General features: G+C 70.5%; 52 protein-coding genes and 1 pseudogene (2 of these 53 running past the window's edge). 32 read left to right on the top strand and 21 right to left on the bottom strand.

Features of this window, described 5'->3' with window-relative positions:
• The 3 genes from OG622_RS10950 to OG622_RS10940 form a co-directional block, all read right to left on the bottom strand.
• Nucleotides 1-771 carry the beginning of a PQQ-binding-like beta-propeller repeat protein gene (locus OG622_RS10950; protein ID WP_371575272.1) on the bottom strand. The gene continues 1,746 nt to the left of window position 1, outside the view, so 771 of the gene's 2,517 nt are visible here — the first part of the coding sequence; it begins with the start codon at nt 769-771; the stop codon falls past the left edge of the window.
• 414 nt (nt 772-1,185) lie between these two features.
• On the bottom strand, nt 1,186-1,674 hold the full coding sequence (locus OG622_RS10945; RefSeq protein WP_371575270.1) for an NUDIX domain-containing protein: 489 nt from the start codon (nt 1,672-1,674) through the stop codon (nt 1,186-1,188).
• Between the two features lie 64 nt (nt 1,675-1,738).
• Nucleotides 1,739-2,836, bottom strand: a complete 1,098-nt coding sequence (locus OG622_RS10940) for an ADP-ribosylglycohydrolase family protein (RefSeq protein WP_371575268.1) — start codon at nt 2,834-2,836, stop codon at nt 1,739-1,741.
• A 347-nt stretch (nt 2,837-3,183) separates the two neighbouring features.
• Between OG622_RS10940 and OG622_RS10935 the strand changes: the two genes are divergently transcribed.
• Nucleotides 3,184-4,353 (top strand): glycerate kinase, encoded by a 1,170-nt coding sequence (locus OG622_RS10935; protein ID WP_371575266.1) that lies wholly within the window; start codon nt 3,184-3,186, stop codon nt 4,351-4,353.
• A 3-nt stretch (nt 4,354-4,356) separates the two neighbouring features.
• Here OG622_RS10935 and OG622_RS10930 read toward each other — a convergent pair whose 3' ends face one another.
• From OG622_RS10930 to OG622_RS10885, 10 genes are all read right to left on the bottom strand, one after another.
• Nucleotides 4,357-5,580, bottom strand: coding sequence for an alpha/beta fold hydrolase (locus tag OG622_RS10930; RefSeq protein WP_371575265.1), 1,224 nt, complete (start codon nt 5,578-5,580; stop codon nt 4,357-4,359).
• Between the two features lie 203 nt (nt 5,581-5,783).
• On the bottom strand, nt 5,784-6,605 hold the full coding sequence (pssA, locus tag OG622_RS10925; RefSeq protein WP_371584061.1) for a CDP-diacylglycerol--serine O-phosphatidyltransferase: 822 nt from the start codon (nt 6,603-6,605) through the stop codon (nt 5,784-5,786).
• 37 nt (nt 6,606-6,642) lie between these two features.
• Nucleotides 6,643-7,290, bottom strand: coding sequence for a phosphatidylserine decarboxylase (locus tag OG622_RS10920; RefSeq protein WP_078935522.1), 648 nt, complete (start codon nt 7,288-7,290; stop codon nt 6,643-6,645).
• A gap of 191 nt (nt 7,291-7,481) precedes the next feature.
• Nucleotides 7,482-8,687, bottom strand: coding sequence for an acyl-CoA dehydrogenase family protein (locus tag OG622_RS10915; RefSeq protein WP_371575264.1), 1,206 nt, complete (start codon nt 8,685-8,687; stop codon nt 7,482-7,484).
• A 2-nt stretch (nt 8,688-8,689) separates the two neighbouring features.
• Entirely contained in the window at nt 8,690-9,259 is a 570-nt protein-coding gene (locus tag OG622_RS10910) for a MaoC family dehydratase (protein ID WP_371575261.1), read from the bottom strand.
• 5 nt (nt 9,260-9,264) lie between these two features.
• On the bottom strand, nt 9,265-10,224 hold the full coding sequence (locus tag OG622_RS10905) for a CoA ester lyase (protein ID WP_371575259.1): 960 nt from the start codon (nt 10,222-10,224) through the stop codon (nt 9,265-9,267).
• Nucleotides 10,221-12,332, bottom strand: coding sequence for a protein meaA (locus OG622_RS10900; protein WP_371575257.1), 2,112 nt, complete (start codon nt 12,330-12,332; stop codon nt 10,221-10,223). The genes OG622_RS10905 and OG622_RS10900 overlap by 4 nt, the downstream gene beginning before the upstream one ends.
• Nucleotides 12,333-12,403: 71 nt before the next feature.
• Nucleotides 12,404-13,741 carry a crotonyl-CoA carboxylase/reductase gene (gene ccrA, locus OG622_RS10895; protein ID WP_371575255.1) on the bottom strand — a complete coding sequence of 446 codons (1,338 nt, stop codon included), beginning with the start codon at nt 13,739-13,741 and terminating at the stop codon, nt 12,404-12,406.
• Nucleotides 13,742-14,161: 420 nt separating this feature from the next.
• The gene (locus OG622_RS10890; RefSeq protein WP_371575253.1) at nt 14,162-14,971 is read right to left on the bottom strand and encodes a TetR family transcriptional regulator; all 810 of its coding nucleotides are present in this window, start codon (nt 14,969-14,971) and stop codon (nt 14,162-14,164) included.
• 214 nt (nt 14,972-15,185) lie between these two features.
• Nucleotides 15,186-17,009 (bottom strand): 3-hydroxyacyl-CoA dehydrogenase family protein, encoded by a 1,824-nt coding sequence (locus OG622_RS10885; RefSeq protein ID WP_371575251.1) that lies wholly within the window; start codon nt 17,007-17,009, stop codon nt 15,186-15,188.
• 372 nt (nt 17,010-17,381) lie between these two features.
• On the opposite strand from OG622_RS10885, the gene OG622_RS10880 reads away from it, so the two are divergent.
• Nucleotides 17,382-17,957 carry an adenylosuccinate lyase gene (locus OG622_RS10880; protein ID WP_371575249.1) on the top strand — a complete coding sequence of 192 codons (576 nt, stop codon included), beginning with the start codon at nt 17,382-17,384 and terminating at the stop codon, nt 17,955-17,957.
• Nucleotides 17,958-18,048: 91 nt separating this feature from the next.
• Here OG622_RS10880 and OG622_RS10875 read toward each other — a convergent pair whose 3' ends face one another.
• From OG622_RS10875 to OG622_RS10865, 3 genes are all read right to left on the bottom strand, one after another.
• Nucleotides 18,049-18,579, bottom strand: coding sequence for an N-acetyltransferase family protein (locus OG622_RS10875; protein WP_371575247.1), 531 nt, complete (start codon nt 18,577-18,579; stop codon nt 18,049-18,051).
• Between the two features lie 92 nt (nt 18,580-18,671).
• Complete coding sequence (locus OG622_RS10870; RefSeq protein WP_371575245.1) at nt 18,672-20,243, bottom strand: alpha/beta hydrolase; 1,572 nt, start codon at nt 20,241-20,243, stop codon at nt 18,672-18,674.
• A gap of 146 nt (nt 20,244-20,389) precedes the next feature.
• Nucleotides 20,390-21,385: a radical SAM protein gene (locus OG622_RS10865; protein ID WP_371575243.1), complete on the bottom strand. Its 996-nt coding sequence runs from the start codon at nt 21,383-21,385 to the stop codon at nt 20,390-20,392.
• Between OG622_RS10865 and OG622_RS10860 the strand changes: the two genes are divergently transcribed.
• From OG622_RS10860 to OG622_RS10835, 6 genes are all read left to right on the top strand, one after another.
• Nucleotides 21,290-22,987 carry a recombinase family protein gene (locus OG622_RS10860; RefSeq protein WP_371575241.1) on the top strand — a complete coding sequence of 566 codons (1,698 nt, stop codon included), beginning with the start codon at nt 21,290-21,292 and terminating at the stop codon, nt 22,985-22,987. The genes OG622_RS10865 and OG622_RS10860 overlap by 96 nt on opposite strands.
• 647 nt (nt 22,988-23,634) lie before the next feature.
• Complete coding sequence (locus OG622_RS10855) at nt 23,635-23,841, top strand: helix-turn-helix domain-containing protein (protein WP_371575239.1); 207 nt, start codon at nt 23,635-23,637, stop codon at nt 23,839-23,841.
• A gap of 170 nt (nt 23,842-24,011) precedes the next feature.
• Nucleotides 24,012-26,402 carry a phage/plasmid primase, P4 family gene (locus OG622_RS10850; RefSeq protein ID WP_371575237.1) on the top strand — a complete coding sequence of 797 codons (2,391 nt, stop codon included), beginning with the start codon at nt 24,012-24,014 and terminating at the stop codon, nt 26,400-26,402.
• A 64-nt stretch (nt 26,403-26,466) separates the two neighbouring features.
• Nucleotides 26,467-26,868: a hypothetical protein gene (locus tag OG622_RS10845; RefSeq protein ID WP_371575235.1), complete on the top strand. Its 402-nt coding sequence runs from the start codon at nt 26,467-26,469 to the stop codon at nt 26,866-26,868.
• 53 nt (nt 26,869-26,921) lie between these two features.
• A complete protein-coding gene (locus OG622_RS10840) occupies nt 26,922-27,074 on the top strand; it encodes a hypothetical protein (protein ID WP_371575234.1) in 153 nt (50 codons plus the stop codon).
• A gap of 279 nt (nt 27,075-27,353) precedes the next feature.
• Nucleotides 27,354-28,553: a hypothetical protein gene (locus OG622_RS10835; RefSeq protein WP_371575233.1), complete on the top strand. Its 1,200-nt coding sequence runs from the start codon at nt 27,354-27,356 to the stop codon at nt 28,551-28,553.
• A gap of 130 nt (nt 28,554-28,683) precedes the next feature.
• Here OG622_RS10835 and OG622_RS10830 read toward each other — a convergent pair whose 3' ends face one another.
• Complete coding sequence (locus tag OG622_RS10830; protein ID WP_371575231.1) at nt 28,684-29,052, bottom strand: type II toxin-antitoxin system Phd/YefM family antitoxin; 369 nt, start codon at nt 29,050-29,052, stop codon at nt 28,684-28,686.
• A 460-nt stretch (nt 29,053-29,512) separates the two neighbouring features.
• On the opposite strand from OG622_RS10830, the gene OG622_RS10825 reads away from it, so the two are divergent.
• From OG622_RS10825 to OG622_RS10810, 4 genes are read left to right on the top strand one after another with little or no spacing between them, the layout of a single operon-like run.
• Entirely contained in the window at nt 29,513-29,749 is a 237-nt protein-coding gene (locus OG622_RS10825) for a hypothetical protein (protein WP_371575230.1), read from the top strand.
• Complete coding sequence (locus OG622_RS10820) at nt 29,742-30,308, top strand: hypothetical protein (RefSeq protein WP_371575228.1); 567 nt, start codon at nt 29,742-29,744, stop codon at nt 30,306-30,308. Before OG622_RS10825 ends, OG622_RS10820 begins: the two co-directional genes overlap by 8 nt.
• The gene (locus OG622_RS10815) at nt 30,302-30,718 is read left to right on the top strand and encodes a hypothetical protein (RefSeq protein ID WP_371575226.1); all 417 of its coding nucleotides are present in this window, start codon (nt 30,302-30,304) and stop codon (nt 30,716-30,718) included. Before OG622_RS10820 ends, OG622_RS10815 begins: the two co-directional genes overlap by 7 nt.
• Nucleotides 30,719-30,744: 26 nt before the next feature.
• Nucleotides 30,745-31,164, top strand: a complete 420-nt coding sequence (locus OG622_RS10810) for a hypothetical protein (protein WP_371575224.1) — start codon at nt 30,745-30,747, stop codon at nt 31,162-31,164.
• A 259-nt stretch (nt 31,165-31,423) separates the two neighbouring features.
• Here the strand turns inward: OG622_RS10810 and OG622_RS10805 are convergent, their stop codons facing one another.
• A complete protein-coding gene (locus tag OG622_RS10805; RefSeq protein WP_371575222.1) occupies nt 31,424-31,651 on the bottom strand; it encodes a MarR family transcriptional regulator in 228 nt (75 codons plus the stop codon).
• Between the two features lie 97 nt (nt 31,652-31,748).
• On the opposite strand from OG622_RS10805, the gene OG622_RS10800 reads away from it, so the two are divergent.
• Entirely contained in the window at nt 31,749-32,852 is a 1,104-nt protein-coding gene (locus OG622_RS10800; RefSeq protein ID WP_371575220.1) for a hypothetical protein, read from the top strand.
• A 345-nt stretch (nt 32,853-33,197) separates the two neighbouring features.
• Nucleotides 33,198-34,169, top strand: a complete 972-nt coding sequence (locus OG622_RS10795; RefSeq protein WP_371575219.1) for a helix-turn-helix domain-containing protein — start codon at nt 33,198-33,200, stop codon at nt 34,167-34,169.
• 58 nt (nt 34,170-34,227) lie between these two features.
• On the opposite strand, the pseudogene OG622_RS10790 reads toward OG622_RS10795, so the two are convergent.
• A pseudogene (locus tag OG622_RS10790) lies at nt 34,228-34,446 on the bottom strand (radical SAM protein); the annotation flags it as partial.
• 209 nt (nt 34,447-34,655) lie between these two features.
• On the opposite strand from OG622_RS10790, the gene OG622_RS10785 reads away from it, so the two are divergent.
• The 11 genes from OG622_RS10785 (at nt 34,656) to OG622_RS10735 (ending at nt 48,697) form a co-directional block, all read left to right on the top strand.
• Entirely contained in the window at nt 34,656-35,099 is a 444-nt protein-coding gene (locus OG622_RS10785; protein WP_371575218.1) for an SRPBCC family protein, read from the top strand.
• A gap of 192 nt (nt 35,100-35,291) precedes the next feature.
• Nucleotides 35,292-37,736: an MFS transporter gene (locus OG622_RS10780; RefSeq protein ID WP_371575215.1), complete on the top strand. Its 2,445-nt coding sequence runs from the start codon at nt 35,292-35,294 to the stop codon at nt 37,734-37,736.
• A 252-nt stretch (nt 37,737-37,988) separates the two neighbouring features.
• A complete protein-coding gene (locus OG622_RS10775) occupies nt 37,989-40,451 on the top strand; it encodes a SpoIIE family protein phosphatase (RefSeq protein WP_371584060.1) in 2,463 nt (820 codons plus the stop codon).
• Nucleotides 40,452-40,688: 237 nt separating this feature from the next.
• Nucleotides 40,689-41,414: a class I SAM-dependent methyltransferase gene (locus OG622_RS10770; RefSeq protein WP_371575213.1), complete on the top strand. Its 726-nt coding sequence runs from the start codon at nt 40,689-40,691 to the stop codon at nt 41,412-41,414.
• A 112-nt stretch (nt 41,415-41,526) separates the two neighbouring features.
• Nucleotides 41,527-42,360 carry a M55 family metallopeptidase gene (locus tag OG622_RS10765; protein WP_371575211.1) on the top strand — a complete coding sequence of 278 codons (834 nt, stop codon included), beginning with the start codon at nt 41,527-41,529 and terminating at the stop codon, nt 42,358-42,360.
• Between the two features lie 94 nt (nt 42,361-42,454).
• Entirely contained in the window at nt 42,455-43,765 is a 1,311-nt protein-coding gene (locus OG622_RS10760; RefSeq protein WP_371584059.1) for a M20/M25/M40 family metallo-hydrolase, read from the top strand.
• A 27-nt stretch (nt 43,766-43,792) separates the two neighbouring features.
• On the top strand, nt 43,793-45,775 hold the full coding sequence (locus OG622_RS10755; RefSeq protein ID WP_371575210.1) for a prolyl oligopeptidase family serine peptidase: 1,983 nt from the start codon (nt 43,793-43,795) through the stop codon (nt 45,773-45,775).
• Nucleotides 45,772-46,701, top strand: a complete 930-nt coding sequence (locus tag OG622_RS10750) for an LD-carboxypeptidase (RefSeq protein WP_371575208.1) — start codon at nt 45,772-45,774, stop codon at nt 46,699-46,701. The genes OG622_RS10755 and OG622_RS10750 overlap by 4 nt, the downstream gene beginning before the upstream one ends.
• 69 nt (nt 46,702-46,770) lie before the next feature.
• Nucleotides 46,771-47,019, top strand: a complete 249-nt coding sequence (locus OG622_RS10745) for a hypothetical protein (RefSeq protein WP_371575206.1) — start codon at nt 46,771-46,773, stop codon at nt 47,017-47,019.
• Nucleotides 47,020-47,086: 67 nt separating this feature from the next.
• Entirely contained in the window at nt 47,087-47,695 is a 609-nt protein-coding gene (locus OG622_RS10740) for a GNAT family N-acetyltransferase (RefSeq protein ID WP_371575204.1), read from the top strand.
• Between the two features lie 90 nt (nt 47,696-47,785).
• Nucleotides 47,786-48,697 (top strand): arginase family protein, encoded by a 912-nt coding sequence (locus OG622_RS10735; protein ID WP_371575202.1) that lies wholly within the window; start codon nt 47,786-47,788, stop codon nt 48,695-48,697.
• Nucleotides 48,698-48,740: 43 nt separating this feature from the next.
• Here the strand turns inward: OG622_RS10735 and OG622_RS10730 are convergent, their stop codons facing one another.
• Entirely contained in the window at nt 48,741-49,094 is a 354-nt protein-coding gene (locus OG622_RS10730) for a VOC family protein (protein ID WP_371575200.1), read from the bottom strand.
• A 114-nt stretch (nt 49,095-49,208) separates the two neighbouring features.
• Between OG622_RS10730 and OG622_RS10725 the strand changes: the two genes are divergently transcribed.
• Nucleotides 49,209-49,697: a phage holin family protein gene (locus OG622_RS10725; protein WP_371575198.1), complete on the top strand. Its 489-nt coding sequence runs from the start codon at nt 49,209-49,211 to the stop codon at nt 49,695-49,697.
• A 176-nt stretch (nt 49,698-49,873) separates the two neighbouring features.
• On the opposite strand, the gene OG622_RS10720 is transcribed toward OG622_RS10725, so the two are convergent.
• Nucleotides 49,874-50,839: an LLM class F420-dependent oxidoreductase gene (locus tag OG622_RS10720; RefSeq protein WP_371575196.1), complete on the bottom strand. Its 966-nt coding sequence runs from the start codon at nt 50,837-50,839 to the stop codon at nt 49,874-49,876.
• 264 nt (nt 50,840-51,103) lie between these two features.
• Between OG622_RS10720 and OG622_RS10715 the strand changes: the two genes are divergently transcribed.
• The 6 genes from OG622_RS10715 to OG622_RS10690 form a co-directional block, all read left to right on the top strand.
• On the top strand, nt 51,104-52,822 hold the full coding sequence (locus OG622_RS10715) for an FAD-dependent oxidoreductase (RefSeq protein WP_371575194.1): 1,719 nt from the start codon (nt 51,104-51,106) through the stop codon (nt 52,820-52,822).
• Nucleotides 52,819-54,666, top strand: coding sequence for a transketolase (locus OG622_RS10710; RefSeq protein ID WP_371575192.1), 1,848 nt, complete (start codon nt 52,819-52,821; stop codon nt 54,664-54,666). Before OG622_RS10715 ends, OG622_RS10710 begins: the two co-directional genes overlap by 4 nt.
• A 56-nt stretch (nt 54,667-54,722) precedes the next feature.
• Nucleotides 54,723-55,676, top strand: a complete 954-nt coding sequence (ligD, locus tag OG622_RS10705) for a non-homologous end-joining DNA ligase (protein WP_371575190.1) — start codon at nt 54,723-54,725, stop codon at nt 55,674-55,676.
• An 82-nt stretch (nt 55,677-55,758) separates the two neighbouring features.
• The gene (locus OG622_RS10700; RefSeq protein ID WP_371575188.1) at nt 55,759-56,115 is read left to right on the top strand and encodes a gas vesicle protein; all 357 of its coding nucleotides are present in this window, start codon (nt 55,759-55,761) and stop codon (nt 56,113-56,115) included.
• Between the two features lie 104 nt (nt 56,116-56,219).
• A complete protein-coding gene (locus OG622_RS10695) occupies nt 56,220-56,645 on the top strand; it encodes a gas vesicle structural protein GvpA (RefSeq protein ID WP_371575186.1) in 426 nt (141 codons plus the stop codon).
• Nucleotides 56,642-57,091, top strand: the 5' portion of a protein-coding gene (locus OG622_RS10690; protein WP_371575184.1) for a GvpL/GvpF family gas vesicle protein. Its footprint extends 300 nt past the window's final position; the window shows 450 of its 750 coding nt (coding positions 1-450); its start codon is at nt 56,642-56,644; its stop codon lies beyond the right edge, outside the window. Before OG622_RS10695 ends, OG622_RS10690 begins: the two co-directional genes overlap by 4 nt.

Genomic DNA, 57,091 nt, shown 5'->3' with positions numbered 1-57,091 from the left:
GTCCGGGGTGATCCGCAGCCGGGGGTCCTTGGTGAGACAGAGGCTGATGATCTTGTCCAGGGGCTCGGGCACGCCCGACAGGTCGGGTGCGCTGTGCACGACCTGGTAGAGCAGCGTGGCCGCGGCGGTGCCGCTGAACGGCGCGTGTCCGGCCGCGGCGAACGTGAGCACCGAGCCCACCGAGAAGATGTCCCCCTCGGGGCCCAGCGGCTCGCCCGTGGCCTGCTCGGGGCACATGTACTCGAAGGAGCCGAAGACGGCGCCGGAGCGGGTGAGGTCGTACCCGTCGCTCGCCCGGACGATGCCGAAGTCGATGACGCGCGGGCCGTCGGCGGCGAGCAGCACGTTGGACGGCTTGAGGTCGCGGTGCACCAGCCCGGCGGCCAGCACCGAGATCAGCGCCTCGGCGATGCCGGCGCCCAGGACGAGCACCGACTCCACCGGGAGCGGGCCGTGCATGGCGACCGCCTCGGCCAGGGTCGGCCCGGCGATGTAGTCCGTGGCCAGCCACGGGATGGGGCCCTCCGGGTCGGCGTCCACCACGGGCGCGGTGTATCGGCCGCTGACCGCTCCGGCGGCCTCCACCTCCCGGCGGAAGCGGATGCGGAAGTTCTTGTCCCCCAACAGCTCGGGACGGATGGCCTTGACCGCGACGATCCGCCCTTGCGGGGAGCGCGCCAGATAGACCCGTCCCATCCCTCCTGCGCCGAGCCGTGCCACGAGACGGTAGGGACCTAGTTCCTCGGGATCGTCTGAGCCCAGTGGTTCCATGACCTCAGCTGCCTGTTCGGTGAGGACGGGCGAGGATCGGCCCGCAGGTGGGGGGAGACCGACTGCTCCGGGCGGCTCCCGGTGACCGCTCCCCCAGGTGCTCCGGATCTACCGGAGCCACGGCCCGCGCTCGGGCCGCCGGTCACGGGTGTCCCGAGTACTGCCCCGGTTCCCGAGTGAGGCCACGGGGCGCGATCACTCGGACGGGGTTGACGTCAGCCTAGGGGCTGGAGTGACAAACGGGCAGCGTTTTCGGCCAGCGCTTTAGACTTCTATTAAGTGGAGGGTTCACGCTTCTCACGTTCTGTACAGGGCAGTTGACCTGAAGTCAGGTGACTCCTGTCAACAGGGGCGGCAGTCGAGCAACACCGCCGTGGCCGATCTTCGCCGGTCCGCGACCAGCCCTTCGGTGGTTCAGCCCACCCGGTCTCCGTTCTCCAGCTCGACCGTGCCCCCGTCCGCCAGCGCGTCGAGGGCGGCGAGCACCCGGAGGCCGAGCGTTCCCGGGAGATACCCGGCGAGTTCGGCGCGCGGGACGAGCCGCCACGACAGCAGCTCCTCCTCCTGCAACCGGATCCGCTCCAGGTCCTCCTCGCCGAGCACCCCGCCGTCGTACACGTACGCCACGAGCGGCGGCCGCCCCACCCCGTGCACCCAGTCCACGGCGAGCAACCGCCCCGGCTCGATGTCCAGCCCGATCTCCTCCAGGGTCTCGCGCCGCGCGCCCTGCCTCGGGGTCTCCCCGCCGTCCGACTCGATCGTCCCGCCCGGAAGCGCCCATCCCTCGCGGTAGTTGGGCTCGACGAGCAGCACCCGCCCCTCGGCGTCCCGGAAGACAGCGGCGGCGCCCGCGAGGACCCGGGGCAGGCTCGCGATGTACGCGGCGAAGTCCGAAGTGGTCATCCAGGAAGAATAAACGGCTCCGAAGGGCCTGAAATCGGCGCTCGGGGAGTGGAACGACCGGCGCTCAGGAGCCGGAGGCCTCCGCCAACCGCACCGTGCGCTCCGCGAGTTCGCTGATGCGCACCCCGTCGAAGCCGAACACCGCGCTGCGGATGGTGTCCTCCAACGGGTCCTTCCACCGGTCCGGAATCGCCGCCGCCCCGCACAGCACACCCGCCACCGAACCGGCGGTGGCCCCGTTCGAGTCGGTGTCCAGGCCGCCGCGGACGGTCAGCGCGATCGTCCGGGTGAAGTCACCCTCGCCGTACAGCAGCCCGGCGGTCAGCACCGCCGCGTTCGGCACGACATGGATCCAGCCCAGCCCGGCCGTCTCCTCGCCCACCGTGGTGAGCGTGTCCTCCCAGCCCAGTCCGGCGTCGTGCAGCGACACGACCCGGCGCACGGTCCGGGCGAGGCGGCTGCCCGCCGGGATCACCGCCAGGGCCTCGTCCAGGGCAGCCCGTACCCCCGGCGCCGTGAAGGCCGCCGCCACCAGCGCCGCCGCCCACATGGCGCCGTACACCCCGTTGCCGGTGTGCGAGAGCACCGCGTCGCGCCGGGCCAGTGAGGCCGCGCGCCGGGGCAGGCCCGGCCAGGTCCAGCCGTGGACGTCGGCGCGGATGAGGGCGCCGATCCACTCCTGGTACGGGTTGTCGTACGTGGCGGTCAGCGGCGGCTTCAGGCCCTGGGCGAGGTTGCGGTAGGCCGCCCGCTCCGCCGTGAACGTCTGCAGATACGGCAGCCGCAGCAGCCACAGGTCGCCGACCTGCTCGGTGCTGAAGCCGAAACCGTGCGTCTCCAGAAGGTGCAGCCCGAGGATCGCGTAGTCGACGTCGTCGTCGCGGCAGCTGCCGTGGATCCGGCCGCGCACGCAACTGCGCCACTCCGGCCGCAGCGCCAGCCCGTCGCTCTCGGTGGCCGGCTCTGGAAGATAGTCGGTGAGGGGCAGGGCCCCGGCCTGGCGCAGATACCGGTCGATGCGCTCCCGCGTCCACAGGTCCCCCTGCTCGACCGGCTTCCCGAGCATGTTCCCCGCGATCCGGCCCAGCCAGCCCCCGAGAACACGGTCGGCGAGTTCGGCCCCCACCGGGGGCGTGAGGGTCGCGGGGCTCGTGGGCGTCATGGTTGAGGTCTACCCACTTCCGGGCACGCCCGCTCGGGGACCGAGGTGCGGGTGCGGCCCGTGCGGGTGCGGCCCGTGCGTGGTGCCCGGGGGCCGTACGGGCGAGGCTCGCGCGTGGGCCGGAGGTCTCCCGGAGCGCGGGCGCCGCGCCGGAGGGACGCCCCGGACTCGTGTGCGGTGGCGCCCGGGGACTCCCGGCCGGCGGTGGGCGAGGGCCCCTCGGCGGCACCGCGCACGGTGTTCGGTGGGCGGGACGGGGCATGACGTACGGGGTGCAGGGCGGTTAGGGTCGCAGCGGCGCGACTGCCTTGACGTGCGCAAGGCCCGATGAGCGAGGGGAACGCAAGGTGGCGAACGCCGCAGTGGACGGGATCGACACGGACCGGGCGACCCCGCGGGTGCTGATCGCCGCGGACAAGTTCAAGGGCACGCTGACGGCCGTCCAGGTCGCCGAGCGGGTCACGGCGGGCCTGCGCAGGGTGGTGCCCGACCTGGAGGTCGAGGCGCTGCCGGTCGCCGACGGCGGTGACGGCACGGTGGCCGCTGCGGTCGCGGCCGGTTTCGAACGACGCGAGGTACGGGTCACCGGCCCACTCGGTGAGCCCGTCGCCGCCGCGTACGCGCTGCGCGGCGACACGGCCGTCGTCGAGATGGCCGAGGCGAGCGGCTTGCAGCGGCTCCCCGCCGGGGTCTTCGCGCCGCTCACGGCCTCGACGTACGGCTCCGGCGAACTGCTGCGCGCAGCCCTGGACGCGGGCGCCCGCACGATCGTGTTCGGCGTCGGCGGCAGCGCCACGACGGACGGCGGCGCGGGCATGCTCGCCGCGCTCGGGGCGCGCTTCCTGGACGCGGCGGGCGAGCCCGTCGGGCCCGGGGGAGGGGGCCTGCGCGACCTGGTCACGGCGGACCTGACGGGCCTCGACGAGAGACTCGCGTCGATCGACCTCGTCCTGGCCAGCGACGTCGACAACCCGCTGACCGGGCCGAAGGGCGCCCCCGCCGTCTACGGGCCGCAGAAGGGCGCGAGCCCCGACGACGTGGCCGCGTTGGACGCGGCCCTGGTCCACTTCGCGGCCGTCCTGGAGAAGACGATCGGGGGTCGGACCGCCGAGCACGCTCTCGCCCCCGGCGCGGGTGCCGCCGGTGGCATCGGCTACGGCGCCCTCATCCTCGGCGCGCGGTTCCGGCCCGGTATCGAGGTCATGCTCGACGTGCTGGGCTTCGCGACGGCGCTGGAGAAGGCCACCCTCGTCATCACCGGCGAAGGCTCCCTCGACGAGCAGACCCTCCACGGCAAGGCCCCGGCGGGGGTCGCGGCGGCCGCCCGCGCCGTCGGCAAGGAGGTCGTCGCCGTGTGCGGGCGGCTCGCGTTGCGGCCGGAGGCGCTGGGGCGGGCCGGAATTCGCCGGGCGTATCCCCTGACCGACGTCGAGCCCGACGTGGAGCGCTGCATCGCCGATCCGGGGCCGATCCTGGAGCGGGTGGCCGAGGGGATCGCCCGGGACTTCCTCACCTGACCTCTACGGCAGGGGGATGAGATTGCCGTCCAGTTCCCTGAAGTACTTGCCGCTGCTGAGGCCCTCCACCTTGCCGTTCTTGAACCAGAGCTTCGAGAAGTGGTGGATGGCCCGGGCGGTGGTCTCCCACGCCAGGGAGTGGCTGGATCCCTCGAAGCAGAACATCAGCTTCTTCGTACCCCCGATGGCCGCATAGAGATCCGGGACGGAGAAGTGCAGGTCGTCGATCATCGGCGTCGGACTGTTGGCCGTCCGGTCCAGTTCCCCGTAGAGGATGAGCACGGGAACCCGGTCGCCGAGCACGTACCTGCCCTCGCTCTTGAGCGGCACGGTCTTGTTGTTCCAGCCCCACCAGTAGGTGTTCCGGTACCGCAGGACACCCTCGTAGTCGCCGTTCGTCTGGGGTCCCCACTTGCTGCCGACGGGGTCGTTTTCCATGCAGGCGGCCCACACACGCTCGTCGATGCCGGCCTCCCACAGGGAGGGGGTGCCGGTCAGCGACTTCTTGAATCCGGCCTTGCTGGCGACATGCATCGGGAAGCCGAACAGGTTGGCCGGTTTGCCCACGGGCAGCGCCGTGACCCCCGACGGGAGCCCGAAGGGGTCGTCGGGGTTTCCCGACCACCGTCCTCGTGGCGGGAACATCGGAGCGAGCAGGAAGAGGCTCTCAACGTCGCCGGGGTGCTGGAGGGTGTAGGGGCCCATGACGAACGCGGCCGCGGACCAGCCGACGAAGCGGATCCGTTTCCCCGGGCCGACCTGGGACTTGATGAACTTCACCACCGTCGCCAGCTCTGCCTCATCACTGTCGGAATTGCCCAGCTCGGACTTGTACGGGGGCGGGCCGGGCGCCGGGATGGTGTGGTCGACGAGGACTGGTTGCTGCTGTGCCGGATTGGCGTTGTACGGATCGTCCATCTGCCCAGGGCGGGGTGAGCGGCCGGAGCCCTGGAGGTCCGCGAGGAAGACGTCGTAACCGGCCGCCGCCAGTTCCTGTGCCCAGCTGTACCGGTTGGGGTCGCCGCCGGGCACCGGCGCGAGGTCGAAGCCCGCCAGCTCCGGCACGCTTCTGCCGTGCAGCATCAGTACCGGCTCGCGGTCGTGCGCGTGCCCGTTGCCAGGGGTGCCGTCGTACTCCCGGACGGGCAGTTCCATCTCGACGCCGTCGGTCGCCGGGACCGTCGACGTGTGCTTGACCATGTGCTCTGTGAGTGTGTATGAGGTCATGCCCATCTCCTGACCATGGAGTGGAACAAGTGAGGTGAAGTCCCCCTCTTCCACCGTGCTCCCCTTCCTCACCCTCAGCAACTCGGCGCCCACACGAGGTAGTTGACCCCTCAAGGGCCGCATCGCGGGCGCCCTTGAACGCGAAACAGGTGTGGCCCGGGCCGGGAAGGCTCGGGCCACACCTGTCAGTGCTGGAACGAAGGTCAGGGCAGCTGCGCGGCACGCGCCTCACGGCGGTTGCCGCGGAAGTTGTTCACCCGTCGCGCCGTGGCGAACAGCGGGATCACCGCGCCCATGACGAGCTGCAGGGCGCAGCCGGTCTGGAGGAGGAGCTGGCCGCCGGGGGCGTCGAAGGCCCAGGCCATCAGCAGCCCCATGGAGAGGACGATCCAGGAGAGCATCGCCACCGCGAGGGGGCCCCGCGGCTTCGGGTACTCGACCCGGCTCACCATCAGCCACGCCGTGCCGATGATCGCCAGGAGGGTCGCCACGAAGGGCAGCTCCAGGAGGACGATCGACACGACGGTCAGCGCGCCGAACGGCGACGGCATGCCCTGGAAGGTGCCGTCCTTGACCGTCACGCAGGAGAATCTGGCGAGTCTCAGCACCACGGCCAGCAGGACGACGATCGCGCCCACCGCCGCCACCCGCTGGTGCGCGTCGTCCGCGACCATGCCGTAGACGAGGACGAAGTACGCCGGTGCCAGGCCGAAGCTGATCAGGTCGGAGAGGTTGTCCAGCTCCGCGCCCATCGGCGAGGAGCGGAGCTTGCGCGCCACCAGCCCGTCGAACAGGTCGAAGATCGCCGCGCACAGCATCAGGATCACGGCCGTGGCCGCGCTGTGGCGGGCCATGCCCGACTCCTGGCTGCCGGTGAGGTGCGGGATCAGGATGCCCGTGGTGGTGAAGTACACCGCCATGAAGCCGCACGTGGCGTTGCCCAGGGTGAGGGTGTCCGCTATCGACAGGCGGAGCGACAGCGGCATCTCCTCCGCGTCGTGCTCCACCTCGTCGACCTCGGGCACCCAGCCCGTCCCGGTCTGGCCGGGCTGGGTTTCCGGATCAGTCACGGTCAATGCGAGTCACCCCAGCCACGGTCTTCTGACCCACCTCGACGTCGATCTCCACGCCCTCGGGCAGGTAGATGTCGACCCGCGAGCCGAAGCGGATGAGTCCGATCCGGTCACCCTGCTCGACCTTCGTGCCCTCGGGGATGTACGGGACGATGCGGCGAGCCACGGCGCCGGCGATCTGGATCATCTCGATGTCACCGAGTTCGGTGTCGAAGTGCCAGACGACGCGCTCGTTGTTCTCGCTCTCCTTGTTGAACGCCGGTACGAACCCGCCCGGGATGTGCTCGACCGACGTCACCGTGCCGGACAGCGGCGCGCGGTTGACGTGGACGTTGAGCGGGCTCATGAAGATCGCGACGCGGGTGCGGCCGTCCTTCCACGGCATGATGCTCTGCACCACTCCGTCGGCGGGCGAGATGACCCGGCCCTGGGCGATCTCACGCTCGGGGTCGCGGAAGAACCACAGCATGCCCGCCGCCAGCGCGGTGGCGGGTACGGCCACGGCCCGAGCGGCACCGGAGCGGCGCGAACGGGCGAGGCTGAGTGCTGCGGTGGCAACGGTCGGGAGAAGCCACGGCGATGCTCCGCGCGCGAGGCGGACCCGGCCGCGTGGTGCAGAGGTTTGGCTGTGGGGCATGGATGACCTTCGTAGCGGATGATGCCGCGCGGTGACTGGGGACGGCGGCTTTCCCGGGATCGTACCGGTCGCAGACCGCAACTGGGCAAGCCAGGAAGTCGAGTCGACGGCCGAAGACTGCTGACGGGGTGTGATCTTCTTCTCGAAGAAAACACCCCTGAACAGGCAACCGACCCTCGATCAGCCCTTGACTAGCCCTGGAACCGATACTCCTCGAGCAGCCGACGACCAATGATCATTTTCTGGATTTCGGCGGTACCTTCACCGATCAGCAGCATCGGTGCCTCACGGTAGAGGCGCTCGATCTCGTACTCCTTGGAGAAGCCGTAACCGCCGTGGATCCGGAAAGCGTCCTCGACGACCTCTTTGCAGTATTCGGAGGCGAGGTACTTCGCCATCCCTGCTTCGAGGTCGTTTCGTTCACCCGAGTCCTTTTTGCGAGCTGCGTTCACCATCATCGCATGGGCGGCCTCGACCTTGGTAGCCATCTCGGCCAGCTTGAACTGGATCGCCTGGTGCTGGGCGATCGGTTTTCCGAAGGTGTGGCGCTGCTGGGCGTACGAGACACCGAGTTCGAACGCACGCTGAGCGACTCCGCAGCCACGTGCGGCCACATTGACCCGGCCCACCTCGACGCCGTCCATCATTTGGTAAAACCCTCGGCCGGTGGCGCCGCCGAGCACGCGATTGGCCGGAATGCGCAGGTCGTCCATGATGAGCTCGGTCGTGTCGACGCCCTTGTAGCCCATCTTGTCGATCTTCCCGGGAATGGTGAGGCCGGGGCGGACCTCTCCGAAACCGGGTTCCTTCTCGACGAGGAAGGTCGTCATCGACTTGTGCGGGGCCGTACCCTCGGGGTGTCCTTCGTCACTTCGGACGAGCACGGCGACGAGTGTTGACGTCCCACCGTTCGTCAGCCACATCTTCTGACCGTTCAGGACGTAGTCGTCGCCGTCCTTGACCGCCTTGGACGTGATCGCCGACACGTCGGAACCGAGCCCCGGCTCCGACATCGAGAAGGCACCCCGGACGTCACCGGCCGCCATCCTCGGCAGGAAGTGGTCCTTCTGCTCCTGCGTGCCGTGCTGCTTCAGCATGTACGCCACGATGAAGTGCGTGTTGATGATCCCGGACACGGACATCCAGCCCCGGGCGATCTCCTCCACGCACAGCGCGTACGTGAGGAGGGACTCGCCCAGACCGCCGTACTCCTCGGGGATCATCAGGCCGAACAGGCCCAGTTCCTTCAGCCCGTCGACGATCGCCTGCGGGTACTCGTCGCGGTGTTCCAGCTCGGTCGCGACCGGGATGATCTCCTTGTCCACGAAGTCGCGGACGGTGGACAGGATCTCCTGCTGGATGTCGGTCAGACCAGCGGTCTGGGCGAGTCGCGCCATGGCTACTTCTCCTGTGCCTTCGGCTCGGAACGAGAGGTGCCGTCCCGCAGGGACGTCGGTTGAGGGTGGTGGTGGGAGACGGGCGGGCGGCCCGGCTGCTCGCCGCCGCGCTCCTTGATGTACGTCTCGGTCGGCACCATGACCTTGCGGCGGAACACACACACCAGCGTGCCGTCCTGCTTGTAGCCCTTGGTCTCGACGTGGACGATGCCGCGGTCGTTCTTCGACTTCGACGGCCACTTGTCGAGCACGGTCGTCTCGCCGTAGATCGTGTCGCCGTGGAAGGTCGGCGCCACGTGCTTCAGCGACTCGATCTCCAGGTTGGCGATCGCCTTGCCGGAGACGTCCGGGACGGACATGCCCAGCAGCAGCGAGTAGATGTAGTTCCCGACCACGACGTTCTTGCCGAAGTCGGTCGTCTTCTCGGCGTAGTTGCTGTCCATGTGGAGGGGGTGGTGGTTCATGGTGAGGAGACAGAACAGGTGGTCGTCGTACTCGGTGACCGTCTTGCCTGGCCAGTGCTTGTACACCGCCCCGATCTCGAACTCCTCGTAGGTGCGTCCGAACTGCATTGCGCTCAGCCCTCCGGGATCTCGAACTTCGACGTGCGGGCCATTCCCGCCGCCCGCCCCTTGCCGGAGATGACCAGGGCCATCTTGCGGCTGGCCTCGTCGATCATCTCGTCGCCGAGCATCGCCGAGCCCTTCTTGCCGCCCGCCTCGGACGTGCAGTAGTCGTACGCGTCCAGGATCAGCTCGGCGTGGTCGAAATCCTCCTGCGAGGGCGAGAAGATCTCGTTGGACGCCTCGACCTGACCCGGGTGCAGCACCCATTTGCCGTCGAAGCCCAGCGCGGCGGCGCGCTGCGCGACCTCGCGGTAGCCGTCGACGTTGCGGATCTGCAGGTAGGGGCCGTCGATCGCCTGGAGGTCGTTGGCGCGGGCGGCCATCAGGATCTTCATCAGGATGTAGTGGTAGGCGTCCGCCGGGTAGCCGGGCGGCTGCTCGCCCACGACCAGCGACTTCATGTTGATCGACGCCATGAAGTCGGCCGGGCCGAAGATGATCGTCTCGACGCGCTGGGACGCCGTCGCGATCTCGTTGACGTTGTTGAGGCCCTGAGCGTTCTCGATCTGCGCCTCGATGCCGATCTTGCCGACCTCGAAGCCCATCGTCTTCTCGATCTGCGTCAGCAGGAGGTCGAGGGCGACGACCTGCTGGGCGGTCTGCACCTTCGGCAGCATGATGCAGTCGAGGTTCTGACCGGCACCCTCGACGACGGTGACGACATCGCGGTACGTCCACTCCGTCGTCCAGTCGTTGACCCGCACGACCCGCGTCTTGCCGGTCCAGTCGCCCTCGTTGAGGAACTTGACGATGGTGTGCCGCGCCTCGGGCTTGGCGAGGGGGGCGCAGGCGTCCTCCAGGTCGAGGAAGACCTGGTCCGCCGGGAGGCCCTGCGCCTTCTCCAGGAAGCGGGGGTTGCTTCCGGGGACCGCGAGACACGAGCGGCGCGGACGCAGACGGTTGACGGTCATGCGGGGACCTCCAGGGGGTCGAGCTTGTTGGCCTTGCGGATCTCGTCGACGATACGGCCGATGATCCCGGTGATGTCGAAGTCCTTCGGGGTGAAGACGGCGGCCACTCCGGCGGCCCTGAGCTGCGCGGCGTCCGCGTTCGGGATGATCCCGCCGGCTATCACCGGGATGTCGTGGGCGCCTGCCTCGCGCAGCCGTTCCAGCACGTCCGGCACCAGCTGGGCGTGCGAGCCCGAGAGGATGGACAGGCCGACCGCGTGCACGTCCTCGGCGATCGCCGCGTCCACGATCTGCTCAGGGGTGAGCCGGATGCCCTGGTAGACGACCTCGAAGCCCGCGTCACGGGCCCGCACGGCGATCTGCTCGGCCCCGTTGGAGTGCCCGTCCAGGCCGGGCTTGCCGACCAGGAAGCGGAGCTTGCCGACGCCCAGGTCCTTCGCCGTCAGCTCCACCTTGCGGCGGACCTCCGACATGGCCGAGCCCTCCTCGGCGGAGACGGCCACGGGCGCCGACGACACACCGGTCGGTGCCCGGAACTCCCCGAACACCTCACGGAGGGCCCCGGCCCACTCGCCGGTCGTGACCCCGGCACGGGCACACTCCAGGGTGACCTCCATGAGGTTGCCGGTGCCCTTCGCGGCCTCCTTCAGCCGCTCCAGCGCCTTGCACGGGCGCGGGTGGTTGAAGGGCGGCTGATAGCGGGTGTCACGCCAGTTCTGGAGCGACGTGATCACCCGCGCCTCGACCGCCGGGTCGACCGTCTGGATCGCCGCGTCCAGGTCGGCGGTCAGCGGGTTCGGCTCCGTCGACTCGTAGACGTTCACGCCGACGATCTTCTCCTGGCCGGACTCGATCCGCGCCCGGCGCTCGGCGTGCGAGGAGACCAGCTGCGACTTGAGGTAGCCGGACTCGACGGCGGCCATCGCGCCGCCCATCTCCTGGATCCGGTCGATCTCGGCGAACGACTCCTCGACGAGGCTGGTCACCTTCGCCTCGATGACGTGCGAGCCCTCGAAGATGTCCTCGTACTCCAGCAGATCGCTCTCGTGCGCCAGCACCTGCTGGATCCGCAGCGACCACTGCTGGTCCCACGGCCGGGGCAGCCCGAGGGCCTCGTTCCAGGCCGGCAGCTGGACCGCCCGGGCCCGCGCGTCCTTGGAGAGCGTCACGGCCAGCATCTCCAGGACGATCCGCTGGACGTTGTTCTCCGGCTGCGCCTCGGTCAGACCCAGGGAGTTGACCTGGACGCCGTACCGGAAGCGCCGCTGCTTGGGGTTCTCGATGCCGTACCGCTCGCGGGTGATCCGGTCCCAGATCCGCCCGAACGCCCGCATCTTGCACATCTCCTCGATGAAGCGGACGCCCGCGTTCACGAAGAAGGAGATACGGGCGACGACGTCACCGAACTTCTCGGCCGGGACCTGCCCCGAGTCGCGGACGGCGTCCAGCACCGCGATCGCCGTGGACATCGCGTACGCGATCTCCTGCACCGGCGTGGCGCCCGCCTCCTGCAGGTGGTAGCTGCAGATGTTGATCGGGTTCCACTTCGGCATGTGCGAGACCGTGTAAGCGATCATGTCCGTCGTCAGCCGGAGCGAGGGTCCCGGCGGGAACACATGGGTGCCCCGTGACAGGTACTCCTTGACGATGTCGTTCTGGGTCGTCCCCTGGAGCTGGGTGATGTCCGCACCATGCTCCTCCGCGACGACCTGGTAGAGCGCCAGCAGCCACATGGCGGTGGCGTTGATGGTCATCGAGGTGTTCATCTGCTCCATGGGGATGTCCTGGAACAGCCTGCGCATGTCACCGAGATGGGCCACCGGGACGCCGACCCGGCCGACCTCGCCGCGGGCGAGGATGTGGTCGGAGTCGTAGCCGGTCTGGGTCGGCAGGTCGAACGCGACCGACAGACCCGTCTGCCCCTTGGCGAGGTTGCGCCGGTACAGCTCGTTGGACGCCTCGGCCGTGGAGTGACCGGCGTACGTGCGCATGAGCCACGGCCGGTCCTTTTCCTTCGGCGGCTGCGTCCGAGGGCGCTCGGTGCCCGAGTCGACGTTCCTCGGTCCGCGGTCGCCGCGCTCCCTCGCCTTCGTCTCCTCTTTCGACACGGGCGCGCCCTCGGACGCAGCCGCGGGCCCTTGCCTGCCTTCGACGGGCTGACGCTCGCTCATCGTGGACCTCAGATGTTCCGGAAGCGGTTGATGGCGTCGATGTGCCGGGCGCGCTTTTCGTGGTCGCGCACGCCGAGGCCCTCCTCGGGGGCCAGCGCGAGGACGCCGACCTTGCCCTGGTGGAGGTTGCGGTGCACGTCGTACGCGGCCTGCCCGGTCTCCTCCAGGGAGTAGACCTTGGACAGCGTCGGGTGGATCTTGCCCTTGGCGATGAGGCGGTTGGCCTCCCAGGCCTCGCGATAGTTCGCGAAGTGCGAGCCGATGATCCGCTTCAGCGACATCCACAGATAGCGGTTGTCGTACTCGTGGTTGAAGCCCGACGTCGAGGCGCAGGTGACGATCGTGCCGCCCTTGCGGGTGACGTACACCGACGCGCCGAAGGTCTCGCGGCCCGGGTGCTCGAAGACGATGTCGACGTCCTCGCCGCCGGTGAGTTCACGGATGCGCTTGCCGAAGCGCTTCCACTCGCGCGGGTCCTGGTGGTGTTCGTCCTTCCAGAACTTGTAGTCCTCGGCGGTGCGGTCGATGATCGCCTCGGCGCCCATGGCCCGGCAGATGCCGGCCTTCTGCTCGCTGGAGACGACACAGATCGGGTTGGCGCCGCCGGCCAGCGCGAACTGGGTGGCGTACGAGCCCAGGCCGCCGCTGGCGCCCCAGATGAGCACGTTGTCGCCCTGCTTCATGTCGGCGCCGTTGCGGGAGACCAGTTGCCGGTAGGCGGTGGAGTTCACCAGGCCCGGGGCGGCGGCCTCCTCCCAGCTGAGGTGGTCGGGCTTCGGCATCAGCTGGTTGGACTTGACGAGCGCGATCTCGGCGAGGCCGCCGAAGTTGGTCTCGAAGCCCCAGATCCGCTGCTCGGGGTCGAGCATCGTGTCGTTGTGGCCGTCGGACGACTCCAGCTCCACGCTCAGGCAGTGCGCGACGACCTCGTCGCCGGCCCGCCAGGCGTTGACGCCGGGGCCGGTGCGCAGGACGACGCCCGCCAGGTCGGAGCCGATGATGTGGTACGGCAGGTCGTGGCGCTTGGTCAGCTCGGAGAGCTTTCCGTAGCGCTCCAGGAAGCCGAAGGTGGACATCGGCTCGAAGATCGAGGTCCACACGGAGTTGTAGTTGACCGAGGAGGCCATGACGGCCACCAGGGCCTCGCCGGGGCCGAGCTCCGGGAGCGGGACCTCGTCGAGGTGGATCGACTTGCGGGGGTCCTTGTCGCGGGTGGTGAGTCCCGCGAACATCTCCGTCTCGTCCTTGTGCACGGTGATCGCGCGGTACGACTCGGGGAGCGGCAGAGCGGCGAAGTCGGCGGACGTGGAGTCCGGCGACTGGATCGCGTCCAGGATTTCCTTCACGGTGGTGCCTCCGGCGACGAGCGTCCTGAGGGAGGGACGCTGCTGAGGGTTACGTCGGGTGCTGAGCTGGGTGTGATGCCGTCGGTTCGGCGGAGGTGGTGCTACGGCGGCGCTTTGTGGCGCGGAAGGGTGCCTGTGACGCAGGCGTCCGGGCACGCGGACCGTGGTCTGCGGGGACAGCCGACGTAAGAGAGTTCTCTGCACGCCGGCCGCCCGGACTCCTTCAACGTATGGCACGCCGTGTCACCCCGCAAGGCACCGAGTGCCAGAAACTTCGCTCAGGTGAAATCTTTACGTAACACGTGAGCGATGATCGATCAGGCGAGGGTCGAAAAGGGCCTCTGACGTGCCAAAACGGCCACCCCGTGGGGTGGCCGTCATCACAGTTACCGATGAGTAAAAGGTGGTTCGGATGGGGTCTCAGCGGTCCCGGAGTGCCTCTTCGATGGTCCGCATGACCTCGTCGAGAGGGGCGTCCGTGCGGGCGACCGTCACCAGGACCTCGCCGTGGGTCGAGGCCGTCGCGGCGACCGGCTCGGGTGCCATGGTGCGGCCCGCGCCGATGCCCGTGCCGAACGTCCTGCGCACGATGGCGAAGGCGTGGTCGAGCTGCGTCTCGACGTCGCCCTGCGCGCCTGACCTGAGCCACCGCCGCAGCACGTGGTTGTGGGCGGTGACGACCGCCGACGCGGCCACCTCGGCGAGCAGCGGGTCGTCGTTGCCGGCGTCGTGGTGGGCGTGCTCGTCGAAGTGGCCCAGCAGATAACGGGTGAACAGGCGCTCGTAGCGGGCCACGGAGGCGATCTCCGCCTCCCGCAGGGTGGGGACCTCACGGGTCAGCTTGTAGCGGGCGACCGAGATCTCCGGCCGGGCCGCGTACATCTTCATGACTTCCTTGATGCCGCGGCACACCGTGTCGAGCGGGTGCTCGTGCTGGGGTGCCGCGTTGAGCACCGCCTCCGCGCGGATCAGGGTGTCGTCGTGGTCCGGGAAGATCGCCTCTTCCTTGGAGCGGAAGTGGCGGAAGAAGGTGCGGCGGGCGACCCCGGCCGCCGCCGCGATCTCGTCGACGGTGGTCGCCTCGTACCCCTTGGTCGAGAACAGCTCCATGGCCGCGGCCGCCAGTTCCCGGCGCATCTTGAGGCGTTGGGCGGCGGCACGGCTTCCCGCGGCGCTCTCCGGAGCGTCGGGCGCAGCTGATGTACGTGAGGACTTGGCGGGCTGGGACATGCCCCGAACGTACTGCATCCGTGCAGGAGCGTGCGCGTGTCCGGCCATCCCCCCGGCCCGCTCGGACGGGGGAGTGGCCAGGTGGGCGGGCGGGGGAGCGGCGGAGCGGGCCGGCCCGGGACGGCTGCCCGGGCCGAGCAGCCCGCCCCAGTCCGGGCCCGCCGTCGGCAGGGCGTATCGGTCCGGATCCGCTCCGACCGCGTCGCCCGGTCCCTCAGCGCTTGGCATATTCGCGGAAGCCACGGCCCGTCTTGCGGCCGAGGCAACCCGCGGCCACCAGGTGCTCCAGCAGCGGCGCCGGGGCCAGCCCCGGGTCGCGGAACTCGCGGTGCAGGACCTTCTCGATCGCCAGCGAGACGTCCAGCCCGACCACGTCCAGCAGTTCGAACGGACCCATCGGGTAGCCGCCGCCCAGCTTCATGGCCGCGTCGATGTCGTCCAGCGTCGCGTAGTGCTCCTGGACCATCTTGATCGCGTTGTTCAGGTACGGGAACAGCAACGCGTTCACGATGAAACCGGCCCGGTCGCCGCAGTCCACCGGGTGCTTGCGGACCTTCGCGCACACCTCGCGGACGGTGGCGTGCACGTCGTCTGCGGTCAGGACCGTGCGGACCACCTCGACCAGCTTCATCGCCGGCGCCGGGTTGAAGAAGTGCATCCCGATCACGTCCTGCGGACGCGACGTGGCACGGGCGCACGCGACGACCGGCAGCGAGGAGGTGGTGGTGGCGAGGATCGCGCCCGGCTTGCAGACCTTGTCGAAGGCCGCGAACAGCTGCCGCTTGACCTCCAGGTCCTCGGCCACGGCCTCCAACGCCAGGTCGACGTCCGCGAAGGCGTCGTACGAGCCCGCCGGGGTGATCAGGTCCAGCGTCTCGGCGGCGGCCTCGGCCGTCATCCGGCCCTTGTCGACGGAGCGCGCGAGCGACTTGCCGATCCGGGCCTTCGCGGCCTGCGCCTTCTCCTCGCTGCGGGCGGCCAGCACGACCTCGTACCCGGCCTTCGCGAACACCTCGGCGATCCCGGACGCCATGGTCCCGGAGCCCGCGACACCCACCGAACGGACGGTGCGCCCGGGGACCGTGGCGACGCCGTCCTGCGGCGTCAGCGCGTCCCGCACGACGGTGGCGGAGCCGGGGGCCTCGTAGGAGTAGAAACCGCGCCCCGACTTGCGGCCGGTCAGGCCCGCCTCGCTGAGCTGCCTGAGGATGGGCGCCGGGGCGTGCAGCCGGTCGTGCGAGGCCGCGTACATGGCCTCCAGGACCGTGCGCGCGGTGTCGACGCCGATCAGGTCCAGCAGCGCCAGCGGGCCCATCGGCAGTCCGCAGCCGAGCCGCATCGCCGCGTCGATGTCCTCGCGGGAGGCGTACTTGGCCTCGTACATCGCGGCGGCCTGGTTGAGGTAGCCGAACAGCAGCCCGTCGGCGACGAAACCGGGCCGGTCGCCGACCGCGACGGGCTCCTTGCCCAGGTCGAGGGCGAGATCCGTGACCGCGGCGACCGCCTGCGGCGCGGTCAGCACCGAGGAGACGACCTCGACGAGCTTCATCGCGGGTGCCGGGTTGAAGAAGTGCAGCCCGAGCACCCGCTCCGGATGCGCCGACTCGGCGGCCAGCCGGGTCACCGACAGGGCGTTGGTGCCGGTGGCGAGGACGGCCTCCGGACGCACGATCGCGTCCAGGTCACGGAAGACCTGCTGCTTGATCTCGTACGACTCCGGGACCACCTCGATCACCAGGTCGGCGTCGGCCGCGGCCTGGAGGTCGGTGAAGGTGCGGAAGCGGGCGAGAACGTCGCCGCGCTCCTGCTCGGTGATGCGTCCGCGGACCACGGCGCGCTCGGTCGAGGCCTCCAGCGCGGCGACGGCACGGACGCCGGCTGCCTCGCTGACGTCGATGCCGACGACCTCGCGGCCGGACCGGGCCAGCACTTCGGCGATACCGGTGCCCATGGTGCCGAGGCCGACCACGGCGATCGTCTTGAACGGGGATTGCGGAGACAGCGGGGACAGCGACGAGTCGGAAAGGGGAGTGGCCATCGCGGGACTCCAGATGTGGTGACGACTGAGGGAAACGCCGCGGGTACGCGAAGAGCGCGCAACCGGCGCGTGGCGTGCGGGTGTTGGTGGTGCCGGGCTGATGAACGCACACGCCCGGTGCCGTCACCGTGGGCGTACACACGCCCAGGGAGAACGGCTGAACCGACCGGCCCTGTCCCGAGGCCGAGCCGTACTGGTACTCCAGGTACCGAACCGACTGTGCTCACAACGGCTGCGTCACCAAACCGTCGCGAGCGAACACGAGTGGGTATCTCGCTCGTCTGAGCTTAACCGGTGGGTAACGAGCGCGCCAGTCCCCGTGTTTGTGAGGTACGTCCCCCAAGTCCGCCACGCGCCCGTACGCTCGACGACATGGACGAGGAGTTGCGATCACTCACGGAGCGTGTGCGGAGCGAGTCGGGGGGCGCGGCGGGATACGACCGGCTCGTCACGACCGAGTCCACGGACGAGCTGGCGGCCGTGCTCGTCGAACAGGGGCAGCCGTTGTGGGCGCGGGAGTTGGCCGCGTTCCGGTTGGGTGTCGTGGGGGACCGGCGGGCCTTCGAGTCCCTCGTCCTCCTCCTCAACCACCGCGACCCCCCGCGCTGCGCCTCCGCCTCGTACGCCCTCGCCCGCCTCGGCGACCCCCGCACCGCCCGCGCGGCGGCCGCCCTCGCGACGAACGAGCTCCGCGTCGCCTATGCCCTGCACCCGGTTCGCCTCCTCGTCGAGCTCCGAGCCCCCGAGGCCGTACCCGCCCTGATCACCACGCTCCAGCGCCGCCTGAGACCGCACGATCCCTACCGCCGGGTGGCGCTCGCGTGCGTGGAGGGGCTGGGGTCTCTGGGGGACGCCCGCGCCAGGACCGTACTGAACGAGGCCCTGGCGCATCCGACGCTCGCGGAGGCGGCGGTGCACGCGCTTGCGCGTATCCCCGCGCAGCGGTAGCGCATCCCGGCGCAGCGGTAGCGCCGCGCTGCCGGGGCCGTGATGCGGCTGTGGGTCCGGTGGGGGCTTGTCGCGCGGTTCCCCGTACCTCTTACCGGGCGCGTACGTATCGGACCTCGGGGACCTCGACCCCGTGCACCTCGAAGGGTTCCTCGGCGCCGTCCGCGGTGAATCCGTGGTGTTCGTAGAAGCGGCGGGCCCGGGTGTTCTCCTTCAGGACCCAGAGGAGCATGCGGCCGAGGCCGGCGGCCTCGCAGCGCTTGGCGGACTCCCTCAGCAGCGCGGTGCCCACTCCGGCGCCGAAGTGCCCCGGCCGTATGTAGAGCGCGTACAACTCGGCGTCTCCGGTGCGGACCTCGCCGTCACGGTAGGGGCCGTACGCCGCCCAGCCGACGACCTCTCCTGCCCGCTCGGCGATCAGGTTCACCACGGGGTTGCCGGCCTTCGCGAGCATCACCCGGCGCTTCTCGGCATCCTCCTCCACGTCCATCGCGTCGAGGTACGACCGCGGGACGAGCCCGGCGTACGCGGTCCGCCAGCCTCCCACGCGGATCTCGGACACGGGGCGGCAGTCGGGCAGGGTCATCTCGCGGATGCGGAGGTCATGGGGGGTGTCGTTCATGGCGGCACACTAAAGGGAGACGGCGGGGCCGGGGACGCGTATTTCGCGTCCCCGGCCCCGCCGTCAGGTCGTGCTCAGCGTGGTCGGTGCGCTCAGCCGCGGAAGCCCAGCAGGCCGTGCAGCGTCGAGCCACGGGACGCGGCGGACGCGGCCTTGGCGCTCAGCGGCTTCGGGTCGGCGAGCTTCTTGCAGACGGCGTCGGTCTCGCCCTGACCGCGCGGCACCCTGCCGTCGGTCAGATACGCCGTCAGGTGCTTGTCCAGGCAGGCGTTGCCGCTCAGCGAGACGCCGTGGTTCCCGCCGCCCTCCTCGACGACCAGGCTGGAGCCGCGCAGCAGATGATGGGTGACGACTCCGCCCTCGTACGGAGTGGCCGCGTCGTCCGTCGCCTGGAAGATCAGGACCGGCGGCAGCCGGGTGTTGGAGACATCGACGGGGTCCAGAGACTTCGTGGGCCAGAACGCACAGGGCGCGTTGTACCAGGCGTTGTTCCAGGTCATGAACGGCGCTTTCTCGTACACCGCCCAGTTGTCGTCGCGCCACTCGTCCCAGTCGCGGGTCCAGCGCGCGTCACGGCACTGCACCGAGGCGTAGACGCTGTAGCCGTTGTCGCCGGCCGCGTCGACGGCGCCGAAGTTCTCGTACGCCTCGACCAGCGGATCGTCGTTCTTCTTGTGCACGAAGGCGGCGAACGCCTCGGCGAGATAGGGCCAGTAGCCGTTGTAGTAGCCGCCGGGCATGAAGGTGTCCTCCAGCTCGGAGGCGCCGACCCTGCCGTCCGCGGGCTTCTTGGCCAGCGCCGCCCGCATCGCGTACCACTTGGCCTCGATCCTCTCCGGATCGGTGCCGAGCCTGTACGTCCTGTCGTGTTTGGCGATCCAGGCCATCAGCGCCCGGTGGCGGTCGTTGAACGCCTGGTCCTGGCGGAGGTTGCCCTCGTACCAGACCCCCGTGGGGTCGACGACGGAGTCCAGCACCGCCCGCCGTACGCGGTTCGGGAAGAGCTTGGCGTACACCGCGCCCAGATAGGTGCCGTACGAGTACCCGAAGTAGCTGATCTTCTTGGCACCGAGGGCCGCGCGGATGGCGTCCATGTCCTTGACCGCGCTGATCGTGTCGATGTACGGCAGCACGCCCGCGTACTTCTTGGCACAGGCCTTGGCGAAGGCCTCGGCGCGCTTGAGGTTGGCCCGCTCGATCGCCGAGGTGCTCGGCAGGGAGTCGGGGCGCACCGACGAGAAGTGGCCCGGCCTGCAGTTCAGCGCGGGCTTGCTGGCGCCGACGCCGCGCGGGTCGAAGCCGATGACGTCGTACTGCGCCGCCACCTTCTTCGGCAGCGAGGACGCGACGAACCCGGCGAGGGTGAGGCCGCTGCCGCCGGGGCCGCCGGGGTTGACCAGCAGGGGGCCCTGGTACGTCTTCGCGGTGTGGGGAACGCGGGAAAGAGCGAGCGTGATCTTCCTGCCGTTGGGCTTGAGGTGGTTCAGCGGCACTTTCAGGGAAGCGCACTGGAGCGTCCGGTAGGTGCCGGTGGCGCACTTCTTCCATGTGGGCCTCGCCACCGGGGCGGTGGCGGAAGCGCCGCTCGCGCCGGCCGGGACCGCCGTGACCATCGCGGCCAACAAGGCGGCGGCACCACACAGAGCAGCTGCGCGTTTCTTCATCGTCAGGCCTCCCAGGACGGAGGATTTCGGGCCGTGCACGTCACGGCCTTCGTCGCATCGTCCCGGACCGCACCCTCAGCGGAACGCGTTCCGCCGAGACTTGACCCGAACGGGGCGGGAGAAGCGCCCGGATGCTCCCGGAGGTGTCAGAGAAGGGTCAGCTGGATCGGTGCCGCGTCCCCGGCCGTCTCCGGCACGGCGGACTCGCGCACGGGTGTCCGTCTCGGCAGCTGCGCGCGCCGGGGACCCATGCCGTACTCCTGGGCCAGCTCGTGGACCTGACGGGTGATCTGCCGCTGATACCACTTCGGGGCGTAGGCGCCCTCCGCGTACAGCAGCTCGTAACGCCTTACGAGATGGGGGTGATGGCGCTCCAGCCAGGCCATGTACCACTCGCGTGCGCCGGGCCGCAGATGCAGCACCAGCGGGGTCACGGAGGTGGCACCGGAGGCCGCGACGGCCCGCACGGTCTCGCGCAGCCGGTCGGGACGGTCGCTGAGGAAGGGGAGCACGGGGGCCATCAGCACTCCGCAGTCGATGCCGAGGCCGGCGAAGGCGCGCACGACGTCCAGCCGGCGCTCCGGCGCGGGGGTGCCCGGCTCGGCCGTGCGCCACAGCTCGTGGTCGGTGAAGCCGACGGAGACCGAGATGCCGACCTCGGTGACCTCCGCCGCCTGCCGGATCAGGTCCAGGTCGCGCAGGATCAGCGTGCCCTTGGTCAGGATCGAGAAGGGGTTCGCGTGGTCGCGCAGGGCCGCGATGATGCCCGGCATCAGGCGGTAACGCCCTTCCACGCGCTGGTAGCAGTCCACGTTGGTGCCCATCGCGATGTGCTCGCCGTGCCAGCGCGGTGAGGCCAGCTGCCGGCGCAGCAGGTCGGGCGCGTTGATCTTCACGACGATCTGCGAGTCGAAGTCGGCGCCCGTGTCGAGGTCCAGATAGCTGTGGGTCTTGCGGGCGAAGCAGTAGACGCACGAGTCCCCACGCGAAGACGCGCAATCTGTCATCATGCTGCAATGACGCAGCAGAGAAGAGCAGTTGGGTACGTGCGACTGTCCCGCAGCCGCGAAGACGACAGCATCACAACGCAGGTCGAAGACGTGGAAGCCCTGGCGACGTCGCGCGGACTGAAGCTGGCGCACATCTACCGGGACAGCGACATCAGCGCGGCCGAACTGCCGGGCCGGACCAGCAAGACGCGGCCGGACTTCAACGCGATGATGGCGGCCGTCAACCGGGGCGAGATCAGCCACATCCTGGTGCGCAACACGGACCGGCTGACGCGAAGCCGCCGCGAACGTGTGGACGTGTACGAAGCGCTGGCCCGCCACAGCGTCAGCCTGCTGGTGCTGCGCGGCGTGGACGTGGACCTGGCCAGCGCCAGCGGGCGCCTGGTGGCCGGTGTGCTGGCCGAAGTCGCGGCGCATGAAGTGGAAGCCCAGAGTGAGCGCACCCGCCGCGCGCTGCGCAGACGGCTCGAACTCGGGTTGCCCGCAGGTTCCGCACGCGTCTTCGGGTACACCGCCGACAGCCTGGAACTGGTGGAAGCCGAAGCTGACGCGGTACGCGCAGCGTTCGCGTCACTGCTGGCGGGTTCGTCCCTGACCGGTATCGCGCGTCAGCTGAACGCCACCGGCCTGCTGACGCGTGGCGGGAAGCCTCACAGCGCGGGGACGTGCCGTCACCTGCTGGCCAACCTGCGGTATGCGGCCGTCCGTGAGGACGCGGACGGGAAGGTCTGGCCGGGCGTCTGGCCGCGCATCGTGGACGAAGACACCGTGAGGGCCGCGCGGGCGCTGCTGGGCGACGAGGGGCGCCGTACGTCGCCCGGTCCGGCTTCCCGCTGGGCGCTGTCGTCCATCGGCCGGTGCGGCATGGACGGCTGCGCGCACCTGGTGACGTCGGGGTCACGTGGCGGGAAGGGCGACGCGGGGCCCGTGGCCGTCTACCGGTGCGCCGGACCGGTCAAGCATCTGGCCAGGGCGGCCACGCCCATTGACGAGTACATGCGTGCGCTGGTGGCGGCTGTGGTGGACCGTGACCGGGACGAACTGCTGGCGGACGACGGCGAAGACCCGGCGGTCCAGAGTGCCCGCGACGAAGTGGCGCGGTGCCGCCGGAAGCTGGACGCCCTGGCGGACGCGTACGCGGACTCTGACGACGCTGACGACGTCGTGGCCTACCGGGACGCCAGGCGCGCCGTGAACGTCCGTCAGCGGGCCGCTGAAGCCGTTCTGGAAGGCGCCCAGCAGTCCAGCGCGCTCGTCGGCGTGGTGGACACAGACGATGTCCAGGCGGCCGTCAACGCGCTTCCGCTCGACCGCTTCAGGTCTGTGATCACGTCGCTGTTCGAGTCGGTCACCCTGCTGTCCGCCGCTGGACTGCCGAAGACCCTGGGGTTCCAGCCGTCCAGCGTCGCGGTGGTGCTGAAGGGCGGACGGCCGAAGCCAGCCGTTCCGGGCGAGACAGTCACACTCGACCTGGGCGCACCGGCGGTCGCCAGGGACCTGGCGGACACGCTGCGGTCCGGCGGCTTCCCGGTCCAGGTGAAGCGCGGCGGGCGGGTGGTCGTCCCCGCCGACGCGGCGGCCATGACCCAGCAGTGGAAGGCGGACTGGGACCTGGGGTTCACGTACGACCTGGACCCGCAGTCGGCTGTGACTGCTGCGGTGCGCCGTATCGCGGCCGGTGCGCCCGAGCTGGACGGCGAGACGAAGCAGGCTGTACGGGCCGCTCTGGCGTAGGGACGAGCAGCACCGCGAACGGCCGTCAGCGGGCTGCTGACGGCCGTTCCGCGTGTCTGGACACCCGCGCACCGGGGACCGGCTGGCAGAACGTCAGGCGGCCGTACAGGGCTTCGTGTTGTCCGGGGCGAAGCGGCGGCCGACCGGCTGGGCTGGAAGATCGTTTAGGGGTGATCCGGGTGATCCGGGTGGTGATCCGGGTGGACGCACACCACCCGGATCACTAAAAGCCCAGGTCAGACGTGCTGTGATCCAGGTGATCCGGGTGATCCGGGGGGAAATGGATAACGCGAAAGAGTTTTTCAGTTGGGGTGCCAGTCCTGCCGTACATGTGTAGAAGGAATCCCGATCCCCCCGGATCACCCGGATCACCCGGATCACAGGGGGTGTGACCTGCGGAAACAGTGATCCGGGTACCCGGATCTGACCCGGATCACCACCCGGATCACCCGGATCACCACCCGGATCTGACCCGGATCACCTGGACAGGCCACGCGCTAGATCTAGTGCTTCCGCCCCCGGCGCCCCTAGGAAAATGGCTCTGACCAGCGGTTTCTGTACAAGTGCAGCTGCTGGCAAGGGTGTTGAATAGTCCTCAACAGCACGGGGAAACCGGGCTGGCGGACACCACCCGAAGGGAAACGATCATGACTCGTCTTCGCGCCGCACGCCTGGCCGCCGGACTCAGCCTGTCCCAGGTGGCCACGGCCGTCGGATGCACCCGTTCCATGCTGTCGCTGGTCGAGCGCGGCCAGGCCAACCTGTCTCAGCGGAAGCTGGCCACGTATCTGCGCACCGTCGGCCTGGACGACGTCGCGGACGTCATCGACACCAGCCAGCTGATTCCTGCCTGACGGAAACAACGAAGGCCCGGTGCGCCTCAGCTTCCCAACTGAGCACCGGACCTTCACGCCCTGCAACCGCTAAGAAGCTGGGCCAAGCAACACCATACAGGGTCACCACACCCTGAATGCCGCTGGTGCTAGGCCGGGCTTCTCATGAACCTTTGAATGGAAGTCCTGCGATGAATTCCGCTTCCGATCCTACCGGCACGAGCCTTTCCCAGGCTTCGATTGACGCGCTGACGGTGCGCGGAATCGAGCACAACGAAGCCGTGGCGGCCGACCACGTCCGGCCGGTCACGAAGCGCGGTGACCTTCCCGAACCGATGCGCCGTCAGTACGCCAGCCCCGGAATGCTGTTCGTCCGCGTGCTGACGGACGGCGCCATTGAGTTCCAGTACCGCCCCGACAAGCCGAAGGCGGGCGCAGACGGCCGCCCCATGAAGTACGTGTTCCGCAAGGGCGACCCGTACGGCGTCTGGGTGCTGCGCGCTGTTCAGCCCGGCGGGCGGGCGCTGCTGGCCGAAGGGCACCTGAAGGGCCTGGCCGCACTTCAGGCACTGCCGGACCACATCGGCGTGTACGTCCTTGCTGGCTGCAACCCGAAGATTGACCAGGACTGGTCCTGGGCGCACGGGCTGAGCATCGCTACGGTGTTGGACGCCGATCTGTGCGTCAACGCTGACGTCTGGAACGGCGGTCTGGCCATCCACACCGGCCTGCTGGACGCGGGTGCCGCTCGTGCTGGCTTCGTGGACCTGGACGGCCTGGGCAACGACAAGGACGGGCTGGACGACATTCTGGGCCGGATGGCCGCCAGCGACCGTCCCGCACTGCTGGCGGACCTGATGTCGACCGCGCTGGAAGGCGCCGTGGACGTGGACAAGGAAGGTACCGTCACCGCGAAGGCGTACCGGGACATCGTCGGCCTGGCGCCGGTGTGCAAGGACGTGCGGCTGGTTCCGGCGCCCGGCTTCACTCACGAAGTTGCCGTGACCCTTCAGGCGGACCACCTGGACGCGGACGGGAACGCCACGCTGGTCAGCCGGGACGGTGTCTGGCATCAGTACACCGGCACGAAGTGGGTCGAGCGCACGCCCAGCGAAGTGCATGACCTGGTGCACCTGGCGCTGGCTGACAGCCACTACCTAAAGACGAAGAACGGCCAGCCGGTCTACGACGAGCAGGGGCGGCCGGTCTGCCCGTCGTGGAACCCCAACACCAACAGCGTCAGCCATGTGGTGCGTGCCCTTCAGGCACTGACGAACGTGTCCTTCGAGATCGGCGCCGACGTGGTCAGCAACGTGTGGCTGGACGGCCGCGCCGGTGGCAAGCCGGTCATGGCCTTCCGCAACGGGCTGGTGGACGTCAACGGCGGCCGGACGGTCCTGGACCACACGCCACTGTGGTTCAGCCAGGTGTGTGTCCCGTACGACTTCAACGCGGGCGCGGCGAAGCCAGTCGAGTGGCTGACGTTCCTGGACCAGCTCTGGGCCGACGACGCCGACGCCATCGCGCTGTTGCAAGAGTGGTTCGGGTACCTGCTGTCCGGCCGGATCAACCTGGAAAAGTTCCTGTTGATGCTGGGCCCCCGCCGGTCCGGTAAGGGCACGATCCTGCACGTCATGGCGCATCTGATCGGTGAAGCCAACGCGAAGGGCCTGAACATGCGTGACTTCACGACGGACTTCGGGCTTCAGACGACGATCGGAAAGCGGCTCGTGACCGTCGGGGACGCGCGGCTGGGCAAGGGTGACAACAGCTTCGTCCTGGAACGCCTGCTGACCCTGGCGTCCACCGACGATATCCAGATCAACCGGAAGTATGAGAAGCCGGTGAACGGTCACCCCGGCTGGCTGCTGGCCATCGCTACGAACAACCCGCTGTCACTGCCTGACGAGTCGTCCGCACTGGAAGGCCGGACGCTGCTGCTCACCTTCACGAAGTCGTTCATCGGTCGTGAGGACTTCGGCCTGAAGGAACGGCTGGTCACCAGTGAGCTGGACGGCATCATCCTGTGGGCACTGGAAGGGCTCGACCGGCTGAACCGCAATGGCGGGCGCTTCACGGTGCCGAAGTCGGCCACGGCCGTACGGGACATGACGAAGGTCGCGTCCGCCCCGGTGTCCGTCTTCCTTGACGAGTGGTGTGAGATCGTTCCGGGCGCCACCACGCCGAAGACCGACGTCATGGGCGCCTTCGCTGACTGGTGCACGTCGGTGAAGATCGATCACCCGATGTCCGGCCCGCAGTTCGCGGCGGCTCTGTACGCGACCGGCAACGGCATCGAGTCGGCGAAGCCCCGCGTGGACGGTAAGCAGGTCCCTTCGTACACCAGCCTTCGTATCCGGGCGCAGCTGGTGAGGGGCGTCGGCTGGGCCGCGCCGGACGACGAGCAGCCCGAGCAGCCCGAGCAGCCGCAGCAGCCCGCTGACGCACCCGCCACACCCTGCCCGGTCCCTGCGGTCCCTGCGGTCGCTGAGTCCCTGAACGGCGCGCAGGCGGACGCCGACCCCTTCAGCACGAACGACCCGTGGGCGACCGCAGCACTCGGGCTCGACTACGACATCTGACCCACCACGCAGACGGGGCGGCCGACCACCGGCCGCCCCGATCACACCCCGAGAGGAACTGATCATGAGCAGCTTCGACCCCACCAACAGCCTGACGGCCGCTGAGCTGGCGCACGCGGACCAGGCGGACGCGGCGGTCCGCGACCTGATGCGCCTGCCGGTCGGTGGCATGAGCCTGGGCCATGACGGCTGGACGGACGAGCAGCCGTACGCGGACGGCCAGGGTGTCGGGACGTACCGCTTCAAGCGGCTGGGCACCGGCAACACCGACCGTGAGTGCACGGCCTGCATGTCGGGTGTCCGGGCGGACGGTGGCCCGTGCGAACGTCCTTGCGGACGTCCAGCCGTCATGGCCGTCAGCTTCGACCGGCTGACACCCGAGTACGCGTGTGGTGGACATCTTCCTGAGATGCTGCGCGACGCGGCCAGCCAGGCGACGGCTGCCGACCCTGAAGCCATCCTGTGACCGCCAGCCGCACCGGCCGCGCCCCTGCTGCTCGTCGGCGGGGGCGTCGGCGCGTGAACCCAGCCACGGCGCTGGCCGACTGCGACCGTTGCGGCGCGGCGGCCGGTGAGGTCTGCCGACGTGTCGGGTACGAGCGGACCGGACCGGCCTGGGTCCACCGTGAGCGCTGGGAAGCGGCCTTCCCGCCGGACCCGTTCGCTTCCTGACCGCACGTAGTGAGTGGCACCACCAGAGCACCCGCGACCGGCCGCCGGTCGCGGGTGCTTCGTCGTCTGGCATCCGTCACATTGGGTGCTTAACAGGCACAGATCGTGACGTAACGGGTAAGTCACGGTGTTTGGTATACCAAAGCTGCAACATTGCATCATCGCAGGTCAGAGGCTTGCGCCGAACTGACCAAGCAGTCCAACTTACCTGACCCGTGCTTCGGGTAAGTTAGGATGGTCGAAGACGAAGAGCAGCCGGGCGGGTTAAGGGGAAGCATCATGGACGCAGAGATCATGGAAGCTGAGATCGTGGGCGAAGCTGGCAACCTGCCCGCAGTCACCAGTGGCCGTCTGCCGGACACCGTGGACGTCAACGAAACGCTGACACTGGCCGCCAGGAAGATGCTCGAAGAGTCCGGCCGGACCGGCACGCGGGACACGTACTTCAGCGTCTGGACGTCGTTCGCCCAGTGGTGCGTCTCTAACGGCCGCGCCGCAGCGATCCCGACGAAGGAAGGCAACCTGACTTCGTGGGTGGCCGCGCTGATCGAGCGGGACACCCCACCCACCAGCGTCCGCCGCGCCATCGCGGCCGTGCAGTGGATGAACAGGCGCGCGGGCAACCTGGACCTGGACGACCGTCCGGCGAAGACGATCCTTGCCGACCACCGCCACGCCTGGGCGAAGGCCGGACGGGAAACGAAGACGTCGGCGCCGGTGCACCTGGACCGGCTGGAAGTCCTGCTGGCCGCGTGTGACGAGTCGACACCGACCGGCCGCCGTGACCGCGCTGTGATGCTGCTCGGTTTCTTCATCCGCGCTCGTGCGTCCGAGCTGGCCGCGCTGCGCAACCGTGACTTGGAACTGCACGACGGTGACGAACTGCTGGTGGTGACGAAGCGGACCAGCAAGGCAGACAAGCAGGACGAAGGTATTGAGTACGACATTGACGACCCGACGTGCATTGCGGCCGTCAAGGCGTGGAAGGCGGACCTGGCAGCACAGAAAGCCGACGCGCCAGGACTGCCGTTCTTCCGGTCGGTCACTCGCCACGGCACCTTCCGGAAGCCGGGCGGGAAGCTGGTGAAGGGCCCCAACGGCAAGGGCGTCCGGGACAAGTCCGGTGAGGGCGACGGCATCACGCGGCAGACGGTCAACGCGCTGGTGAAGGCTGCGGCTGAACGCGCCGGACTGTTCGGTGAGTTCCTGCCGGACGGCACCAGCAACCCCGCGTACGTCAAGACGCTGACCGCACACGGCCTTCGGGCCGGTGCGCCCACCGAGCTGGGGCGCAGCACAGACATGACTGTTGAAGAGATCATGGAAGCGCTGGGCGACTGGAAGAGCGCCGACGTCATGGGCAAGTACGTGAAGCGCGGCCGTCGTGATGGCGGCCGGTCTGGTCAGGACCGCCACCGCGCGGCAGCGATGTCACAGCTTCGGCTGGACCGCGCGGACCGCGTTCAGCACGACGCCTGACACAACGCGAAGCGGCGGCCGGTTGTGGGACCGGCCGCCGCGTGTGCCCACACCGAGCAGCAGGAAGGACCCCGGACCAGTCGGTCCGGGGTCCTTCCTGCTGTGTACAACACGTGTACATGTCGGCCGGTCAGCGGCGACGAGCAGCCGCACGCTTCGCAGCCGGTGACCGGCCGTCCGTCAGATCACGAAGGTTGTCGACCTCTTCCGCCAGCTCACCCGCCTTCGCCTCAGCCGACCGCAGCCGCACCACCGTGTCGTTCAGCGTCATCTGCGCGGCCAGCTTCTCAGCCTCAGCCACGGACAGCCGCTCTTCCGCCACGGCCAGCTGTCCGGCCAGCCGGTCGGCACGCTCGACCTTCGCCAGGACGGACGGCGGGACGATGAACGCCACGGCCGTGCCGTGCCGTGTGATCGCGTACGTGTCGCCATCCCTGACCGCGTCCAGGACGGCCGCCAGCCGCGCCCGCAGGCCCGCCACGCTGATGCTCTTCGTCATCGTTTCCCCGCCCGTTCTTTCCCGATTTGCACTCGCCGTCACATGCCGTTCTTTTGCGTGACGGTGCGAAGCACCTATGTACATAACCCCTGCACAACTCTTGACATTCCCAGGGTGGAAGGGGTCTCTCGTCGTGTCCGCGCAGGGCGACAGTTCGGCAGCCTTGCAACTTGACTCTGGAAGCCGCCGGGGGACCGCCGACCGGACCGGCCAACAGTCAGCCGGTGACCAACGGCAGCCGGTCCGGCCTGTCCGTATCCGTACGCGTGCACGCGCCCGCGCGCTGCGCTACAACGCGCAGTACAAAGCCGATGCAACACGCGCACGCGAATTCCCGCGAGGAACGTCCCGCCGTCAAGATCGTCCGCCGCGCGGCTGGCGTCGGCATCGAGCCGTCAGCGGACAGCCGGACGCGGTGACGACCGGCCGCCGCGTTGTACTGTTCTTTGTAGCGGTACAAATGACGGTACAAAGTTTCGACAGGAAGTCGGTGTGCGTCATGGCGACGGTACGGGCGTACCGGGCGCGTCAGATCCGGTCCACGGGTGCCACGTGGAAGCAGGTGGCCGCAGAGACCGACTACGCCAGCCCTGACGCGGCTGCCCGAGCTGTGCGGGAACTGGAAGCCGAAGAGGCCAACACGGCGCGGCTGGTGGCGTCGTACGGAACGGGGAAGGCGGGGACCGACTGTGACTGACCAGTCCGAGCTGTGCGGCGCTGAGAAGCGCGACGGCACGCCCTGCAAGTCGAAGGCCGGTGAGTGCCGTTGGCACGGCATCGAGCAGCCGTCCGGGGCAGCCGCCAGCCGCGACGAATCGCGGCGCCAGGGAACCCCGAAGGCACCCAGCGACCGTGTGGCGGCCGTCGTGGCGGCTGCTGAAGCCGACCGCTGGGACGCGTTCATCCTGGCCGTGGCACGCGGCCGGTCGGTCCACGGTGCGGCGCAGGACAACGGCTTCCCCGAGTCGACTTGCCGGACGCGCGTTTCCGCTAACTGGGAAGGATGCGCTGACCTGATCAAAGCCATTCGCAGCGAGATGTACGACGCGGTGGCCGGTGCGCTGGTCGCTGACGGGCTGGACGCTGTCGCCACGCTGGCGCTCGGGCGCAAGGGTGACGCCACCGCCACGCAAGTCCGGGCAGCCACGGCCACGCTGGACCAGATGGTGAAGGTACGCGACGTCGTCACGCTGGCCGCTGAGCTGGACGAGCTGAAGCGGAAGCTGGCCGGTGCGGACGAAGACGCGTCATGGTGAGTCGCGCTGACGTCGCGGCCGTGCGGCGCGCTGCGGACCAACGGCGGTCAGCCCGCGCCGCGATGCCGGACACGTCCGGCCTGGGTGTGCTCACCAGCCGTACGTCCACGGTGAAGACGTACCGGAACGAGCAGCCGGACGGCACGGTGACCGGCACGATGGTGATGCGCGGCGGGACGGCGCTGTCTGTGGTCGGTGTCTGCCTGGGCTGCATCGTCGGTGTCACTGAGTGCTGCACCCCGGTCCCCGAGCAGCCGGACGACCCGCCCGCCGACGAGCAGCCCCAGCCGGTCCCAGCCGCGCCACGGCCGCCGGTGGCGCCTACAGCCGCCGCTGCGCCAGACCCTGCGCCCGAGCGTCCCGACCCGCTGGCCAGCATCCGCGCGGACCGCTGGTCAAAGTCTCTGTGAACCCCGACGACGTGAGGAACCCCGGCATGGGCACCGAAGCACAGCAACTGACCAGCGACCTGGAAGGGCTGCGCGCCCGCCTGGCGGCCTTCCAGCGCGACAGCGGCCAGGACGTCGGGGACGCGGCTGCGTTCGTCCAGGCGGCCGTCCTGGCGCTGGGCGAAGCAGTCCCCGCCGCGCGCGTCTACCGGGCCACGGCCACGCAGGACGGCGACGGGTACGCGGTCGCGGTGACCGGCAGCCACGGCCGGGACGTCTTCGCCACCCGGACGGACGGCGCTGTCTTCGACACACGCGCGCTGGTCTTCGAGCTGGCCCGTGAAGGCTGGGCTGTGAGCAACTGGCAGCGTGACGGCGGGACATGGACGGCGACGGCGACCGCCAGGCCGAAGCTGCGCCCCGGTCAGCCGCTGTGGTCCGGTCCGCGTCGTGTGGGAACACGCTGATGTCGGCGCGCGGCGGGAACGTGTCGGCCTACGCGAAGCGGTTGCCCGGTCCTGATGACCTGGTTGGCGTGGTGATGCGCCGGTCCGAACGTGATCGTTTGAGGGAACTGGCTGCGCAGCGTGGCGTCACGGTGCCCGCGCTGCTGCGCACCGTGCTGGACGGGCGGACGGGCGACGCGGCGCGGCCGTAGGCGCCAACGACGAAGGACCCGCCACCGGCAGCCGGTAGCGGGTCCTTCGTGCTGCTGCTCTGGACTGGTCAGTCCTTCGGCTTGCTGCGCCCGCGTCCCGGACGCTCGTGTTCCCGGATCGTGTCCGCGAACCAGTACGGCGTCCGTCCCAGGTGGCCGTCAGGCTTCGGGATGTCGCCCCTGGTCGCGTAGTCCCGGACCGTCTTCGCCGCGACGCCCAGGAAGCGGCCGACGGCCGCCGTGTCCCAGATTTCCGGCCTGACCTGCTGCTTCGTGTTCTTCGCGTCGTCGCTCATGAGCATCACAGTAGCTGGAAGAAGTCGCTTTGACAACTGCATCATCCCGGTATAGCTTTGTCGTTGTCAGAACGACAACAACGGAAGGCGACTGACCATGAGCACGAACGAGACGAGCAGGACGGACGAGCAGCCGAAGCCGACCGCCCGGGACCGGGCGCGCGGCGTGGCCGCGTACGTCGCCAGCAAGCCGGTGCACGTCGTCAGCCACGCGGCCACCACCGTGACGCTGTGCGTGGTGATCGGCGGTCTGGCGCAGCGCTTCGGCCACATGGTTGGCCTGGAAGGGAAGACGGGGTTCATCGCGGGCGCCGGTATCGCGGTCCTGTTCGATCTGCTCTGGCTGGGCTTCACGCAGCAGGCGGACACGGCGCTGAAGGCACGGCAGTACGTCCGGGCAGGCATCGCTGGCGCACTGGCCGCCGGTGCCACGGCCGCCAGTGTCGTGATGCTGGTCAAGGTAGGCCACCTGCCCGCGCTGTCCTATCTGCCCGCCGTGGCCTTCGCGGTCCGGGCGGCCACGGTCCTGATGGACGCGTTCTACGCCAGCCGGTCCACGGCGGTCAGCATCGCGCAGCGCTTCGACACCGAGCGCGACGCACTGGCCGTGCACAACGCGGACATGAGTCTGACGAGCGCCGAGCGCGACCGGCGGGCGGAAGCCGAGCTGGCCGCGCACGCCGACAATGAGCGGCACCAGCGTGCCCTTGCTGCCCTGGTGGTCGCAGAGCGCATCAAGAGCGACGAGCAGGCGGCCGGACTGTGGGGAAAGGTCGACCAGGCGCAGCAGACGCACGGTACCCACGCGGACCAGTTCCGCGACTGGCTGGCCGGTGACGCGGTCCTGCCGAAGCTGGCCCTTCCGGTGCTCGGTCCGGTGTCCCCGGTCCGGCCCGCCCTTCCGGTCGGCCAGGACGACACGAAGGCGGTCGCGGCCAGCGGTCCGAAGCGGCTGACGGCCACGGTCCGGGTAGACGTGGACAGGCCGCTGGACAGGCCGGTGGCAGTCGGCTTGTCCAGCGGAAACGCGCTGGGACAGGCCAACGCGGCGCGTGCCGCGCGGACGGACGGACGCATCGCGGCTGTCCGGTCCGAAGGGCTGGACGTGGACGCCATCGTGGCGCGCTGGAAGGTGTCCGCGAAGACGGCGAAGCGGTACCTGAACCTGGCCGCCGAGCAGGGCGGCCAGACGGCAGCCTGACCCGCAGCCGCACCGCACGACGAACGGCCGCCCCTATCCGAAGTGGGGGCGGCCGTTCTGCATGTCACCCTACCCGCGCCGCTGGCGGCACTTCGGGCACCGGCACGGCGGCCACTGTGATGACAGGTCAGGCATCAGGGGTTCCGTGCTGCGGACCACCGTCCGGTCAGTCCACGTCTGTCCGCCGTCGCGTGACACCCGCAGGGTCATCAGGGTCTGGGCTTCGTCAGCCTGCTGCTTCGCCATGCCGTCCAGGGTCAAGTCACTGCCTGGTCACACACCAGTTGACTATCCTTGCCGGATACGGGTTGCAACATCAGTCAACCCCCGCGTGAAGGGGTGCCCATGAGTGACACCTTCGCCGACGTCGCACGCCGCGCGCTTCGTGACGCTGGCTACACAGCCACCGCCGCCGCGAAGGCGATACCCGTTGATCCTGGGTACCTGTCACGCGTTCTCAACTCGAAGCAGCGGCCCAGCGCGGCGCTGGCCAGACGGCTGGACGAGTTGCTGTCGACCGGCGGGGCTCTGGCCGCAACCGTCCTGGACGCCGACGAGAGTGCACGAGCGGCGCGCAGCGCGGCGAACCCCAGCAGGCTGGACGCGGGGACCGTGGACGCGCTGGCGGGCGTCCTGGCCGCGTACAGACGGCTGGACGACTCGGTACAGCCACGGTCGGTCCTTCCGGCGACCCTGGCGCAGATGAAAGAGGTCACCCACCTGCTCAAAGGCGCCCGTGGCCCCCACCGCGACCGGCTGGCCGAAGTCACTTCAGAGTTCGTCCAGTTCGGCGGGTGGCTGCTCGCCCAGGACCGACAGGACGCGGCGGCCGTCCGGCTGCTGAACGAAGCCGTTGACCTTGCCGACGAAGTGGGGAACGGCACCCTGGCCGCCCAGGCGCTCAACTTCCGTGGCTACCTGGCGCGGCAGCAAGGCAGACCGCAGGGCGTGGCCCGCTGGTACGCAGCAGCGGCGTACACACCTGGTGCGCACCCGGCGCAGCGTCTCGGGGACATGCTTCAGGCAGCCGCTGGCCTGGCAGAGCTGGGGCAGCAGGACGACGCGATACGGCTTGTGGGCGCCGCTGAAGGACTGATGGACGCAGCGTCAGCGGTGCCGCCACCCGAGACGGCCTACTGGCTGACGCCCGAGTTCAACCGCCTGAACATGGGTCTGGCGAACCTGGGGCTGGCCCGCTACGCCGACGCGGCCGACCACATCACCGCAGGGCTGTCGGGACTGCCGTCCGAGCTGGCCGCCGCACACTGGACTCAGGAACACCGCGACGCGCTGGCCAGGGCGGAAGCAGCCCGCTGACCTGCGGTTACGGGTGGTCGGCCGCGCCGACCCGTTGCGCATCTTCTGCCCGGCACTCGCACGCGTGCGAGCAGCCCCGGTAGGGATTCACCGTCCACTCGAACGGCATCCGGGAGGCTCCCGGCACCCGGTTCACGATCGTTCTCGCCCGGACCTCGTGGAAGGTCATGCCGCGGAACTCGGGAGTGTCGAAGGTGCGGCTCGTCACCATGTCCGCGCCGAACAGCGCGGCGTCCCGGGCCGTGGCGGGGTTCTCGGCCAGATGGTCCCAGCGCATGGACGCCTCCTCGGTTGCCCTGAGCCCAGAATAGAACACATGTTCCCTTGATCGCGCGAACTGGTTTTCGAACATCGTGTGGAGGTCTCGTCGGGGGTCTTCCGGGCAGGTCGCTCCGGGCCGTTGGGGCACCCCGATTTGGGCCGTCCGGCCGGGGGGTGGTTGGCTTTCCGCACATCCCCGAGTTACCAAGTGCTGGAGGAAGTGCAATGGCGCAGGTCGAGGCCACGACTGAACGAGTCGTCGCGGCGGACGCGGAGACTGTGTTCGACACCCTGGCCGACTACAGCGGCGCGCGCGAGAAGCTGATGCCGCAGCACTTCAGCGAGTACGAGGTGCGCGAGGGCGGCGACGGCGAGGGCACGCTCGTCCACTGGAGGCTCCAGGCCACCAGCAAGCGCGTGCGCGACTGCCTCCTGGAGGTCACCGAGCCCTCCGACGGCGAGCTCGTGGAGAAGGACCGCAACTCCTCCATGGTCACCGTCTGGCGGGTCACCCCGGCCGGCGAGGGCGGCTCCCGTGTCGTCGTCACCACCACCTGGCAGGGCGCCGGCGGCATCGGCGGCTTCTTCGAGAAGACCTTCGCCCCCAAGGGCCTCGGCCGGATCTACGACGCCCTGCTCGCCAACCTCGCCGGCGAGGTGGAGAAGTAACGCCTGGGCCAGGAGTTGTGTCGCGCACGGCGCCCGGCCCAACGAACGGCCCCGACGGGGCGCGTTGCCGCCCTCACCGGTTCGGGTGGATCTCCCTGGCGCTCCCCGGAATGCCGTAACTCGCCGCACTTGCCGACAGTTGCCGCTTAACGCGGGAATTGTGCGGTAAGTGCGACGAGGGGAGCGGTACGCATGGACGCGATCACACTGGTGAAGGACGAACCGACCACCACACCCGCGACACCACCACCGGCGGACGAGCCCGCGCAACTCGGTCCGCACCGGGTCCGGTTGATCTTCTCCGCCCTGCTGCTCGTCCTGCTCCTCGCCGCGCTTGAGCAGATGGTCGTCGCCACCGCCCTCCCCGAGATCGTCGGCGAGCTGCACGGCGTGGACCGTATGTCCTGGGCGATCACGGCCTATCTGCTCACCGCGACCGTCACCCTGCCCGTCTACGGCAGGCTGGGCGAACTCCACGGCCGCAAGGGTGTCTTCCAGTTCGCGCTCGTGGTCTTCGTGACCGGCTCCGCGCTCGCCGGGTTCTCCCGCAGCATGGACCAGCTCATCGCGTTCCGCGCGCTCCAGGGCGTCGGCGCGGGCGGTCTCATGATCGGCGTGCAGGCGATCATCGCCGACATCGTGCCCTCCCGGAACCGCGGCCGCTACCTGGCCCTGGTCGGCGCCGCGTTCGGCCTCGCCTCCGTCGCGGGCCCGCTCCTGGGCGGATGGCTCACGGACCACATCTCCTGGCGGTGGTGCTTCTACGTCAATGTGCCCTTCGGGCTCATCACCCTGGCCGTCGTCGCCTTCGCGCTGAGACTGCCGAAGCGCACGACCAGGGGGCGCCTCGACGTCCTGGGCACGCTGTTGCTCGCCGCCGCCTCGACCTGCGTGGTGCTGCTGGCCGGCTGGGGCGGCACCGGGTACGCCTGGAACTCGCGGCCCGTCCTCGGTCTCGCCGCCGGCGCGGTCGCGGCGACCGTCCTTCTCCTCGTCGTCGAACGCTTCGCGACCCAACCCCTGCTCCCGCCGCGGCTGTTCAAGGACCCGGCCTTCGTCGTGACCGGCCTCGTCGGGATCGCCGTCGGCATCGCCCTCTTCGGCACCGCCAGTTACCTGCCGACCCAGCTGCGGATGGTCGGCGGCATCTCCGCCACCGAGTCCGGGCTGCTCATGCTGCCGATGATGGCCGGCATCGTCGGCGCGTCCGTCGTCTGCGGCCAACTCATCGCCCACACCGGGCACTACCGGACGTACCCCGTTCTCGGCAGCGCCCTGACCACCCTCGGCGTATGGCTGCTGTCCCGCCTGGAGACGGACACGCCCCGGCTGCAGTTCGGCATCTGGACGGCCGTCCTCGGCGCCGGCATCGGCATGGTGATGCCGGTCCTGATCCTCGCCGTGCAGAACTCCGTACGCCCCGCCGACCTCGGGGCCGCCACCGCCGCCGGCAACTACCTCCGGCAGATCGGCGGCTGCGTGGGCGTGGCCGCCTTCGGCGCGCTCCTCGCGGCCCGGCTGGCCGACCGCCTTCCCGAGCGCGCGGGCGCCGTCCTCCCCGACCCGGGCTCCCTCACCCCGGACCTCGTCCACACCCTGCCCGCCCCGCTGCGCGAGGCGTACGTCGAGGCCTACGCGCAGGCCATGCCGAGGATCTTCCTGTACCTCACGCCGGTGCTCGTCCTCGGTCTCCTCATCGCCTGTTTCCTCAAGGAGAAGACCCCGGCGGCGTTCGACGAGGTCCCCGCCGGGTCCGCGCCGACGCCCGAGCCCGAACACGCGTCCAAGGCCGCGCCCTCCGTCCGGGTCCCGCGGGCGCTCCCGCACCCTTCGGGCGTGGAGACCCCCATCCCGCTCCGCTCGCCGTGCGTTTCCGGCGTCCCCGTCCCCGTCCGCGGCACGGTCCAGCACCCCGACGGCACCGTCGTGCCCCGGGCCGCGCTCACCCTCATCGACGCCACCGGCCGGCAGACCGGTCGCGGCGGCAGCGGCGAGGACGGGCGGTACGCGCTGTCCACCCCCGGGCCGGGGGCGTACGTGCTGATCGCGGCCGCCGGCGGCCACCAGCCGCAGGCCGTGACCGTCACCGTCGGGGAGCGCCCCGTGGAGGTCGACATCGTGCTCGGCGGCGCGGGGCGCCTGGCCGGGGCCGTACGGACGGCGGACGGGCGGGCGGTGAGCGACGCGACCGTCACACTCACCGATGTGCACGGCGAGGTCGTCGTGACCACCCGCTGCGGCCAGGAGGGCGAGTACCTCATCACCGAGCTGGTCGCCGGGGAGTACACCCTCGCCGCGAGCGCCCACCCCCACCGCCCGGCCGCGATCCCCGTCACCGTCCGGGCCGCCCGCGAGACCCGACAGGACGTCGAACTCACCGGGGGCGGCGTCCTGCGGGGTACGGTCCGCGCCGGGGGCGGCCGACCGGTGGAGGACGCGCGCGTGACGCTCCTCGACGCCGCCGGGAACGTCGCCGACACGATCACCACCGGCATCGACGGCACGTTCCAGTTCGTCGACCTCTCCGCCGGCGAGTACACGGTCATCGCCACCGGATATCCCCCCGTGGCGACGGTCCTCCAGGTCGCCGGTGGTGGCAGGACGGAATCGGACCTGCGGCTGGGGTACACGGACTGAGCGGTCGGCCACGGGAACGCGGGCCGGTGGTCGGGTGCTGGTCAGCCGGTGATCGGCCAGTGGTCAGCCGTGATCGGCCGGTGGTCGTGCGGGGGCGTGCGAGTGATCCGTGCGCCGCCCGCGTGGCCTGCGTGTGCGCCGGAGGCTCCCATGGAGCAATTCCCGTATTGCCACACATCGCGACGCTACGCAGCCGTACGGTAGTGGGGGCGGCGCAGATCTTGCGAGCCATGGGGAGAAAGGGCCTTGGCCATGGACCGTGGCATCGACACGGGCGCGACCACCGGCCACGGAGCCGGTGACGGCACGGCGGGGCACGCCGCGGTCGGCCGCATCCCCCTGGCCGTGGTCGTCGTCGACCGCGCCGGCCTCGTGTCGCACTGGAGCACCGGCGCACGCCGGCTCTTCGGCACCACCAAGGACGACGCGGTGGGCCACCCCGCCCTCGACCTGCTGCCCGTCTCCGGCGCCCTCCCGGACGAGGACGACCCCCCGGCCCACGGCGCCTACGGCCCGTACGACGCACTCGGCCACGACCTGGAGACCTCCCTCGACGGACACCTGTCCTACCCGGCGGCCGGCCGCGCCCGGCTCACCGTGCCCGGCCGCGACCGGATAGACGTCCTGTGGTGGGCGTACCCCCTGGTCGGCCCCGGCCGGGAGCGCCTCCTCGTGCTGGCCGCCGACGCCGAGACACTGCGTCGGCGGGACGACGGGGCGGCCGTCGCCGTCGAACGCATCGCGCCCGGTTTCGCCCTGCACACCGACTTCCCCGGCGCCGAGGAACTGGCCCGCAGGCTCCCCGAGATCCTGCCCAGCATGAGCGTCGGCGAGAGCGCCCGCATCGTCGCCCAGGTCCTCGAACTGGGCTATCCGGTGCTGGAGTTCAGCCAGAACGACCGGGTGCCCGTGACCCCCGACTGGGGCGTGCCCCGGCGTGCGGAACGGCGGGCGCGCCGTGAGCGGGCCGCGCGCGCCGTCGCCGAGGGGCTGCCGGTCCCGCAGGACGTACGGGACGAGGGCGAGGACCTCGAGTACGCGGCCGTACGCGAGCGCCTGGAGTTCCTCAACGAGGTCAGCGGACGCATCGGCACCTCCCTCGACCTGTCCCGGACCATCGTCGAGGTGAGCAAGGCGGTCGTGCCCCGCTTCACCGACGTCGCCGGCACCTATCTGCGCGAACAGGTCGTCGCCGGTGAGGGTTTCCCCGAAGGCGTGCCGGACACGACGACCATGTGGCACCGGGTGGCCCTGGAGCACACGGACGAGCCGGGCCGCTGGGACGACGTCGTACCGGTCGGCGAGGCCATGCCGTTCCCGGCGCACACCCCGTTCTTCCAGTGCATGACCACCGGCGAGCCCGTCCTCGTGCCGCGCATCAGCGAGCAGATGGGGCACGCGATCGCCGCGCAGTTCGAGAAGCGTGACATCCGGCCGCTGATCAGCAACCGCTCCATGCTGGTCGTGCCGCTGAAGGCCCGCAACGTGGTGCTCGGGTTCATGATCCTGCTGCGCCACCCGGAGCGCGAGGTCTTCGACGACATGGACCGCGTCACCGGCGCCGAACTCGCCGCCCGCGCGGGCCTCGTCCTCGACAACGCCCGCATGTACACCTACCAGGAGAACGTCGCCGAGACGCTCCAGGACAGCATGCTCCCGCAGATCGAGGCCCACATGGCGGGCTGCGACATCGCCACCCGCTACCTCCCGGGCACCCTGCTCGGACGGGTCGGCGGCGACTGGTTCGACTCGGTGAAACTGCCCGGCGCCCGCACCGCCCTGGTCGTGGGCGACGTCATGGGACACGGCCTCAACTCCGCCGCGATGATGGGCCAGCTGCGCACCGCCGTCCAGACCATGGCCGCCCTGGACCTGCCGCCCGCACAGCTGCTGCGCAACCTCGACGACCTCGCCCAGCGCCTCGGCGAGCACTACCTCGCGACCTGCCTCTACGCCGTCTACGACCCCATCGCGGGCGAACTGCACCTCGCCAACGCCGGGCACATCCCGCCCGTGCTGGTCCGCGCGGTGGACGGCCGCAGTGAACTGCTCGACCTGCCCACGGGCGCGCCCATCGGCGTCGGCGGGGTGCCCTTCGAGGCGGTACGCGTGCGCGTGGAGCCCGGCGACCGGCTCGTGATGTGCACCGACGGCCTGGTCGAGGTGCGCGGTGAGGACATCGGCGTGGGCCTCGCGACGCTCTGCGAGTCCGCCGCCCACCCGGCCGCCTCCATGGACGACGCCTGCGACACGATCATCCGCGCCCTCAACACGCGCGGCGGCCGCAAGGACGACGTGGCCCTGCTGATGGCCCGGCTCAACGGCATCGAACCCGAGGACGTCGCCGAGTGGCGCCTGGCCCCCGACCCGAGCGAGGCCGCCCGCGCCCGCGCAGTCGTCCGCGAACAGCTGTATGTCTGGGGCCTCGACGCCCTCGCGGACACCACGGTGCTCCTCGTCGACGAACTCGTCACCAACGCCGTACGACACGCGCGCGGGCGCCGTATCGAACTCCGCCTCGTCCGCGGCGACACCCTGCAGTGCGAGGTCCACGACGACGACCCCACCCTGCCGACCCTGCTCAACGCGGCGCCCACGGACGAGTTCGGCCGCGGGTTGCGCGTCCTCACGACCCTGGCCCGCGAGTGGGGGACCACCCGGACGGGGGCGGGCAAGACGGTGTGGTTCGAACTGACGCTGCCGCGACGGCGTTGAGGCGACGGGGGACGGTGACGGCGGTGCCCTGAGGCGGCTGGCGGCTGATGGCTGACGGCTGGCGGGCGACGGCTCCGCGGCCACTGGCTGGGGCAAGAGGCGCGTGCGGCGGGTTCGGGCGGGCGATCTGGAAGGGGGGTGAAAGTACGCGCACTGTGCTTGTCCGTGCGTTCTGGGCACGGTAGACCGATCTGGGCCGCCGGAGCGGCGGCCCGCGTCGCTATTTCGGGGGTTGGAATGAGCGTGACGAGTCGGTACCGGGAGGCCTGGGAGGCGTTCTGGCGGGAGGCTCCCGACGGACCGGGGGAGGTCTTCTGGGACGCCGGGCCCGAACGGACCGCGGCCGTCCATCTCGCCCTGTTCGAGCCGCACCTGACGGCCGCCGACCTGCCCCTCGTCGACCTCGGCTGCGGCAACGGCACCCAGACCCGCTACCTGGCCGACCGCTTCGCCCGGGTGATCGGCGCCGACCTCTCCACCGCCGCCCTCGACCGGGCCCGCCGCGCCGACCCCGGCGGCCGGGCCACGTACCGCCTGCTCGACGCGGCCGACACCACGGACGCCGAGACCCTCCACGCCGACCTCGGCGACGCCAACGTCTACGTACGCGGTGTGCTCCACCAGTGCGAGCCCGACGACCGCCTGCGCCTCGTCCACACCATCGCCACGCTGCTGGGGGAGCGCGGGCGGGTCTGCCTCGTCGAACTCGCCGAGGCCGCCAAGCCCGTCCTCATGGGCCTCGCCCAGAGCCCCACCGGCCCCCCTGCCAAACTCGCCCCGATCTTCCGCCACGGAATCGCCCCGGGCGAGGTCTCCGACGCCGCGGTCCCGCGGTACCTGCGCGCGGCCGGCCTCACCCTCGTCGCCGAGGGCGAACTCCCGCTGATCACCACGGAACACACGGCCGACGGCACCCGGATCGAACTGCCGTCGAGGTGGTACGTGGCGGGGCGCACGGCGTAAGGGCAGCTCGGGCGGGTCCGTGAGCCGTCCCGGTCGGCGTCGGTGGGCCGCGGCGGTGAGAGTTATCCACAGGTCCGACACGGATCGGCGGGAACGCGTACGGTTTCGAGCCATGAAGATCCTCATCAGCGCCGACATGGAGGGCGCCACCGGCGTCACATGGCCGGCCGACGTGCTGCCGGGGACACCGCAATGGGAGCGGTGTCGTTCGATGTTCACCTCGGACGTGAACGCCGCCGTGCTCGGTTTCTTCCACGGCGGGGCCGACGAGGTGCTGATCAACGAGGCGCACTGGACGATGCGCAATCTGCTGCTGGAGGAGCTGGACGAGCGCGCCCAGATGCTGACCGGGCGGCACAAGGCGCTGTCCATGGTGGAGGGCGTGCAGCACGGTGACGTGGACGGCATCGCGTTCGTCGGGTACCACGCGGGCGCGGGGATGGAGGGCGTTCTCGCCCACACCTACCTCGCCAACTCGATCACCGGGGTGTGGGTGAACGACGAGCGGGCCAGCGAGGGGCTGCTCAACTCGCATGTCGTGGCCGAGTACGGGGTACCGGTGGTGCTGGTGACTGGCGACGACGTGGCTTGCGAGGACGCCCTGGGGTATGCGCCCGAGGCGCTCAAAGTGGCGGTCAAGGATCATGTGTCGCGGTACGCGGCGGTGTGCCGCACGCCGGCGAGAACGGCCGCCGACATCCGTGCGGCGGCGAAGGAGGCCGCGTCACTCGCCGTGCGTCATGAGCCGGTCAGGGGCGGACCGTTCACCGTGGCGCTGGAGTTCGACGCCGAACACCTGGCGATGGCCGCGACCGTGGTGCCGGGTGTGGCCCGTACCGGCGAACGCAAGGTCGCGTACACCAGCCCGACCATGTACGAGGGAATCCGCACCTTCAAGGCGGTCACCACGATCGTCTCGGCCGCGGTGGAGGAGACATATGGCTGAGTCCGCGAAGCCCGTGAGGACTGCGGAGCGCGAGGGGACTGCGGAGCGCGGGAAAACCGTGCAGCGCGTGGAGGGGGCGGCGTCGGCAGGGGGCATGGAACAGCGGGCACTGGACGAGGTCGTCCGGTTCACCTCCGACCTCATCCGCATCGACACCACCAACCGCGGCGGCGGGGACTGCCGGGAGCGGCCCGCCGCCGAGTACGCCGCCGCGCTGCTGGGCGAGGTCGGTCTGGAGCCCACGCTCCTTGAGCGCACCGAGGGCCGTACGAACGTCGTCGCGCGGATCGAGGGCACCGACCCGTCGGCGGACGCGCTGCTCGTCCACGGTCATCTGGACGTGGTGCCCGCGCAGGCGGCGGACTGGAGCGTGCACCCGTTCTCCGGGGAGATCCGCGACGGCGTGGTGTGGGGCCGGGGCGCGGTCGACATGAAGAACATGGACGCGATGATCCTCGCGGTCGCCCGGCACTGGGCGCGCACGGGCGTACGGCCCCGCAGGGACATCGTGATCGCGTTCACCGCCGACGAGGAGGCGAGCGCCGTGGACGGCTCCGGGTTTCTCGCCGACGCGCACCCCGGTCTCTTCGAGGGCTGCACCGAGGGCATCAGCGAGTCGGGGGCGTTCACCTTCCACGACGGCGCGGGCCGGCAGATCTACCCGATCGCGGCCGGGGAGCGCGGTACCGGCTGGCTGAAGCTCACCGCGCGCGGCCGGGCCGGCCACGGCTCAAAGGTGAACCGGGCGAACGCGGTGACGCGGCTGGCGGCGGCGATCGCCCGGATCGGCGCGCACGAGTGGCCGCTCAGGCTCACCCCGACCGTCCGCGCGGCCCTCACCGAACTCGCCGCGCTGTACGGCGTCGAGGCCGACCTCGACGACCGTGACGGCGTCGACCGGCTGCTCGACAAGCTCGGTCCGGCCGCCGCCCTGGTCGAGGCGACCGTGCGCAACAGTGCCAATCCGACCATGCTGGAAGCCGGCTACAAGATCAACGTGATCCCGGGGGAGGCCGCCGCGCGCGTGGACGGGCGGTATCTGCCGGGTGGCGAGGACGAGTTCCGGGAGACCCTCGACCGGCTCACCGGGCCCGATGTGGAGTGGGAGTTCGAGCACCGGGAGGTGGCCCTCCAGGCACCGGTGGACTCGGTGACGTACGCGCGGATGCGGGCCGCCGTGGAGGAGTTCGCGCCCGAGGGGCACGTGGTGCCGTACTGCATGGCGGGCGGCACCGATGCCAAGCAGTTCTCGCGCCTCGGCATCACCGGCTACGGCTTCTCGCCGCTGAAGCTCCCCGAGGGCTTCGACTACGCGGCGCTGTTCCACGGCGTCGACGAGCGCGTCCCGGTCGAGGCGCTCCACTTCGGCGTCCGCGTACTCGACCGCTTCCTGCGGACGGCCTGAGCGATGGCAGACGGGGGACCGAGGGAAATGGGGGACAAGGTGCAGACCCTGGCGTACGGTTCGTGGCCCTCGCCGATCGACGCGGCGCTCGCTGCCGCGCACGACGGGCATCCCGAGTTCGTGGGCTTCGTCGGCGACGAGGCGTGGTGGACCGAGCCACGGCCCACCGAGGGCGGCCGGCGCACCCTGGTGCGACGCACGGCCGACGGCACGGAGGAGTCGGTGCTGCCGGCCCCGTGGAACGTGCGCAGCCGGGTCATGGAGTACGGCGGGCAGCCCTGGGCCGGTGTCATGCGGGACACCGGGCCCCTCGTGGTCTTCGTGAACTACGCCGACCAGCGCCTCTACCGGTACGAACCGGGTGGCGAGCCCGTTCCGCTCACCCCGGTGTCCTCGGTGGGCGGCGGCCTGCGCTGGGTGGACCCGCGACCACATCCGGAGCGGGACGAGGTGTGGTGCGTCCTGGAGGAGTTCACCGGCGACGGGCCCAGCGACGTACGCCGGGTCGTCGCCGCGGTGCCGCTGGACGGCTCGGCTGCCGAGGACCGGGACGCCGTACGCGAACTCACCGACGGCGGTCGGCGGTTCGTCACCGGCCCCCGGCTCTCGCCCGACGGCCGTCACGCGGCGTGGCTGGCCTGGGACCATCCGCTCATGCCGTGGGACGGCACGTCGCTGCTCGTCGCCGAGGTGACCGAGGACGGCCTGCTGGGCGAGAACCGGACCGTCGCGGGCGGCCCGGAGGAGTCGGTCGCCCAGGTCGAGTGGGCCGCCGACGGGACCCTTGTCTACTCCAGCGACACCACCGGCTACTGGAACCTCTACCGTCTCGACCGCGACGGCGGTGACCGCACGGCTCTCTGCGCCCGGGAGGAGGAGTTCGGCGGGCCGCTGTGGAAGGTCGGCTGGCGCTGGTTCGCGCTGCTGGGCGACGGGCTCGCCGCCGTGGTGCACGGGCGGGGCGCCACCGCGCTCGGCATCCTCGACATCGAGACCGGCCAGGTCGTCGACGCGGACGGACCGTGGACCGAGTTCGCCCCGTCGCTCGCCGTGCACGGCAGCCGGGTCATCGCCGTCGGGGCCAGCCCGCGCAGCGCGTACGAGGTGGTCGAGCTGGACGCGGCCACCGGCGACGCCCGGGTGATCGGGGCCGCGCACGACGACCCGGTCGACCCCGCGTACTATCCCGAACCCCAGATCCGCTCCTTTCTCGGCCCCGCCGGACGCGAGATCCACGCGCACATCTACCCGCCGCACCACCCCGGCTGCGTCGCCTTCAGCACCGAGCTGCCGCCGTACGTCGTCTGGGCGCACGGCGGGCCCACCAGCCGGGCGCCCCTGGTCCTCGACCTGGCGATTGCCTACTTCACCTCACGCGGCATCGGGATCGCCGAGGTCAACTACGGGGGGTCGACCGGGTACGGGAGGGAGTACCGCAACCGGCTGCGCGAGCAGTGGGGTGTCGTGGACGTCGAGGACTGTGCGGCGGTGGCGCTGGCCCTCGCCGACGAGGGCACTGCCGACCGGACCAGGCTCGCCGTCAGGGGCGGCAGCGCGGGTGGCTGGACCGCCGCCGTGTCCCTCACCACGACCGACGTCTACGCCTGCGGAACCATCCTGTATCCCATCCTCGACCTCACGAACTGGGGGTCGGGGGAAACGCACGACTTCGAGTCCCAGTACCTGGAGAGCCTGGTGGGGTCGTCGGCCGAGGAGCCGATGCGGTATGCGGAGCGGTCGCCCACCGAGCACGCCGACCGGATCACCGCACCCTTCCTGCTGCTTCAGGGCCTGGACGACGTGATCTGCCCGCCCGCGCAGTGCGACCGTTTCCTGGCCAGGATGGAGGAGCGGCGGGTGCCGCACGCGTACATCGCCTTCGAGGGGGAGGGCCACGGCTTCCGGCGGGCGGAGACGACGGTGCGCGTCCTGGAGGCGGAGCTGTCGCTGTACGCGCAGGTCTTCGGGTTGAATCCTCCGGGAATCCCTACTCTGGAGCTCACCAAGTGACACCACTGACCAGACCCCCTCGTCTCGCGCCCGGTGCCCGTGTGGCCGTCGTCGCGCCCAGCGGGCCGGTGGCCGAGGAGCGGCTCAGTGCCGGGCTGGACATTCTGCGCGGCTGGGACCTCGACCCCGTCGTCGCACCGCACACCCTCGACCGGCACCCGGAGTTCCCCTACCTCGCGGGCACGGACGCCGACCGTGCCGCCGACTTCCAGGCCGCCTGGTGCGACCCGTCCGTGTCCGCCGTGCTGTGCGCCCGCGGCGGCTACGGCGTCCAGCGCATGGTCGACCTGCTCGACTGGGACGCGCTGCGGGCGGCGGGCCCCAAGACGCTCGTCGGGTTCAGCGACATCACCGCCCTCCACGAGGCGTTCGCCACCCGCGCGGGACTGGTCACCCTGCACGGCCCCATGGCGGCGGGCGTCGACTTCATCAAGAACATCCGGGCCCAGGACCACCTGCGCGCCACCCTGTTCTCCCCCGAGACGGTACGCACGATCCGGGCCGCCGAAGGAAGCACCGCCCTGATACCCGGCCGCGCCCGGGGCGTCCTGCTCGGCGGCTGCCTCTGCCTGCTCGCCGCCGAGCTCGGCAACCCCCACGCCCGTCCCTCCGCCCGGGGCGCCCTCCTCTGCCTGGAGGACGTCGGCGAGGAGACCTACCGCCTGGACCGCTACCTCACCCAGCTCCTCCGCGCGGGCTGGCTCGACGGCGTCGCCGGCATCGTCCTCGGCTCCTGGGCGGAATGCGATCCGTACGAGAAGGTGCGCGCGCTGCTCGTGGACCGGATCGGCGGGGTCGGGGTGCCGGTGGTGGAGGAGTTCGGATTCGGGCACGGGGAAGGGGCGCTGACCATCCCGTTCGGGGTGATGGCGGAGCTGGACACGGAGGCGGGGACGCTGACGCTGGACGAGCCGGCGCTGACCTGACAGCCCCCGCCGGGACGGTGGGACGCGTCCCACCGGGCGCGTCACGTCCGCTCGGGTCATTCTGGAGGTATGAGCCCGAAGACATCGGAAGGGGTCGGGACGCACAGGCGGAAGCGGTGGGGTGACCTGCTGACGCCCGGCAGGGTCATCGTGGGATTGCTCGCGGTGCTCGCTCTCGTCTTCATCTTCCAGAACACCCAGAACACCGAGATCCAGCTGCTGGTCTCCGACGTCTCCATGCCCCTGTGGATGGCGTTGCTGGCAACGGGCCTGGTCGGTGCGGTGTGCGGGGCGTACTTCATGAGACGGCGCAAGTGACGCCTGCGCCGACGTACCGCGCCGACCTATCGTGTGGCGTCGTACCGCGCCGACGTACCGTGGCGGGGTGTCCGAGAACGTTCGTCACCTCATCGCAGGACCCCGCGTCGGGATACGGCACTTCACGCCCGACGACGGATCCGAGTTCACCGCGCGGGTGCGGGAGAGCAGGGATCTGCACCAACCGTGGCTGTTCCCGCCGGCCACGCCCGCCGCGTACGCCGCGTACGCGGGGCGGCTCATCGAGGATCCGACGAAGGCCGGGTTCCTGGTGTGCGAGCACGACGGCGGGTCGATCGCCGGGTTCGTCAACATCAACAACATCGTGGAGGGCGGCTTCCAGAGCGGTGCTCTCGGCTACGGGGCCTTCGCGCATGCCGCCGGACGAGGGCTGATGGCCGAGGGGCTCGGGCTGGTCGTCGAATACGCGTTTGCTTTCATGGGGCTGCACCGGCTGGAGATCAATGTGCAGCCCGGGAACGCCGCCTCCATCGCGCTCGCCCGGCGGTGCGGGTTCCGGCTGGAGGGGTTCTCGCCGGACTTCCTGTTCATCGACGGGGCGTGGCGGGACCACCAGCGGTGGGCGCTCACCGCGGAGATGAGGCGCCGGGAGGACGACCGGAGGTCAGGCGGGTCCCCGGTGCCCCCGGTGTCTCCGGTGTCTCCGGCGTCCTAGGCGGGCGGGCATGGCGGTGTCTCGGGCGTGAGCCCGGCGGAATGGGTCGTTCCCGCCCCGGCCGCCTGGCTGTCGCGCAGGATGAGCTTCATGCGGAACATCGTCGTCGTGGACGCCCCCTCGAACCTCGGCCTGCGGCCGCCCGCCCCGGGGACCGTGCCCGGTTGTCACAAGCTCGCCGGCGCCCTGCGGGAGCAGGGCATCGTGCGGCGGCTCGGTGCGCTGGAGGGCGGGGTGGTGGTGCCGCCGCGCTACGACCGCGGGGACTGGCAGGAGGGCGACGGCGTCTTCAACGCCGCCGCGATCGCCTCGTACACGCGCAGGCTCGCCGACCGGATCGAGCGGCATGTCAGGGCCGGTGAGCTGCCCGTCGTCCTCGGCGGGGACTGTTCGATCCAGCTCGGCGCGTCGCTGGCACTGCGGCGGATCGGGCGGTACGGGCTGGTCGCGATCGACGCGTCCGCCGACTTCCGGCATCCGGGCAACTCCGACCGGGTCGGGGCGGCCGGCGGCGAGGAGCTGGCGCTCGCCACCGGCCGCGGGCAGGCGGACCTGACCGATCTGGAAGGGCTGGGGCCCTATCTGCGCGACGAGGACGTACGGCTCTTCGGGATCCGGGACGAGTTCGAGGACGACCGCAGCGAGCTGGCCGCGCTGAAGATCCCGGTCGTGACGGTCGGAGACCTGCGCACCTGGGGCGCGGACGATCTCGCCCAGGTCACCGCCCAGAGCTTCGAGACGCCCGAACTGAACGGTTTCTGGGTGCACTTGGACGCCGACGTCCTCGACCCGTCCGTCATGCCCGCCGTCGACAGCCCCGACCCCGACGGGCTCCTCCCCGACGAACTGACCGCGCTGCTCAGCCCGTTGGTCCGCTCACCGCACTGTGTCGGCCTCAACATCACCATCTACGACCCGGATCTGGATCCCGACGGCACGGCGGGCGCGCTGCTCACGGACATCGTCGTGAACGCCTTCGCCGACCCGGCCTCTACAGGGTGATCGGCCGCCGTCGGGCTCCTCGACCGTTCCCGCGTCCCTGGGGCTACCCCGCCGCTCTGCGGTCCGCGTACTCGTAGACCGAGCCGTCGGGATGGACCGCGATGAGGTTGCGGCCGACGGGGGTGGGGATCGGGCCGGCCAGGACGTGGGCGCCGGAAGCGGTGAGGACCTGGTTGGCCTCGTCGACGTCCTCGACCGCGATGGTGGCCGTGACCTTCCGCAGGACCTCAAGCTCTGACTCCGGGCCGCTCATCAGCAGGAAACAGCCGACGGCGGCGACCTGGACGCCACCGCGTTCGAAGCGCATCGCCGGTCCGCCCGAGAGTCTCTCGTAGAACGGGACCGCCGCTTCCAGGTCGTCGACGCAGATGCGGAGCGTGGTACCGAGAATCTCCATGTGTACGAGCCTAGTTGGGGCCGAGCGGGGTTGTCCCCGTCCCCGTCCCTGTCCCCGTCGCGGTCCCGGTCGTGAGTCGCGTTACGCGGCTACGGGCCCGGGTACCCGGGTGCGATGGACCGCTTGGATCATCTGGAACATCTGGACAGGCATCTGGTCGACGAGTTGACGCAGGTGGCCCGCGAGACCATCCGCGAGGAGCTGCGGCAGCAGACCCGTAAGCAGCGGCGCAGGGCCGCGCTGTATGCCGCGTCCGGGACGCTCGCCCTGTACGCGGGTGCCGCCCTGGCGCTGGCCCTCGGGCTGGTGCTGTCGCTGGGCCTGCCCGACTGGGCCGCCGCGCTGATCACGGCCGTCGTGCTCGGTGCGGCGGCGTATGTGCTGAGGGGCGCCGCGCGGCCTTCGGCGTCCCGGCCGAACGCCGAGCGCGAGGGAACGGTCGTCGGCGGTACGGCGCCGGGGACGCCCCCGGGTGGGACGGGGCCGGCCGGTTATCCGCCGGCGCCGCCCGTCGCGCCCGGCGTCGGGACCGGGAACGGGCCCGTGGGTACATCGGCGCCGGCCAGTGCCGAATCCGAGGAACAACGCCACCGGGGCCGGTGAGAGAAAGGCGCATGGAGTGGGGCCGGGACGGCATGAACGTCCCGGCCCCACACCATGACTCCATGTGCGCTCGGTTCGGACGATGGGGCTCGGGCCAGGCGATGACGATGGGGCTCGGCCCAGACGATGGGGAGAGAAAACACCGTCTGGGCCGAGAATCTCGGGTGGTGGCGCGGTCAGCGGGAGCCCTGCCGGAGCTGGGGTAGCACCTTCGTGCGGTAGAAGTCGAAGAAGCCGCGCTGGTCGGGGCCGATCTGGCTGACGTGGACGCGGTCGAAGCCGGCGTCGGCGAAGGCGGTCAGTTCGGCGACGTGTTCGTCGACGTCGTCGCCGCAGACCGTGTTCTCGCCGACCATCTGCTCGGTGACCAGTGGCTCCAACTGCTCGAAGTGGCTGGGTGTGGGCAGGATCTGGGCCATCTCGCCGGGGAGGAGCTGGCTCGACCAGAGGCGGCGCACCAGACGGACGGCCGCGTCGCGGTCGGCGCCCCAGCACACCTTCGTACCGCCGCTGACGAGGTTCGCGCCCCCGCCGCCCTTGCGGTACTGGGTGACCAGATCCTCGTCGGGGCCCATGGTGATGAAGCCGTCGCCGACGCGGGCGGCGAGTGCGGTGGCCTTGGGGCCGAAGCCGGAGATGTCGATGGGGACGGGCTCGTCGGGGACCGTGTACAAGCGGGCGTTCTCCACCGTGAAGTGAGGGCCGCGATGGGTGACCTCCTCGCCGGTGAACAGGCGCCGCATCACCTGGACCGACTCCTCCAGCATCTCCAGGCGGACGTCCGCCGGCGGCCAGCGAGTACCGAGGACGTGCTCGTTGAGCGCCTCGCCGGAGCCGATGCCGAGGCGGAAGCGGCCGCCGGTCATCACCGAGCTGGTCGCCGCCGCCTGTGCGACGACCGCCGGGTGGATCCGCACGGTCGGGCAGGTCACCGCCGTCTCGACGGGCAGGGACACGGCCTCGGAGAGCGCGCCGATCACCGACCACACGAACGGGCTCTGGCCCTGGGCGTCGTTCCACGGGTGGAAGTGGTCCGAGATCCACAGACAGTCGAATCCGGCCTGTTCGGCCATCCTCGCCTGCTCGATCAACTCCGTGGGACCGAACTCCTCGGTCGCCAGGAAGTATCCGTACTCGGGCATGGGGGTACCTCCGCGAGATGTGCGCATGCGAACGGTTCGGGGCCGGGTCGCGGTCCGGGTACCCGGAGGTCACAGGGGAAACCCGCGGACGTCCGGGGGCCGGCCGGTTTGGGCGCCCTGACCAGGGGGACGCGGAAGGCTCGTACGTCACAGGACCCATACGCCTGAGAACGCTCAGGACCCATACGGCCCGAGAACGCTCAGATCCCATACGCCCGAGGACGCTGAGGACTCCGTATGCGCGACCCCGCCGGAGGCGAACCCGTGAGTCGACCCCGCATCGTGATCGTCGGAGCCGGCTTCGCCGGCTACCGGACGGCCCGCACCCTTGCACGGCTGACCCGGAACAGGGCCGACATCACTCTGCTCAACCCGACCGACTACTTTCTGTATCTGCCCCTGCTGCCCCAGGTCGCCGCCGGCATCCTGGAGCCACGCCGGGTGACCGTCTCCCTGACCGGCACCCTGCGCCACGTACGCCTGGTGCTCGGGGAGGCCGACGACATCGACCTCGACGCGCGTACGGTGCGCTACTCGGACCCCGAGGGCGGTGTCGGCACGCTGACCTACGACCGGCTGGTGCTCGCGGCCGGCAGCGTCAACAAGCTGCTGCCGATCCCGGGCGTCGCCGAACACGCCCACGGCTTCCGGGGGCTGCCCGAGGCGCTGTATCTCCGGGACCATGTGACACGGCAGGTGGAGCTGGCGGCCGGCAGCGAGGACCCCAAGAGCTGCGGCGCGCGGTGCACCTTCGTGGTGGTCGGCGCCGGGTACACCGGGACCGAGGTCGCCGCGCAGGGCCAGATGTTCACCGACGCGCTGGTACGGAAACAGCCGTTGCGGGAGGGCATGCGGCCGCGCTGGATACTGCTCGACATCGCGAAGCGGGTGCTGCCCGAGATGGACGAGAAGCTGTCGCGGACCGCCGACAAGGTGCTGCGGCAGCGGGGTGTCGACGTGCGGATGGGGACCTCCGTGCAGGAGGCGACACCGGGCGGAGTGCTGCTGAGCGACGGGGAGTTCGTCGACACGCGCACGCTGGTGTGGTGCGTGGGCGTACGGCCCGATCCGCTCGCCGAGTCGCTCGGGCTGCCGATGGAACGCGGTCGGCTGCTCGTCGAGCCCACGCTGCAGGTGCCCGGCCGGCCCGAGGTGTTCGCCTGCGGGGACGCGGCCGCCGTGCCCGATCTGACCAAGCCCGGCGCATACACGCCGATGACCGCGCAGCACGCCTGGCGGCAGGGCAAGGTGGCCGGGCACAACGTCGCCGCGTCCCTCGGTCGCGGCGAGCCCAAGCCCTACCGCCACAGCGACCTGGGCTTCGTCGTGGACCTCGGGGGCGTCAAGGCCGCCGCCAACCCCCTCGGCATACCGCTGTCCGGCCTCGCAGCCGGCGCCGTCACACGCGGCTACCACCTCGCCGCCATGCCCGGCAACCGTGTCCGCGTCGCCGCCGACTGGCTCCTCGACGCCGTACTGCCCCGCCAGGGCGTCCAGCTGGGGCTCGTACGGTCCTGGTCGGTGCCGCTCGACACGGCGTCGCCGGAGCTGGCCAGGATGCCGGGTGCGCCGGAGAAGGGCCGGAGGCCGCCGGCGACGTCCGAGAAACGGGACGCTGCGGACGAACGCACCGGGCCCGACCGGGTCGGGGTGTCGGGCGGGCCGGGAGCCGCGCACAAGCAGCAAGCCCCCGACAGGCCGGGACCCACGGCGGTGCCAGGAGCCCCCGGGCAACCGCCCTCCTCACCGGTGCGTGGAGCGCCCGACGACTCCGCGCCCGCCCCCGATGAGCACAGCCCCGCCAAGCCAGGTCCCGCCAAGCCCGCCCCCGATGAGCACAGCCCTGCCAAGCACAGCCCTGCCAAGCCCGGGACGCCGGCCGTGTCGGGTGCGGCTGAGGGGCGGCCGCAGTCGCCGCGGTCGGAGAGCCCGGCCCGCGAAGACCCGTCGAAGCCCGCCAGGGGTTCGGAAGGAGAGTCATGAACAGCCGTCAACTCAGCGAGCTGGCCCAGCAGTTGAGGGTCGACAGCGTGCGCGCGTCCGGGACCGCGGGCTCCGGGCATCCGACGTCGTCCATGTCGGCCGCCGAGCTGATGGCGGTACTGCTCGCCAAGCATCTGCGGTACGACTTCGAACGCCCCCAGCACCCCGGCAACGACCGCTTCGTGCTGTCCAAGGGGCACGCCTCGCCCTTGCTGTATTCCGCGTACAAGGCGGCGGGCGCGATCAGCGAGACCGAGCTGATGACCTTCCGGAAGCTGGGCAGCCGGCTCGAAGGGCACCCCACGCCACGGCGGCTGCCATGGGTGGAGACGGCCACCGGCTCGCTCGGCCAGGGGCTGCCCGTCGGCGTCGGCATCGCGCTCGCCGGGAAGCGGCTGGACCACACCGACTACCGGGTGTGGGTGCTGTGCGGCGACAGCGAACTCGCCGAGGGCTCCGTGTGGGAGGCCGCCGAGCACGCCTCGTTCGAGCATCTGGACAACCTGACGGCGATCGTGGACGTCAACCGGCTCGGGCAGCGCGGACCCACCCGGCACGGACACGACCTGGACGCCTATGCCCGCCGCTTCACGGCCTTCGGCTGGCACACGATCGAGGTCGACGGGCACGACGTGGACGCGGTGGACCGCGCGTACGGCGAGGCCGAGTCCACCAAGGGGCAGCCCACCGTGATCCTCGCCCGCACCCTCAAGGGCAAGGGCGTCGAGGCCGTCCAGGACCGCGAAGGCCTGCACGGCAAACCGCTCAAGGACGCCGACGAGGCGATCGCGGAACTCGGCGGCGTACGCGACCTCCGCGTCGAGGTCCGGCAGCCGCCGGCCGCCCGGATGCTGCACGCCGTCCGCACCGGGCACCTGGAGCTGCCGCGCTTCGAGGTCGGCGACGAGGTCGCGACCCGGAACGCCTACGGGCAGGCGCTCGCCGCGCTCGGCACCGCGCGCGGCGATGTCGTCGCCCTGGACGGCGAGGTCGGCGACTCCACTCGCGCCGAGTTCTTCGCCAAGGAACACCCCGAGCGGTTCTTCGAGTGCTACATCGCCGAACAGCAGCTGGTGGCCGCCTCGGTGGGGCTCGCGGCGCGCGGCTGGGTGCCGTACGTCTCCACGTTCGCGGCGTTCCTCACCCGCGCCCACGACTTCGTCCGCATGGCGTCGATCAGCGGGTCCGGCATCAATCTCGTCGGCTCCCACGCGGGTGCCGCCATCGGCCAGGACGGGCCCTCGCAGATGGGCCTGGAGGACCTGGCGATGATGCGCTCGGTGCACGGCTCGACCGTGCTGTACCCGTGCGACGCCAACCAGACCGCGAAGCTGGTCGGCACGATGGCCGGCCTCGAAGGCGTCCGCTATCTGCGCACCTCCAGGGGCGACATGCCCGTCCTCTACAGCCCCACCGAGGAGTTCCCGGTCGGCGGCAGCAAGGTGCTGCGCGCCTCGGACACCGACCGGCTGACGATCGTCGCGGCAGGGGTCACCGTCCACGAGGCGATCAAGGCCGCCGACGTGCTGGACGGCGAGGGCATCCAGGTCCGGGTGATCGATCTCTACTCGGTCAAGCCCGTCGACCGCCGCACCCTGCGCGAGGCCGCCGAACGCACCGGTTGCATCCTCACCGTCGAGGACCACCACGAGGAGGGCGGCCTCGGCGACGCGATCCTCGACGCCTTCCTCGACGGCCGGCCGGTGCCCCGTCTGGTGCGCCTCGCCGTCCGTACGATGCCGGGCTCGGCCTCCCCCGAGGAGCAGCTGCGCGAGGCGGGCATCGACGCGGAGGCGATCGCGGTGGCCGGACGGCTCCTGGTGGAACACGCGATCACGCCCTGAGCGGCCCGGGTACGACAGCCGGCATGCCGCGGTCCGTACGCAGAAGGGAATCGGTGATGGGGGACACGCGCACGATGCGGGTCGGCCGCCGTACCGTCGAGATCCACCGCCCGGACAAGGTGCTGTTCCCCGCGGACGGTGGCGGTGGGAGTGGCGATGGCGGTGGCGGTGGCGGTGGCAAGGAGTACACCAAGGGCGATCTCGTCGCCTACTACCGTGCCGTCGCTCCCTTCATGCTGCCTCATCTGCGCGGGCGCCCGCTGATGCTGGAAAGGCATCCGGACGGGCTCGAAGGGCCCATGTTCATGCAGAAGAACACCCCCGAGCACTACCCGGACTGGATCGAACGCGTAGAGGTGTCCAAGGAGGGCGGCACGGTCGTCCACCCGGTGTGCGAGAACGCGGCCACCCTCGTCTACCTCGCCGACCAGGCCTGTCTCACCCTGCACCGCTGGCTCTCCCGGACCGGCAGCGTCGACCGGCCCGACCGGCTGGTCTTCGACCTCGACCCGGCTGCGGACGAGTTCGAACAGGTCCGGGAAGCGGCACACGACGTTCGGGAGCTGCTCGACAAGCTGGAACTGCCGTCCGTGCCGATGACCACCGGCTCCAAGGGCGTCCACGTCGTCGTTCCGGTGAACGGCCACGACGACTTCGACGCGGTGCGCGACTTCGCGAAGCAGGTCGCCGACGAACTGGTGCGTGCACACCCTGGGCGGTTCACCACCGAGGCCCGCAAGAAGGACCGCGGCGAGCGGCTCTACCTCGATGTGCAGCGCAATGCCTACGCCCAGACCGCCGTCGCCCCCTACACCGTGCGCGCCCGCCCCGGCGCGCCCGTGGCGACGCCCCTCACCTGGGAACAACTCGACGACCCGGCCGTCGACGCCCGCCGCTGGACCCTGGCGGACGCCGTCGAACAGGCGCGCACCGACCCCTGGGCGGGTGCGATGAGCAGGGGCCGGGCACTGGGACCGGCACGGCGGCGGCTCGCGGCGCTGCGCCGCTGAGAGCCGCCGAGAGCCACTGAGAGCGGCTGAGACCGAAAGGTTTGACCAACGGAGGTGTGGCCACTCGGTGTTCGAGGTGGCCATGTCGAACACATCCAACACGTCAAAAACACAGAGTTCACGGAAGTCCCAGGAAGCGGACAAACCGGAAGAAACGAAGGAATTGGCGGGCGACCGGCCCAGCCCCATGCAGGTGCTGCGGCATGCGCGGACCCAGCTCGCGGAGCTGACCGGTATGGCGCCCGAGTCCGTGTCGTCGTTCGAACAGACCGAGGACGGCTGGGTTTTGGAGGTCGAGGTCCTGGAGATCGCCAGGGTCCCCGACACGATGAGCCTGCTCGCGAGTTATCGCGTGGAGCTCGACCCCGAGGGCGAGCTCACCGGCTACCGCCGCGTCCGCCGCTACGAACGCGGCAGGGCCGACCCGCATCGCCGTTAGGCCGTCGTCCCGCTCCAGCATCCACAGAGCAGCGGATCCACACAGCAGCGGATCCACAGAGCAGATCCACAGACAAGATCCAGATATAAGGAGGATCGGCCGGTATGACCGTAGTCCCGGCACAGCAGTCCGGCGGCGGAGGCGGCAGCAGCGGCCTGTACGACGTCCTGGAGCTCATTCTCGACAGGGGGCTCGTCATCGACGCGTTCATACGAGTCTCCCTGGTCGGCATCGAGATCCTGAAGATCGACGTCCGGGTCGTCGTCGCCAGTGTCGACACCTATCTGCGCTTCGCCGAGGCGTGCAACCGGCTCGACCTGGAGGCCGGGCCGCGCAAGAGCCCGGGCCTGCCGGACCTCGTCGGTGAGATCACCGAGTCCGGAGCGCGCGGCAAGTCCAAGGGGGCGCTGTCCGGCGCCGCCGAGACGATCTCCGACGCGTTCAAGCAGTCCCGCGAGGAGAGCCAGTCCGAGGCGCGGCCACGGGCCCGCAAGACCACGAGCTCGCGCAAGAGGGAGGAACAGGAGTGAGCACGTACGTCTATGGCATCACGGCGAGCTCGCACCCCGCCCTCCCCGAGGGCGTGGGCGGGGTGGGCGACCCCGCGCGCCCGGTGCGCGTCCTCACGGAGGGTGAGCTGGCGGCGATCGTCAGTGAGGCCCCCGAGGGGCTGCGCCCCAAGCGCAAGGACCTGCTCGCCCACCAGAACGTCCTGAGCGAGGCGGGTGCGAACGGTTCCGTGCTGCCCATGCGGTTCGGCAGTGTCGCACCGGACGACGCGTCCGTCACCGGCGTGCTCGCCGAACGCGCGAAGCACTACCTGGAACGGCTCGGCGCCCTCGACGGCAAGGTCGAGTACAACGTGAAGGCCAGCCACGACGAAGAGGCCGTGCTCCACCGGGTGATGGGCGAGAACCCCGAGCTGCGCGCCATGACCGAGGCCAACCGGCAGGCGGGTGGCGGCACGTACGAGGAC

The sequence above is a fragment of the Streptomyces sp. NBC_01314 genome, from assembly GCF_041435215.1.
Classification (GTDB): domain Bacteria; phylum Actinomycetota; class Actinomycetes; order Streptomycetales; family Streptomycetaceae; genus Streptomyces.
This window is presented reverse-complemented; position numbering and strand designations above follow the sequence as displayed.

Excerpts from the sequence above, each read along its gene's own strand:
- OG622_RS10945 (WP_371575270.1), bottom strand. The coding sequence starts at position 1,674 with ATGACCACTTCGGACTTCGCCGCGTACATCGCGAGCCTGCCCCGGGTC.
- OG622_RS10940 (WP_371575268.1), bottom strand. The coding sequence starts at position 2,836 with ATGACGCCCACGAGCCCCGCGACCCTCACGCCCCCGGTGGGGGCCGAA.
- OG622_RS10930 (WP_371575265.1), bottom strand. The coding sequence starts at position 5,580 with ATGACCTCATACACACTCACAGAGCACATGGTCAAGCACACGTCGACG.
- OG622_RS10920 (WP_078935522.1), bottom strand. The coding sequence starts at position 7,290 with ATGCCCCACAGCCAAACCTCTGCACCACGCGGCCGGGTCCGCCTCGCG.
- OG622_RS10915 (WP_371575264.1), bottom strand. The coding sequence starts at position 8,687 with ATGGCGCGACTCGCCCAGACCGCTGGTCTGACCGACATCCAGCAGGAG.
- OG622_RS10910 (WP_371575261.1), bottom strand. The coding sequence starts at position 9,259 with ATGCAGTTCGGACGCACCTACGAGGAGTTCGAGATCGGGGCGGTGTAC.
- OG622_RS10905 (WP_371575259.1), bottom strand. The coding sequence starts at position 10,224 with ATGACCGTCAACCGTCTGCGTCCGCGCCGCTCGTGTCTCGCGGTCCCC.
- OG622_RS10890 (WP_371575253.1), bottom strand. The coding sequence starts at position 14,971 with ATGTCCCAGCCCGCCAAGTCCTCACGTACATCAGCTGCGCCCGACGCT.
- OG622_RS10885 (WP_371575251.1), bottom strand. The coding sequence starts at position 17,009 with ATGGCCACTCCCCTTTCCGACTCGTCGCTGTCCCCGCTGTCTCCGCAA.
- OG622_RS10880 (WP_371575249.1), top strand. The coding sequence starts at position 17,382 with ATGGACGAGGAGTTGCGATCACTCACGGAGCGTGTGCGGAGCGAGTCG.
- OG622_RS10875 (WP_371575247.1), bottom strand. The coding sequence starts at position 18,579 with ATGAACGACACCCCCCATGACCTCCGCATCCGCGAGATGACCCTGCCC.
- OG622_RS10870 (WP_371575245.1), bottom strand. The coding sequence starts at position 20,243 with ATGAAGAAACGCGCAGCTGCTCTGTGTGGTGCCGCCGCCTTGTTGGCC.
- OG622_RS10855 (WP_371575239.1), top strand. The coding sequence starts at position 23,635 with ATGACTCGTCTTCGCGCCGCACGCCTGGCCGCCGGACTCAGCCTGTCC.
- OG622_RS10850 (WP_371575237.1), top strand. The coding sequence starts at position 24,012 with ATGAATTCCGCTTCCGATCCTACCGGCACGAGCCTTTCCCAGGCTTCG.
- OG622_RS10845 (WP_371575235.1), top strand. The coding sequence starts at position 26,467 with ATGAGCAGCTTCGACCCCACCAACAGCCTGACGGCCGCTGAGCTGGCG.
- OG622_RS10835 (WP_371575233.1), top strand. The coding sequence starts at position 27,354 with ATGGACGCAGAGATCATGGAAGCTGAGATCGTGGGCGAAGCTGGCAAC.
- OG622_RS10830 (WP_371575231.1), bottom strand. The coding sequence starts at position 29,052 with ATGACGAAGAGCATCAGCGTGGCGGGCCTGCGGGCGCGGCTGGCGGCC.
- OG622_RS10825 (WP_371575230.1), top strand. The coding sequence starts at position 29,513 with ATGACGGTACAAAGTTTCGACAGGAAGTCGGTGTGCGTCATGGCGACG.
- OG622_RS10815 (WP_371575226.1), top strand. The coding sequence starts at position 30,302 with ATGGTGAGTCGCGCTGACGTCGCGGCCGTGCGGCGCGCTGCGGACCAA.
- OG622_RS10810 (WP_371575224.1), top strand. The coding sequence starts at position 30,745 with ATGGGCACCGAAGCACAGCAACTGACCAGCGACCTGGAAGGGCTGCGC.
- OG622_RS10805 (WP_371575222.1), bottom strand. The coding sequence starts at position 31,651 with ATGAGCGACGACGCGAAGAACACGAAGCAGCAGGTCAGGCCGGAAATC.
- OG622_RS10800 (WP_371575220.1), top strand. The coding sequence starts at position 31,749 with ATGAGCACGAACGAGACGAGCAGGACGGACGAGCAGCCGAAGCCGACC.
- OG622_RS10795 (WP_371575219.1), top strand. The coding sequence starts at position 33,198 with ATGAGTGACACCTTCGCCGACGTCGCACGCCGCGCGCTTCGTGACGCT.
- OG622_RS10785 (WP_371575218.1), top strand. The coding sequence starts at position 34,656 with ATGGCGCAGGTCGAGGCCACGACTGAACGAGTCGTCGCGGCGGACGCG.
- OG622_RS10780 (WP_371575215.1), top strand. The coding sequence starts at position 35,292 with ATGGACGCGATCACACTGGTGAAGGACGAACCGACCACCACACCCGCG.
- OG622_RS10775 (WP_371584060.1), top strand. The coding sequence starts at position 37,989 with ATGGACCGTGGCATCGACACGGGCGCGACCACCGGCCACGGAGCCGGT.
- OG622_RS10770 (WP_371575213.1), top strand. The coding sequence starts at position 40,689 with ATGAGCGTGACGAGTCGGTACCGGGAGGCCTGGGAGGCGTTCTGGCGG.
- OG622_RS10765 (WP_371575211.1), top strand. The coding sequence starts at position 41,527 with ATGAAGATCCTCATCAGCGCCGACATGGAGGGCGCCACCGGCGTCACA.
- OG622_RS10760 (WP_371584059.1), top strand. The coding sequence starts at position 42,455 with ATGGAACAGCGGGCACTGGACGAGGTCGTCCGGTTCACCTCCGACCTC.
- OG622_RS10755 (WP_371575210.1), top strand. The coding sequence starts at position 43,793 with ATGGGGGACAAGGTGCAGACCCTGGCGTACGGTTCGTGGCCCTCGCCG.
- OG622_RS10745 (WP_371575206.1), top strand. The coding sequence starts at position 46,771 with ATGAGCCCGAAGACATCGGAAGGGGTCGGGACGCACAGGCGGAAGCGG.
- OG622_RS10735 (WP_371575202.1), top strand. The coding sequence starts at position 47,786 with ATGCGGAACATCGTCGTCGTGGACGCCCCCTCGAACCTCGGCCTGCGG.
- OG622_RS10730 (WP_371575200.1), bottom strand. The coding sequence starts at position 49,094 with ATGGAGATTCTCGGTACCACGCTCCGCATCTGCGTCGACGACCTGGAA.
- OG622_RS10725 (WP_371575198.1), top strand. The coding sequence starts at position 49,209 with ATGGACCGCTTGGATCATCTGGAACATCTGGACAGGCATCTGGTCGAC.
- OG622_RS10720 (WP_371575196.1), bottom strand. The coding sequence starts at position 50,839 with ATGCCCGAGTACGGATACTTCCTGGCGACCGAGGAGTTCGGTCCCACG.
- OG622_RS10710 (WP_371575192.1), top strand. The coding sequence starts at position 52,819 with ATGAACAGCCGTCAACTCAGCGAGCTGGCCCAGCAGTTGAGGGTCGAC.
- ligD (WP_371575190.1), top strand. The coding sequence starts at position 54,723 with ATGGGGGACACGCGCACGATGCGGGTCGGCCGCCGTACCGTCGAGATC.
- OG622_RS10700 (WP_371575188.1), top strand. The coding sequence starts at position 55,759 with ATGTCGAACACATCCAACACGTCAAAAACACAGAGTTCACGGAAGTCC.
- OG622_RS10695 (WP_371575186.1), top strand. The coding sequence starts at position 56,220 with ATGACCGTAGTCCCGGCACAGCAGTCCGGCGGCGGAGGCGGCAGCAGC.